Here is a 54,923-nt window from a genome sequence, read left to right as displayed (position 1 = left end):
AATATGCAACAACAAAGAATTGAAGTAGTTGGCAAATTAGGCTCAACTTATGGTATTCGTGGTTGGTTACGTATTTATTCATCAACAGAACATGCTGAAAGCATTTTTGATTACCAACCTTGGTTTTTAAAGATTAAAGGGCAATGGCAACCAACTGAATTAGAAAGCTGGCGTTATCACAATAACGATTTGATCGTGAAGTTAAAAAATGTAGATGATCGCGAGGCAGCTCAAGTGTTAGCTAATATTGAAATCGGCGTTGATTTGGCAGTTTTTCCAACGCTCGAAGAAGGCGACTACTATTGGCATGATTTAATCGGCTGTAATGTAGTTAACCTAGAAGGCTATACAATGGGTACTGTAACTGAGATGATGGAAACAGGTTCTAATGATGTACTAGTTGTGCGTGCAAATGCCAAAGATGCTTTTGGGAAACAAGAACGGTTAATCCCGTTTTTGTATGAACAAGTAGTTAAAAGAGTAGATCTCTCCACAAAAACTATCGAAGTGGATTGGGACGCTGGTTTCTAACCTCAGGTATGCTGTTTAGCTTGAGTTGTCGCATTTTGAGATATAAGGATAACTTATGTTAGTTGGGATTATTAGTCTATTCCCCGAAATGTTTCAAGCAATCACAGAATTTGGGGTAACAGGTAGAGCCGTTAAACAAAATCTCTTACAAGTGCAATGTTGGAATCCAAGAGATTTCACTCATGATAAGCACAAAACTGTGGATGATCGTCCTTATGGCGGTGGTCCAGGGATGCTGATGATGGTACAACCGTTACGCGATGCAATTAAAGCGGCGAAAGCGGAAGTAGGAGAAGAGGCGAAAGTGATTTATCTTTCGCCACAAGGACGCAAACTTGATCAGGCTGGAGTAAAAATCCTAGCAGAAAATCAAAAAATGATTTTATTGTGTGGACGTTATGAAGGTATTGATGAACGACTGATTGAAACAGAAGTCGATGAAGAATGGTCAGTTGGTGATTATGTGCTTACAGGTGGTGAATTACCTGCGATGACATTAATTGATGCTGTTGCAAGATTTATCCCTGGTGTACTTGGCAAACAAGCCTCAGCAGAGGAAGATTCTTTTGCTGAAGGTTTATTAGATTGCCCACATTATACGCGTCCTGAAGTGTTAGATGGCTTGGCTGTTCCACCTGTGCTGATGTCGGGAAACCATGAGCAAATTCGTCAATGGCGATTAAAAAAATCCCTTGAGCGAACATGGTTACGACGCCCTGAGCTATTAGAAAGCCTAGCTCTGACTGACGAACAACGTAAGCTGTTAAAACAGATTCAATCTGAACAATAGTAATTGACAAGCTTTTTAATCAATTTTTCTGTCAGTAAATTGGTTAATATAGAATGCCACATATCAGTTCAATCTAGGATTTAAAAAGGTTAATTATTATGAGTAACATCATTAAACAACTTGAACAAGAACAATTAAAACAAAATTTACCTAGCTTCCGCCCAGGTGATACTTTAGAAGTTAAAGTATGGGTTGTTGAAGGTAGCAAACGTCGTCTGCAAGCATTCGAGGGCGTGGTTATTGCAATTCGTAACCGTGGCTTGCATTCTGCATTTACTTTACGCAAAATTTCTAACGGTGTTGGTGTTGAGCGTGTATTCCAAACTCACTCTCCAATCGTTGAAAGTATTTCTGTGAAACGTAAAGGTGCAGTACGTAAAGCGAAGCTTTACTACTTACGTGAGCGTTCAGGTAAATCTGCACGTATTAAAGAACGTTTGGGCGATTAATTGGCTCACGAAAAGGCTTGGAATTCCAAGCCTTTTTTCTTTTCCCACTTAATAAAAGTGCGGTCTATTTTTATAAAATTTTATTGGTTAGTTATATAACCTTAACATGTAGAGATGAGGTGTTGGGGTCATTATTAGGCTGATTTAGAAAACCAATTCGGTTTTCTTTACCTAACTTTTGTTCAGCGGCTCTTTCTGATTTTATTTTGTGATCCCTATCAATAAAATACGATTTTTTAATTCCTAAATTAATGTGAACCACGCATACTGAGTGTAAGATTTTTTGATAGTGAAGCATCATTGTTATTAAAAATATCTTGTTTTGGTGAGTGATTAAAAATATAAGAAGCTGGGGATCAAATTATGGTGGCATTGAAAGCAATTATTGCGCTTATTGGTATTATCGTAGCAGTCTATTTATTAATAAAAAAATATGAAACTCGCACTGTGTTAATTGGTGTGGGGTTGTTAATGTCTATTGCAACTCTTAACCCTATGGGGGCACTCGATGCTTTTGCGAAAAGCATGACGTCGGGAGGGTTGATCATGGCAATCTGTTCTAGTATGGGCTTTGCTTATGTGATGAAATATACTCAATGTGATACACATTTAGTCCATTTATTAACAAAACCATTAAGTGGGTTGAAGTTTTTCTTAATTCCTATCGCAACAATTATTACATTCTTTATTAACATTGCGATTCCTTCTGCAGCAGGTTGTGCAGCAGCAGTTGGAGCAACTTTAATTCCAGTATTAAAAAGTTCAGGCGTGCGCCCAGCAACAGCTGGGGCGGCAATTTTGGCGGGTACTTTTGGATCAATGATGAGTCCAGGGTCTTCTCATTCAGCGATGTTAAGTGAAATGTCAGGCTTAACTGTAACACAAGTTAACTTATCTCATGCACCTTATACAATGATTGCTGGTGCAATTGGGGCAGTTATGTTAACGATTTTAGCTATCGTGTTTAAAGATTATGGTGAAGCACATCGCCAAGCCTATTTAGCAGAAAATAAAGAGAGTGAGCAAAATGCAGAAGGCATGAAAGTGAATATTCTTTATGCATTAGCGCCATTAGTTCCTTTAGTTATTTTAGTCATTGGTGGTACGTCTTTACAAAAAATGCCTGGCTTAGAATGGACTAAAATGGGGGTGCCGCAAGCGATGTTAATTGGTTCATTATATGCGGTAGTGATGACACGTATTTCACCAGCCAAAATCACAAATGAGTTCTTTAATGGAATGGGAAATTCTTATGCTAATGTGTTAGGTATCATTATTGCTGCAAGTGTCTTTGTCGCAGGTCTAAAATCAACAGGTGCCATTGATACTGCTATTGAATTTCTCAAACATTCAAATGAATTTGTCCGTTGGGGAGCAACCGTTGGACCATTCTTAATGGGCATTGTGACCGGATCGGGAGATGCTGCCGCGATTGCGTTCAATACCGCGGTGACACCTCATGCAGTCGAATTAGGTTATACCCATGTTAATTTAGGTATGGCTGCCGCGATTGCAGGGGCGATTGGACGTACAGCATCACCAATTGCTGGAGTGACGATTGTTTGTGCTGGTTTAGCAATGGTCAGCCCAGTTGAAATGGTTAAACGTACTGCACCAGGCATGATTCTTGCCATCTTATTTTTAGCATTGTTTATGTTGTAATCATAAAGAGGAGTGATTCAATGAGTATAACACTGGAACAACTCATCCAATGGCGTCGTGAATTTCACCGTTTTCCTGAGATTGGTTGGTCTGAGTTTTGGACAACCAGTCGTATTGCTGATTATCTTGAGGAAATGGGGTTTGATATTTTACTTGGTGATAAGATTATTAATCCTGAATTTGTACGTGGTCGCCAGCAAGTTGTTGTCGAAACCGGGTTAGCAAAGGCGATCGCTTATGGCGCAAAAGCAAAATGGCTTGAACAAATGAATGGGTATACTGGTTGTGTAGCGGTATTAGATACTGGTAAACCGGGTAAAACTGTTGCATTACGTTTTGATATTGATTGTGTTAATGTGACTGAAACCACTCATCCTGATCATATTCCAAACCAATATCATTTCGCTTCGCTTAATGATGGTTTTATGCATGCTTGTGGGCATGATGCGCATATTACAATTGGCTTAGGAACTGCTAAATGGTTAGCTGAAAATAAAAATAAGCTCAGTGGTAAAATTAAAATTGTTTTCCAACCAGCTGAAGAAGGGGTGCGAGGTGCAGCCGCGATTGCTGCAAGTGGTGTAATTGATGATGCGGATTATTTTGCTAGCTCGCACATTAGCTTCTGTGCGGATACTGGGACAATCATTTCGAACCCTAAAAATTTCTTATCTACGACAAAAATTGATATTCGTTATCAAGGTAAACCAGCCCATGCAGGTGCTGCGCCACATCTAGGGCATAATGCTCTACTTGCTGCAGCTCATACTGTCACTCAGCTACATGGTATTGCCCGTCATGGTGAAGGGATGACACGAATTAATGTTGGTGTGCTCAATGCTGGTGAAGGGCGTAATGTTATTCCTGCAACCGCACAACTCCAATTAGAAGTTCGAGGTGAAAATAAAGCTATTAATGAATATATGGTTGCACAAGTAATGCAAATTGCTAAAGGTATAGCGATTAGCTTTAATGTCAATTATGAAACCGAGATAATGGGGGAAGCTGTCGATATGGTGAATGATGAAGAACTCATTCAGCTTGTCGAGAAAATCGCGTTACAACAGCCTGATATTAAACGGACTGATGCAGATTATGCGTTTAATGCAAGTGAAGATGCGACGATTCTAGGACGTCGTGTACAAGAGCAGGGTGGCAAAGCGATTTATTTTATTCTCGGTGCAGATCGTACAGCAGGTCATCATCAGGCAGAGTTTGATTTTGATGAAACGCAGTTATTAACAGGTGTGAATATATATACTGCGTTGCTTCAACATTTACTGGCTTAATCTTTGCTAGATTTATTACCTGCTGTAGCATGTGAAATATGTTAAAAAATAGCTGTTTACATAACAGCTATTTTTCTTTTTAGTCTTCAATGTGTTCAGTTAAGAAACCACCACTTTGATGAGCCCACAGTTTGGCATAAAGTCCATTGCGTTCCAGTAATTCACTATGGGTACCTTGTTCTACAATTTGACCTTTATCCAGCACAATCAAACGATCCATTGCCGCGATAGTGGATAAGCGGTGAGCAATCGCAATAACCGTTTTATTTTCCATCATTTTATCGAGACTTTCTTGAATAGCCGCCTCAACTTCAGAATCTAATGCACTGGTCGCTTCATCTAATAATAAAATTGGTGCATCTTTTAACATCACACGTGCAATGGCAATACGTTGACGTTGTCCACCAGATAATTTTACACCGCGTTCACCAACATGTGCATCATAACCAGTGCGCCCTTTGGCGTCACTTAACTGTGGAATAAAATCGGCAGCTTCTGCGCGCTGTGCCGCATAAATCATTTCCTCTTCATTGGCATTTGGTCGCCCATAAATAATGTTTTCGCGCACAGAGCGGTGGAGTAATGAGGTATCTTGTGTGACTAAACCAATTTGGCTGCGTAGGCTTTCTTGTAATACATCACAAATGTTTTGCCCATCAATAGTAATTTCCCCTTCTTGTGCTTCATAAAAACGTAAGAGCAAATTAACGATAGTTGATTTGCCTGCGCCAGAGCGTCCAATTAAGCCAACTTTCTCACCTGGTTTAATGGTTAAGTTAAAATTTTTGAGTAAAGGTTTATCTGGTGAATAAGCAAAATTCACATTGTTAAATTGAATTTCGCCTTGATTGATATGAATTGGTCTTGCATCAATTTTATCGATAATGGTATGTGGTTTAGTCAGCGTTTCCATTCCATCATTGACTGTGCCAATATTTTCAAATAAGCGTGCGGATTCCCACATGATCCAATGTGATAAGCCATTGACGCGCAATGCCATTGCAATAGCAGTTGCAATAGCGCCAACACCTACACTGCCTTGCTGCCATAAAATGATACCTAAAATTGCAGTTCCTAATGTAAGGCTAATATTGGCAGCATAAGTGAGAATATCTAACGAAGTACCTAAACGCATTTGTGCATGTACTGTTAGCATAAATTCTTCCATTGAACGCTTGGCATAACTGGCTTCTCGTGCACCATGTGAGAATAATTTGACGGTAGCGATATTAGAATAGGCATCTGTAATACGCCCTGTCATTAAGGAACGCGCATCTGCTTGGCGTTCAGCCGTTTTGGCCAATTTCGGAATAAGAATGCGTAAAATAGTTGCAAATATGACAATCCATAAAATGAAAGGCAATAATAACCAATTATCAAGTGTGGCTAAAACAACCCCTGAAGTAATGAAATAAACACAGACATATACAACCATATCCGCCAAAGTCAGTACAGTATCACGGACGGCTAATGCGGTTTGCATTACTTTTGCTGAAACTCGTCCTGCAAATTCGTCTTGATAGAAAGTTAAACTTTGTCCAAGCATCAAGCGGTGGAAATTCCAACGTAAGCGCATTGGAAATACCCCTTGTAAGGTTTGTAGTCGCACAGCAGAAGTCACAAATGCCCATAAGATACTAAATAGTAATAGCGCTGCCATAGCGATGAGTAAATGACCTTTATTTTGCCACAGCGTAGTTGGTGTATATTCACTTAGCCAATCGACTAAAATACCCATAAAACGAAAGACAATACCCTCGACAATTCCGATACCAATATTGAGGAAAGCAAGTAAGAAGATCCAACTTTTCATGCCTTCTAGACTTGACCAAATAAAGCGTACTAATCCCTTTTCAGGCGTTTTAGGTGCTTCGGGAGGATAAGGATTTAAACGATTTTCAAACCATGAATAAATTTTATCAAACATTGTTATCCCTTTAATTTTTTGTGATGAACAGGGTTCAAAACTTGGCAAAAATAGACCGCACTTTAAAACAACTTAAGCGCTTTCATTTGGGCAACGACATCAGCAACTTGGATTTGTGCCATTAAATTTTTACCTTTAAGTTTTGTTGCCCATGGCAGTTCAGTAGAGGACTTACCAAATTCTTGTTGTGCATTTTGTTCATAGACAGATACCACATTGGCTAAGCTATAGTAAGGTCCTGTTCTTTGTGGGTTATGATAAGCATATAAACCGATAACATCAGTGCCTTGCGTTGTGGCTAAGTGTGCTGGTCCAGAATCAGGTGCGATGACTAAATCGACCAATCCAATTAATGCAGTAAGCTGTTTAAGATTGGTTTTTCCTGATAAATCAATTGGCTGAAAGTCGCATAATGTAATAATTTTTTGCGTCATTTCCATCTCTCGTTTAGCTGGAGAAGAACAAAAAATAACTTGAATATTATGTTGATGAGCAATATTAGCAATTTCAGCATAACGCTCAATTAGCCAATCTTTTTCTGCTTTACTGGAGCAAGGGGAAATCAGTAGATTTTTTCGCATTGGATCAAGATATTGCTTAACTATTTGGCGATCTTGCTCACTGATCTGTAATTGCCATTGTGGTTGTTCAATTGGGACACCTAGATAATCGACAAATGCCATAAAGCCATCAAGCACATGTGGGCTATTCGGCTCAGTAATTTTTCGATTGGTAAAGAGCCATTGTCCTTCTCTGGCTCTTTTTTTGCCAAAGCCAATTTTATAAGTAGCTTTAATGCCTAAGGAAATGATTGAGGCTCGTAAAGCAGTTTGCATATTAAGCAGCGCATCAAACTGTTGTGCTTTAAGTTGTCGCCATAATGCGAAGATGCCTTGCCAACCAGTTTTTTTATCATAAGTAATCAGTTCCACATTCGGAATACCTGCTAATAATTGTGCTTCGGTTTTACCTACGATCCAGCTGATTTTGGTACTTGGCCAATAACGTTGAATTTGCTGCACTGCGGCAAGTGCATGGCACACATCACCAATAGCAGATAAACGTAAAATACAGAGCGATCGCGGAGGAGAACTAAAAAGTGCCATAAAACAGTCCATGCAAATAAATCTTGTGTGAATTTTAACTATTTTAAAGTAGAATGTGACTATTCGCTATCTCTGATTTGAACCTACGGCAATATGCTTGAATTTAAACATAAAAATACTTTTTTTCTCTTTAATTTTAAACAGCCTAAGCCTGATCAAGAATCTTTCTTCCAATCACATTTCTGGAAAAAACAAGACCGTATAGTTGGTTCAGCAAAAGGACGTGGTACAACTTGGTTTTTAAAAACAGATGATGTTTTGGGTGTCAATACCGCATTGCGTCATTATTATCGTGGTGGTCTTTGGGGTAAATTCAATCGTGATCGTTATCGTTTTGCGACACTTTCTACAGCGCGTAGTTTTGCTGAATTTAATTTATTAAAACAATTATATGAAGCAGGACTTGCCGTACCGAAACCTATAGGTGCACGTGTTGAAAAGATCGCATTTGGTTTCTATCGTGCTGATTTGTTGACAGAAAAAATTGAAAATGCGGAAGATTTGACCACCTATTTGCAACATTCAACATTGTCTAGCGAGAATTGGCAGAAAATTGGTCGATTGATTCGGCAGCTGCATAATTTACAAGTCTGCCATAGTGATTTAAATGCACATAATATTTTGGTACAACCTCTTGCGGGCAACTGTAAATTTTGGTTATTGGACTTTGATAAAAGTGGTCATCAACTCGGTGACAGTTGGAAAGCTGAGAATTTGCAACGTTTACAGCGCTCTTTTATCAAAGAAGTGGGACGCATGGGCATTCAATTTACTGAACAAGATTGGCAAAATTTGCTACTTGGTTATCACGAATAAGGACATCTTAGATGTCCTTATTGTGTTTAAAAGTGCGGTCACTTTTTCAGATTTTCTAATGCATGAAACACGACTTCTGGTACTAATTGACTGACATCGCCATGGTGTAAATGAATTTCACGGATCATGGTGGATGATACATAGGACCAACGCTCTGATGGTGGGAAAAATAAACTTTCGACGCCATCTGTTAATAAACGATTTAAATGCGCCAGTTGGAGTTCATAATCAAAGTCGCTTGCGCTGCGTACCCCACGAATAATTGCAGTAATTTGACGTTCTTTCACGACATCAGCGAGTAAATCTAAAAAACCAACTACTTCCACATTGGATAGATGGGAAACCGCTTGTTTGACTAATTGCACACGTGTTTCTAAATCAAATAGTGGCTTTTTATTTGGATTGGATGCTACTGCTACAAGGACATTTGGAAATAAACGTGCAGTACGTTGAATGATATCAAGATGACCGTTTGTAATAGGATCAAATGTACCAGGGTAAATCACTGTTATCATAATTACTTACTTAAATAAGGTGCTAATAAATCTAATAAACGTTGTAATGCGCCACGGTTTTCAACCAAGACTTCATAGCCTGCATTGCCATAACGTGCGCGTAATTCAGCAGAATCTAAAAATTTTTCTACTGCATTGGTGATTGCTTTAGTATTTTCATTAACCTCAAGTGCGCCTTGTACTTGCAGCAATTTAGTAAAGACTTCAGGGAAGTTAAATGTATATTTACCACTCAAGACAGGTAATTTAAAAGTTAAGGGCTCTAATGGATTGTGCCCGCCATGTTTGACTAAGCTACCACCTACGAGCGCAATATCTGCAATACCATAGAGTAACATCAACTCGCCCATTGTATCACCAAGCACCACTTGAGTTGTGGCTGGTGGCGCGATATTTGCACTACGGCGTATATAACGGAATTTATGCTTTTCTATCAATTCTGCTACTGTATTAAAACGCTCTGGATGGCGAGGGACCAGAATGAGTAATAAGTTTGGGTATTTATTCAGTAACAAACGATGGCTTTCTAAAATTAATTCTTCCTCACCTTCATGAGTGCTTGCAGCAATCCACACTGGACGATCTTTTCCCCATTCTGTTTTGAGTGTATTGATCTTTTCTAATAAATTGCCATTAGTGGTCAAGTCATATTTAATATTGCCTGTGTATTTTAAGCGTTCTGGATCGTAACCTAATGCTAAATAACGTTTACCACTGACATCATCTTGTGCGGCAATGAGACTAATATTGTCAAAAACAGGATGTAATGATTGCTTGAACCAACCATAGCGTTTTGCCGAGCGAGCAGATAAACGTGCATTTGCAATAATAAAAGGAATATCACGTTTTTTCAGTTGAGTAATTAAGTTTGGCCAAATTTCTGTTTCAATCACAATACAAATTTGGGGTTGAATAAAGCTAATGAAGCGATTAACTGCATCAGGTAAATCATAAGGCAAATAAACATGGGATACGCTTGTTGCAAACGCCGCTTTAACGCGATCTGAACCTGTTGGTGTGACTGTTGTGACAGTAATTGGCAAATCAGGATATTGTAATTGAATACGTTTAATTAATGGTGTGGCAGCGATGACTTCACCTACCGATGCAGCATGAACAATAATGCCATTGGGTTTAGGTGACGTGAGTCCACAATAAAAACCATAGCGTTCATTGAGTCGTTTACGGTAATTGGGCGCTTTTAAGCTACGCCCAAACATAAACAACACAACAATGGGTTGGATTAAATACAATAAGATTGTGTAAAAAAAACGCAACATAGAATAAATATTCGGTTATGTTAAAATGGACAAACTCGCTTTAGTATAAACTGTTGCATTGAAGACATAAAGGATAAAAAGTATGCCAACACTTAGCGTTGCTATGATTGTAAAAAATGAATCAGAACATTTGGCTCAATGTTTAGATACAGTAAAAGATTGGGTCGATGAAATCGTGATTCTAGATTCTGGCAGTACAGATAACACACAAGAAATTGCACTAAGCTATGGGGCAAAATTCTATCAAAACACCGATTGGCAAGGCTTTGGTAGACAGCGTCAATTAGCGCAACAATATGTCACTAGTGATTATGTGCTGTGGTTGGATGCAGATGAACGTGTCACGCCAGAACTACGTTTATCTATTCAACGAGCGGTACAGCAAAATAAAGATAATGTGGTATATAAAATTCCGCGTTTAAGTGAAGTTTTTGGGCACAAGATTCGTCATTCGGGTTGGTATCCTGATTTTGTATTACGTTTATATAAAACGCAATTTACGCAATATAATGATGATGTCGTGCATGAAAAAGCGATGTTGCCAACTCATGCGGTAGTAGAGAAACTCACGGGTGATTTAGATCACTATACTTATAAAGATATGCATCATTATTTAGTTAAATCCGCAAGTTATGCTAAAGCTTGGGCAGAAAAACGGGAAAAGTTGGGTAAAAAGGGCAGTTTATTTTCTGCTTTTACTCATGCAATTGGTTGCTTCATCAAGATGTATATTATTAAAGCAGGTTTTCTCGACGGTAAACAAGGTTTGCTGCTTGCCATCCTTTCTACTCACTCCACTTTTGTTAAATATGCCGATTTGTGGGTAAGGACAGAAACAAAACGATAAATTTGCATTGAAAAAAGTACAGAATAATCTCTGTACTTTTTTATGCGACATTTCTCACAAAAATACATTTAGATTTTCTACAGATAACAATTGTTTATTTTTATCAATGTAAATAATAGTATATAGCGATTTCTTAATCAAAAAGGAGTGGCTATACTAGCTAAAATTGTTAAAAAATCGACCGCACTTTGAATGGACACAAAAGTGCCTTACGCAATTTATTGGTTATGTACCACAGGTTCACCATTTATTTCGTTTTACTGTGCAACAGGTTGTACTAATGGGAAGGACTGCTCAGTTCGCTTGGTACAGCACACCAAAAAAAGTCGACATTACAATTGCAGAACAGTGTTTAGCAACATTAGGCGTCGCTCAATTAAAGTAAACGGGGTTGTCTATTCTGATGACAACATATCAGCCAGAGCATAGTATGCAAATTGCGGATCAAGTTATCTTGTTTCATCAAGGCAAAATTATTGCAAATGGCAAACCGAAACAAACATTAACAATAGAAAATTTAGCAATAATTTATCAGTTAGATAAGCAGCTATTACGTAAAAATTTAAGGACAAGTTATGACTAAACTTCAAACCCTTTGGGATGTCAATTTTGCTGAATTGTATCGAAATCACTATCAACTTGCAGCAAGAGAGCCAAAAACAGCTCAAGATTGGGATCGCAAAGCAGAGAAAATGCAACAGTCTGAATACGATCTACATAACGAATATGTTAATGCCTTTGTTAGTCGAATGGAGCTCACCGAAGAAGATACTTTACTTGATGTTGGTTGCGGTGGTGGCGCAATTTCTTTAACGGTTGCTGCGCAGATTAAGCAAGTATATGCTCTGGATTATAGTGAAGGTATGTTATCCGTATTGCAACAACGCGCAAAAGCCTTAGGCTTTTGCAATGTACAAGCATTGTGTAAATCTTGGGAAGACAATTGGGATGATGTACCTGAATGTGATATTTGCGTATCGTCACGTTCTTCTATGGTGGCAGATTTAGATCAGGCGATAGATAAACTGAATGCTAAAGCAAAAAAAGCGGTGTATATGACGATGATTGTGGAAAAAGATTTTATCACTCGAGATATTTTGCAATATATTGGACGAGATTCTGTTGGTTTTCCTAATTACATGTATGCGTTAAATTTACTGCATCAGAAAGGTTACTACGCATCCGTTGATTTTATTACGGCAGAATGCGGGTTGGTTCAGCCAGAAAAAATGGATGAGCAAAGTTTTATTCAATCTGTCCAGTGGTCTATTGGTGAGTTGAGTGAGCAAGAAATAGCAAAACTCAAAGATTATTATACCAAACATCCAAATCTCACTTCTGCGCGTAGTGATTTTAAAATTTGGGCGTTTGTCAGTTGGAAAAAAGCAAAAAAGTGACCGCACTTTTGAGAGAATAAAAAAGCAGATCGAAGATCTGCTTTTTGGTTGAAAGAAATCAAATTAGCTTTTTGCTTTTGCTGCTGCTTTTACGATCACAGCAAATGCGGGTGCTTTTAGTGACGCGCCGCCCACTAATGCACCGTCGATATCGGGTTGTGTGAATAATTCTGCTGCATTCGCATCATTGACTGAACCACCGTATTGAATAATCACTTGCTCTGCTACTGTTTGATCTTTCTTCGCGATATGAGCACGGATAAAAGCGTGAACAGCTTGTGCTTGTGCAGGAGTCGCTGATTTACCAGTACCAATTGCCCAAATTGGCTCGTAAGCAATCACTGCACCGTTAAATGCTTCTGCACCTAACGTATTTAGTACGGCATCAATTTGACGTGCGCACACTTCTTCTGTTTTGCCTGCTTCATTTTCTGCTTCACTTTCACCGATACATAATACAGGTGTTAAACCGGCTTGTTTTAATGCTGCGAATTTTTTTGCGATCAACTCATCGCTTTCTTTATGATAGGTACGACGCTCAGAGTGACCAATGATGATGTATTGTGCGCCAAAATCTTTTAACATTTCAGTTGAGATATCGCCCGTAAACGCACCTTGTACATTAACATCAACGTTTTGTGCGCCAAGCGCGATAGTTTTGCTGCCACAGCTGCAACTGCATTTTAATGCAGCTTCAGCTTCAGCTAAATACATGACTGGTGGTGCAATTGCGACATCACAACCTTCAACATCGGCTAATTCTGCTTTTAAGCCCTTGATTAATTCTTTTGTGAATGCTTTACTACCGTTTAATTTCCAGTTACCCATAACTAAAGGACGACGAGCCATAATTTTTCTCCGTATTAAATTAATAAAAAATGACCACATTACTATATCAAATTTTTTATTTAGTTCTGTTGATTTTAGGCAAATTTGAAAAATTTTTTTGGTAAAAGGTGATTATTTTGTTTTAAAAAGCTACAATCCACTGTATGAATTTAACAAAAAATGCCCGATTTTGACGAAAATGAAAATTTTTAAAGCTGAACAATGGAATTTAGATATTCTATTACCGCTCTTTGAGCAATATCGTCTTTCTCATGGAATGTCGGAAAATCCTGACCGCACTTTAGTCTTTTTGACTAATCGTATTCGTTTTAGTGAAAGCATTTTCTTTATTGCAGTTAATGAAAACCAGCAAGCACTTGGTTTCATTCAGCTCTATCCTCGTCTTTCTTCTCTTCAATTACAACGTTATTGGCAATTAACGGATATTTTTGTATTACCTGACTCAAATTACGCAGAAATTTATGCGGCGTTGATTGCAAAAGCAAAAGAGTTTGTACGTTATACACAATCCAAACGTTTAGTTGTCGAGCAAGGACAGCAGCAACAAACTATCTTAGAAGCAGAGGGATTCAAAATTAATCCAAAGAAAAGTATTTTTGAGTTGAGTTTATAATGCTTTCAACCTGTTTATTTAGCAAGATGAGAAAAGTATGCCTTCAGCTAAAGAATACCTTAATTTTGTTTTAGAACAACTATCTGATTTAGACGATATTCAATATCGGGCAATAATGGGTGAGTTTGTAATTTATTATCGTCAGAAAATTATTGGCGGGATTTATGACGATCGTTTTCTTATTAAACCGGTGAAATCCGCTATTTCAATGGTATTGAATCCTATTTATGAGTCGCCTTATGAAGGTGGCAAAGCAATGATTTTAGTTGAGGAAGTCGATGATAAAGTATTTTTAACTCAGTTAATTACCAAGATGTATGAAGAATTACCAGAACCAAAGAAAAAGAAGATAAAAAAATAAAAGTGTCGTTTGATTTATTTCATCCACAGAAGAAAAATGCAGCACTATATTAAACACCTTGATTCACAATTTCGATCTATCTTAAATGGTTATAAACCTATTGAACAACAAGCTAAGTTGGATGTTCAGCAGTTCAATCCTTCCTATCTTATTCCACTCGCCTATAGTGCTTATCAATCTGAATGTTATCAAACCCGAATGTATGCAGTTTTTCTATTTGGTTATCTGTCTTTAGAAGACGAGATTTTAGCTTTCTTGAAAAATGAAGTGGCTAAAGATGATAACTGGCGGGTACAAGAAGTATTAGCAAAAGCCTTTGATGAGTATTGTAAACGACGAGGTTATAAATATGCATTAGAAGTGATTGATAGTGGCTGCATTGTGAGATTGCAAATGTACGACGCGCAGTGACAGAAGGATTAAGGATTTGGACTGGACGTGATTATTTTAGGGATAATCCAACCGCAGCAATTAACCGATTAGCCGCTTTAAAAGAAGATACGAGTGAGTATGTCTGTAAGTCAGTGGGCAATGCATTACATGATATTAGTAAGAAATATCCTGATTTAATTAAGCAAGAGTTAGCCAGTTGGCAGTTAGAAAACAAAGAAATTAGACAAGTATATCAGTTGGCAAGTCGCTTTATTTAAGTAAAAGAGAAGCAGTGAATGTTTGCAAAGTTTCATTTTAATAAGGCAGATACGACTTCAGGGATCGCTTGCGGATTCGGGATTAAAATCTGTTTGTGTCGATTGAGTTCGCCTTTTTCTAATACAATACTACTTTTGGGTACTTTGAATGTTTTACTTAAAAACTTCAGTAGGTGTGCATTAGCTTGCCCGTCAATTGGTGGGGCTGTGATAGTGACTTTAAGTTCGTTGCCATGCAGTCCTATAATGTGATCTTTGCTGGCTTTGGGTTGTAAAAAGATCCGCAAGCGTAAGCTTTCACCATGTTTTTCTACTGCGAATGTTGTCACTATCACAAAACTCCTATAAAACTGACCGCACTTTTAATAGCTGGCTAATAACCAGTAAGCACCAAAGAGATCCAATAGTACTTTGTCCAAGAAAAACAATACAAAGGCTAATAGCATTGGTGAAAAATCAATCATTCCAGTATTGGGCAAAATACGTTGAATTGGGCTTAAAAGCGGCGCTGTCAATTGATGGAGCACAAATTGCATTGGATTGGGACCACGATTAAACCAACTCATAATTGCCCCGAGTAGTAGGATATAGAAAATAGCTTTACCACAAGTACGTACTAAAGTGAGCAAACCGACAAGTGCATAATCCAATATATCCGCGTTGCTAATAAAAAAATTACCGACTAAATGTGCTAATGGGAATTTGATACTAAATAGTAGAAAAGCAAAAATGAGCGCAGCCAAGTCAACATGCTTGACTGTAGGAATAAATGTGCGTAAAGGGGATAAAACAGGTTGAGTAATTTTAACTAAACCCTGTGAGAGCGGATTGTAGAAATCCACTCGGCTAAATTGAAACCAAGCGCGTAAAATTAAAATAAATCCGTACACATCAATCAGTGTAAAAATCAAAAGCTGTAATGAATTCATATGATGACCTTAAATTTATAACCAACCTTTACGTTTAAAATACCAATATGGGGCAAATGCAGCAAGTGCCATTAAACCTAACGCCATTGGATAGCCAAATTTTAAACCAAGTTCAGGCATCACTTCGAAGTTCATACCATAATTAGAAGCAACTAATGTTGGTGGCAGGAAAATCACCGACACAACCGAGAATATTTTGATAATACGGTTTTGTTCAATACTGATGAAACCCATTGCTGCTTGCATTAAGAAATTGACCCGCTGAAATAGGGATTCATTATGCGGTTGGAGGGATTCAATATCGCGTAAAATTTCACGTGCTTGTTCAAGCTGGTTTGCTGGTAAGCGTGTTTTACGAACTAAGAAACTTAATGCTCGTTGCGTATCCATCAAACATAAGCGTACTTTCGAACTTGCATCTTCTTGTTCAGTTAATGTCGCAAGTGCTTGATCAAACGCTTCGCCTTGTGTGCCATCTAAAATGACTCGGCTTAATTTTTCTAAATCAGAATATACAGTTTCGATAACATCTGCCAATTGCTCAATTTTGGTTTCAAATAAATCTAATAAAACTTCATAAGCATTGCATTCAATTAATCGTTGATTACGTGACCGCATACGATATAAACGGAAGGCAGGGAGTTCACGATCACGTAAAGTAAAAAGGCGGCCATCACGTACGGTAAAAGCCACGCTGGCTAAGTCAGCATAATCTTCTTCATCTTCACAATAAAAGAAAGAGTGAAGGTGCAAGCCATCTTCATCTTCAAAGAAACGTGCGGAAGCTTCGATATCTTCTAATTCAAGAAAGGTTGCAAGGCTTTGTCCTAGGCTTTCTTGTAAAATTTCGCGCTCTTCGCTAGTCGGTTCGAGAAGATCGAGCCAGATTGCATTATTGAGTTGAGTAGTTTCAGCTTCGTCAATGCGCACAAGGCGAGCGTCTTCAAGAGTGAAAGCATTAATCATTTTGTCATACTCCTTAATTGGATTATGAACAACGCAATGAACAAAAGAAATCAAACAAAAATCAGCTGTGATAGCAAAAGGATAATTCATTTTTCGTTTGATTATTAGTTATTGGTATTTCAATAACCATAAAAAGATGCCGAATAAAATGGTGTTAGAAATGATCTATCAGCGAACTTCGCTGATATAAAAGGCAACAGCGAAAGTTACAGTAAAAATATAATTCGGTATCGACTGTGACTGTCCAAAGTGTGTGTCCTCATATTACTAAATCGGGGCGAATGTTACGCTTGAAAGGCTGATTCGTCAAGGAATTATGTTCAGGTTTAAAGAATTATTCTCTGATTAAAATGAAAAAGGCGAACAATTATGTTCGCCTTTTCAGTAATTTATGCTTCTTTTGCTGGATATTCCCACCAAATATCGAATAATTGACTGATTTCGATCTGTTGTAGACCGTTTTTCTCTAACCATTCTTTTACTAAAGTGCGGTGGCTTTCATCACATTTTCCAAGTGCTTCTAGGCAAACTAAACCTTCCCAATGTAAGTAACCACTTCCTTCATAAGCTAAACCATTTGGCTGGATAACTTCACGAATAAAACGATCAACTACTTCATCAATTTGTTCAATGGCTGTACCTTCTGCGAATTGCCAATTCACTAAGAAGCCTAACTCTTGGAATTCGGCAAGGTGCATTTTTTTACGTTGTCTTCTGTTACGTTTGATCGCCATTTTCGATTCTCCTCTCTGTTGGCTGATAAATTTTTAAAAGTGTGGTATGTTTTTTATTTTTTAGTGAAATATAAATCCCACACACCATGACCTAAACGATGTCCGCGTTGTTCAAATTTCGTTAGTGGGCGAAATTCGGGACGAGGAATGTAATCATTTGTTATTGAAGTATTCTTTAACTCTTTGACTTGTTGTAGTACTGTCAACATATGCTCAGCATAGTTTTCCCAATCCGTCGCCATGTGAATAAATCCACCTTGAGCAAGTTTTTGGCTAATTTTTTCCACAAAATGCGTTTGTACAATTCGACGTTTATGATGTTTTGCTTTATGCCAAGGATCGGGGAAGAATAACTGTAGCCCAGCTAGACTATGATCTGCAATACAGTCACGTAAAATTTCAGTTGCGTCATGACAGATGACACGTAAGTTTTTGACGTCCTTTTCTACTGCATTCGCAATACAAGCTCCCACACCCGGCGTATGTACTTCAATACCTAGATAATTGAAATGAGGATTTTGGCGTGCCATTTCGACTAAAGAATGTCCCATGCCAAACCCAATCTCTAAAATCACTGGATTATCATTAGCATAAATTGATTTAAAATCAAAAAGTTGATTTTGGTGCTCTAAACCATAAAAGTGCCAATGTTGATTCATCGCATGTTTTTGAAACTCACTGAGACGACCAGTGCGTAAAACAAAACTGCGAATTTTACGTTTGTAGCGCCCATCTTCAGTAAACTCAGCAACTTCAACTGTTTTGCGTTTTTGATCAGCAAAAGTTGTTGATTGGACTAATTCTTGTTTATTAAATGACATATTTTTTGTTTATAATGACCAAATTTGCTGCGAATTATACGGCTTTTGCTGAAAAATACAAAGGTTGTGCAATTGCATGGTCAGCTTTGTTTTTATTTATGTTGGAGAAAGCTTATGAATATGTCGTCAAAATATCCAAAACCAATGATTTATTTACACTGGCTCACTTTACTTTGTGTTTTAGTCGCTTATTTTACTGGTGACTATCCACCTGCTGATGGATTGATTGGTGAGATTCATGTATTTAGCGGTCTATTATTAATATTATTATTTATTGCTCGTATTCCATTGCGCATTATTTATCGCGATGTGCTACCGCAGCATAATTTATCATTTTTACAGCATATTGCTGCACATTCGGTGCAAATGCTGTTATATCTTTGTATGTTGCTGACGCCGATTTTAGGTTATTTAACACTAACTGCCGATGTTGATGATTTCATGTTATTCGGTATGGCTTTACCTTATTTTAGTGTCGATATTGTTTTAGGCAAGGCACATCAACTATTCGCCAATAGTTTCATTGCATTAGCGGGACTACATGCAATTGCCGCATTATTTCATCACTTTATATTAAAAGATGGTGTGTTAAAAAGTATGTCACTACATTAATTTTGTGATAGGAAGAAAAGTGCACTCGATTTAGTCAGCATTTTTTAGCTAGTGCCGCTTGTGCTCATGGAATAAATCATCTAAAGTGGATTTTTTTATTTCGTATCACAATGGCTGAATAAAACGTCTATAATTTGCAACGCACTTTATTTGTAATTGATTATGCTTGCTCTATCCTCCCCTAATGCACCTTTTGCTCATGCGGTACTGAATTGGTACGCAAAATTTGGGCGTAAACATTTGCCTTGGCAACAAAATAAAAGCTTGTACGGCGTTTGGCTGTCTGAAGTGATGTTGCAACAAACACAAGTGACAACTGTGATTCCGTATTTTGAACGCTTTATAAAAACTTTTCCAAATGTGACTGCACTTGCTAATGCGCCTTTAGATGAAGTATTACATTTATGGACTGGGCTTGGTTACTATGCACGCGCTAGAAATTTACATAAAGCGGCACAGACTATTCGAGATCAGTATAATGGTGAATTTCCTACTGATTTTGAGCAAGTTTGGGCATTAACAGGTATAGGTAGAAGTACGGCTGGTGCGGTGTTATCTTCCTGTTTAAATGCGCCTTATCCTATTTTAGATGGGAATGTTAAACGTGTACTTTCCCGTTATTTTGCTATTTCAGGCTGGGCAGGCGAGAAAAAAATTGAGGAGCAGCTGTGGCAGCTCAGTGCGCAAGTTACCCCAACAGAACAGGTTGCAGATTTTAATCAGGCGATGATGGATATTGGAGCAATGGTTTGCACACGCAGCAAACCTAAATGTGATTTGTGCCCATTAAAAAGAACTTGTCAAGCAAATTTACAGCAAAATTGGCAAGATTACCCTGGTAAAAAGCCTAAGAAAACCTTACCTGAACGTAGCAGCTATTTTTTGATTTTAAACGCCAAAGGTAAAGTAGCATTAGAACAGCGAGAAAATTCTGGTATTTGGGGGGGCTTGTATTGCTTCCCACAATTTGAAAGCAAGCGAGACGTATTGGCTTTCTTACATAAGCAAGGAATTTCATACTATCAAGAATGGACAAGCTTCCGTCATACTTTTAGCCATTTTCATTTAGATATTTACCCTATTTATGCTGATATTGATATGCAAGACAGTATTCAAGATTGTTCTGATTGGAAAAAAGTCGCAGAAAATAAAAGAGAATATGAATCAAATGTATTAAGTAGGGTCAAATATTGGTATGATCCGCAAAATCCAGAACAAATTGGACTGGCAACGCCAGTAAAGAATTTATTAGTGCAATTTATAAGGAATTATTATGGCTAGAACCGTATTCTGTGAATATCTCAAACAAGAAGCTGATGGTTTAGATTTTCAACTGTATCCTGGTGAATTAGGTAAGCGTATTTTCGATTCTATCAGCAAACAAGCATGGGGTGAGTGGATGAAAAAACAGACTATGCTAGTGAATGAGAAAAAATTAAATATGATGAATGCGGAGCATAGAAAATTACTTGAACAAGAAATGGTAAGTTTCTTATTTGAAGGTAAAGATGTACATATTGAAGGTTATGTACCACCAGCGGAATAATCAACTATGAAAAAGTATATTATTTGTGCGTTAATTCCTTTTTTGTTTGCCTGTGGTGGTAGTTCGTCTTATAAAAGTTCAGAGTTTGATGAAGCCTTTGCAAAGGATACACGTGGTTTAGATATTTTGACTGGACAATTTTCCCATAATATTGATCGTATTTGGGGGGTGAATGAATTGCTTGTGGCAAGTCGCAAAGACTATGTGAAATATACAGATCGTTTTTATACACGTAGTCATGTGAGTTTTGATGAAGGTTTGATTACGGTTGAAACACAAAGTGATGTTCACCATTTACATAATGCGATTGTACATATTTTATTAATGGGTTCCGATGCGAATGGCATTGATCTTTTTGCATCAGGTGATGTACCGATTAGTTCTCGTCCTTTTTTAGTCGGACAGGTGATTGATCATTTAGGTGGTTCAATTACAAATACAACTATTGCAGGTAATTTTGCTTCATATTTAGTACAAAATAAGCTGCAAACACGCCGTTTAAGTAATGGTCATACTGTACAATATGTCGTAATTCCGATGATTGCTAACCACGTTGCAGTACGTGCACAAAAATATTTACCTTTAGTGCGTAAGATGGCACGTCGTTATAATATGGATGAGAGCTTAATTTTAGGTATTATGCAAACTGAATCAAGCTTCAACCCATATGCGATTAGTTATGCAAATGCAATTGGTTTGATGCAAGTCGTGCCAACAACAGCAGGACGAGATATTTTCAAAATGAAAGGGAAAGGTGGTCAGCCATCAAAATCCTATTTATTTGATCCAGAAAAAAATATTGATGCAGGGACGTCATATTTATGGCTACTACAAAATAAATATTTAGATGGTATCAACAATCCTACTTCAAAACGTTTTGCGATGATTTCTGCTTATAATAGTGGTGCGGGTGCGGTATTACGTGTGTTTGATCAAGACCGCGATGCGGCTATTGCTAAGATTAATAGCTTGTATCCAGAGCAAGTGTATCGAATTTTGACTACGAAACATCCATCTGCACAAGCAAGAAACTATTTATTAAAAGTAGATCAAGCCCAGAAAAGTTATCGCGTAAGAAAATAGCGCCAAATAAGGATGTAATCAGCTCACTTATCTGTCATGGTAGTGAGCATTTTTGTTATTTATTTTTAATAAAAAACATAAAAAATGAGCTGATTTGTGCTCTTTTTACACTTTTCGTTTGTTTAATATGCAACCGATTAAAAAAAAGTGATTTTTTTTAATTTAAGTGTTGACTTAAACCTGAAAAAAACGTTTAATACGCACCACTGATGAGTTGCCTCGATAGCTCAGTCGGTAGAGCAGGGGATTGAAAATCCCCGTGTCGGTGGTTCGATTCCGCCTCGAGGCACCACTATTCCTCCTTAGTTCAGTCGGTAGAACGGCGGACTGTTAATCCGTATGTCGCTGGTTCAAGTCCAGCAGGAGGAGCCAAATTTTTCAAGCCCGCTAATTAGGTTAGCGGGCTTTTTTATATATCGCTTATTACAATATATCTATTTTGAGGTTTTATTACCTCTCTTCTTCACAAACAATCTTCACTTTATTCCTAATATTTCATTTCTAGTGGATAGAACGCTTTTTATCAATATTCTGTTAAGATTAGCCATTGTTTATGTGTAATTAAATAGTATAAAAAATGTTTAAGATCAAATAAGAATAGTTATTGATTGTATTTTAAGCAAAATAAAAGCGTAAATTGATTCTAGATGTCTGAACTTGTGCCATATTTCTGTACAATTTTGACTACTTATTTTTGTAGTGGAAGTTAAGGGTGATATAGATCACATTTCTATATTTAATTATTTAAACAAGGAGTCTATATGGAAACAGTACAGCTTTGTTTGTATCTAATAGCGGCATATCTTATTTTTGCTAAGCCAGAGAAAGAAAAGATAGCATACCGAATTACCTGTTTAGTCGTGATGAGTGCATTTTTTGTGTTTTTTATGGCAACCAAAGGCATGCTTTTACCAGGTGTGAATTATTAGGCAGGGAGAGAACAACATGAATGAAAAAGCATTTAATAATATATTGAGCTTATCTGCGCTTGCCATTGTTGCTGTACTTGGTGTGGCTTCTTTTTATTTAGGATTCATCGATAAAGAATCGCCTTGTATTCTCTGTTGGGCACATCGTATGTTGATGATCGGTACTGTTATGTTTGCTTTTATGATTGTCAGATATGGACCAAAACCTAAATATGTCGGTTGGATTATCTTTATCGGTGTTTTTGGGATGTTTGCTGGTTTTAGGCATTCTTCGGGCAGTTTTGCTTGGGATATTCATCAAGGATGGTGGGCTGAAATTTTAGGCGCACATACTTATACTTGGCCAATCGTGATTCAAGGCGTTGTGTTAGTTTTTACGGCATTATTATTTTGGTTTACTCAAAATGTGTATAGTTTTGTTAGCCAATCCTATAAACCTTTAAGTCAGTTAACAAAAACAATAATGCTCATCTTCATGATTGTACTTGGTGGGAATATTGTACAAGCCTTTATGAGTACAGGTTTACCACCAAATATGGGCGTGGGTAATCCTGCACGATTATCATTTAATCCAGATTATTGGTATTGGACAACTGATAGTTGGAAACGCTTGAGTCGTCCGACAGCATTTCGTAATGCATGGGATGTAGAGCAACCAGATTTACCAAGCCAGCCTGCGACTAAATTACAATTTACACTTGATTCAACACAAGCCCCATTAATAGCAACAAATAAACTTGTTGTGCATAAGCAGGATATGATCGAAGTGCCACTTAATGCGCCAGCAACAGATATTGCATTTAACGGTAAAGATAAGTACTTCATTACAACAGAGAAATGGGGTTTGTATTTAGTGGATAGTACATTAAGTGAAGTAAAACGTTTTGCTGTGTTAGATCACTTAAATGGTGCTAATGGTCGAGTGCCTGTAGGGAGCGCATTTTTCAGTGAAACTGAATTTGGCGTTTTGGGTTGGAATAAAATTTTTGTCTTTTTTAAAGAAGATGATACTCGTACTGCGAAACAAAATTTTCCTAGTTTTATTGAGGGGTTAGATCAATATACTGTGACTGCACGAGGGGCTTATAATACAGTTCGAGCTCGTATGTTACATGTGTTATCTATGGCTTATTTACCAGAAAATAACAGTGTGTATTCTGCAACAGTGCCGAATACGAAGCATAAAAAATTAATCATTTCTCGTTTTGATAAAAAAGACAATTTGCTCTCTGAAGAATTCGTGCCTAGTGTAAAAGAAGGCATTATGATGCGCAAAGATACTAATTTAGCGGATTATTACATTACAGGATTAGTTGCACATGAAGGTGCGTTATATGCCGTAAGTAAACAATTTTCTCAAGTATTAAAAATTGATCCAATGAGTAAGCAGATTACGCAAGTTTATGAGTTTAGTGGTATTGCAAATCCACAAGGTATTACATTTAATAATGGGATTATGCAAATTCTGAGTTATGAGCAAGGAAAAAATATCCTATACTCATTAGCTGAGTAAGAGTGTTTTAGTTTAATAAGTAAGCAAAAGCGAAGTGAAAGGATTTCTCTTCGCTTTTTTGTTGCTGGCTTATATTTTGTGAATTTTTCTTTCACTCTAAAAAAGCAACAGTTATGTTTTATTTTCTGCAAAATTGTTTTAGGGTCAATATAAGATCTTATGCTTTACTGCTGAAATTGAATTGAAACAATACGCTGGTCAAAGTAATTTTTTCCCCAAGTTGTTAGATAGAGGCATTTGACCCACCAAGGATAACGATTTTTACAGATATCACTTAAGTAATATGTTGTTATCGTATTTATTTTAGCATGCCATTTTTTTATTCTCTGAGTATCATTAATAGTCCAAAGAAATTCAGGTCGTTCCTTATCATTCATATTTTTAAGCGCATCATGTTGTTTTGCTCGACCAGCAGCTATGACAGGCACAATATCAAAGATCACTGTGGCATTCGGTAACTTTTCTGCTACTGTAGCTAGAAAGCTTTTCACTTCAGTTTCTGTGAAGTACATCAACACACCTTCAATAATTAATAAGACAGGTTTATTGTGCGCAGAAACAATTTGCATCCAGTCAGTATTAAATAACGAGTCCTCTAAATAGATATTGTTATTTTCAGGGAGTAATTGCCGCCGTATTGCGATGACTTCAGGTAAATCCAAATCGTACCAAGCGGTAATTTGTGGTTGATTTAAACGCTCAAAACGTGCATCTAAACCTGCGCCAAGTTGAACGACAACGGCATCTGGATGTTGCTGGATAAATTCCAATGTTTTTTGATCAAATAGCTTTGTACGACTACAACATCCAATTTGTGATAAACGTGCAGATGTAAATTTATTGAAATCATAATCAATCAATTGCAACATTCTGACTGCTTCTGCATCTTTTAGTAAGGAATTTGGTCGTTCGTATTCTACCGCTTTTGCCCATAACGGAATTAATAATGTAGAGGAAAGACCAGAAATTTTATGGGGAGAAATTTTACTGTTCATTGTCGTCCTTTATTTATTAATGAGAATTATTCGCAAAAAATAATAACAAATATTGATTAAAAAATGAAATATTATTCAATTTAGTTTTAAGGATTTTATTCGAGGGTTGTGTTTTTAAGGAGGAAAACAAGGAAATCGTTTTGTGTATTGGATGTTTAAGCTATTTGCTGAGAAGCATTCGATCCTAATACCTTATTAGGATCGAATGATGGGCTGTGTTGGCTACAGTAATGTTATGGTGCAGATACCGTATTAATCGCATTTGCTATTTCATGGTCACTGTAAATTGATTTGACGACTTCGTTAAATGTTTCTCCTAAGATTTTTTGGATTTCAGGATTTTTGGCAGAGAATGCACCCGCATAGGTACGATTAGCATTGATATTTTTGCTAAATTGTCCTTTTGCACCTTGCACGTGAATAGTGATCTCAACTTTGCTATCAATGTTATAACGTAAATTGCCTTGTTCTACGTTTGCATAAAAAGCACGTACATCCACTGTAACAGCAGCATTTGAATTTTGGGCAGTACCAATACGGAAACCTTTACTGATTAAATCTTGTTGTTCAGCTTGTTGGAAAAGCTGTGCGACACTTGGGGTTGCTGATAGCTTGATTAATTTACCGTCAGCAACATAGCTAGAAACTTCAGTTTGAGGGCGGCTATCGCGAACTGTTACAAAAACGACCGCACTTTGATTAATCGTCATTGCTGCTGTTGGTGCAGGAGGAGTGAAAGTTAGCGTTGATGGTAGTGTTTGGCAAGCAGTGAGTAACACACTACTGGCAATAAGTGCGCTAAGTGATAAAGTTTTACGTAGTTTCATAATGTCCTCGTGAGATAAAAAGGGGCTGATGGCTTAGACAGTTGAGTATAAAAATTAATTCACATTATTCTTGCAAAGTTAGGTACGAATGTATAGCCTTTATGCCTTAAATTTATTTATGTAGTGAGAAAAAATAGATGTCAAAACAACAAGCATTGATTGCTCGATTATCGCAAGAATTTGTACCGCACTTTTTACATGTTGAAAATGAAAGTCACATGCATAGTTCAGGACGTGGTACAGATTCGCATTTTAAAGTTGTGTTAGTGAGCGATCACTTTGATGGATTAACTAAAGTTGCTCGTCACCGCAAAGTGTATCAATTTTTAGCTGAAGATTTGCAAAATGGTATCCATGCCCTAGCTTTACATTTGTATAACAAAGCGGAATGGCAAGCACAGAATGAAACTTTTCCTAACTCACCAAATTGTCTTGGTGTTGGGCAATAAAAGTACCGATAAAAAGACCGCACTTTTGCGATATGATGTGTAAAAGTGCGGTCCTTTTTTAGAAAGTTTTGTTCAGTGGTTTAGTATTCTTTTGATTTTTCTTTATCTACAACGACAGGATCAACGTAGTAGAATTCAGGAAGTTCTTCTTTTTTCAATTTTTTCAAAATACTATCAATCGCAACAGCGACTTGTTTTTTAGGTAGCTGGTCAATAGTATTTTGCATTTTACCTTGTTTAACATAGTCAATTGCGAGTGGAATACCATCATAACCTGCGACAAGAACTTTTCCAGCTAATCCTGCGTTTTCAATTGCGGTGACTGCACCAATCGCCATATTATCATTAGCAGCAAAAATTCCCTTGATATTTGGATGAGCAGTTAAAATATTTGTTGTAACATTAAGTGCTTGCTCTGTTTCCCAGTTAGCAGATTGGGAAGCAACTACTTTAATATTTTGTGCTTCAGCAAATGCTTTAAGCGCACCTGCTTTGCGTTGCTCACCATTATCTACACCAGGAATGCCTTCTAAAATAGCCACATCACCTGTGTTATTTAATGCTTCTGTCAGATTTTTTGCAGCTAAATAACCACCATGGAAATTATCTACACCGACGTAATTAAATTTTAATCCCGCTTTCTTGGTTGCTTTTTCATCTAAGCGGACATCCAAATCAATGATTGGAATTCCCGCTTTTTCTGCTTTTTGAAAAGCAGGAATAAATGCAATAGAGTCATTTGGAGTAACAATGATTCCATCGACTTTTTTAGCGATCATATTTTCTACTAAGCCTACAAGCTGTTCAGTCGAATCTTCTTTTTCAGCGACTTGCACAATAAGATCAATATTGACTTCTTTCGCTTTTTCTTCGGCACCTTGTCGCATAGTGATAAAGTATTCATTACTTAGGGTTTTCATGAGTAATGCAATTTGCGGTTTTTCAGCAGCTAAGGCGGAACTTGATAATGCGATGAGTAATGCAGTTGCAGTTATCGTTTTTTTGAAAAGTTGTGACGCCATTATCTATCTCCTCTAAGAGTGAATCAGGAAGTTTCAGTATAGACAGATTAAAATTTTCAAACCGTGACTTCTTTCACATTTTTTATACTCTGTTTAAATTATGCTATGAATTGAAAGTCAATAAAGTGTGGATTTATTTTATGAAACATAAAAATTGCATCTTGAAGCTGAGAGATATTGATAAAAGTTTTTTTGGTGTGCCGATTCTAAAGAAGATAGATATGGACATTTATGCAGGTGAAGTGCATTGCCTTGTGGGGGAAAATGGTGCAGGAAAATCCACTTTATGCAAGATTATTGCTGGTATCTATTCTTTTGAGCAGGGCGAAATGTTGTTTGAGGGACAACCTTATCTGCCACAAAGTGTGAAAGAGGCACAGGCACTGGGTATTGGGTTTATTCATCAAGAATTGATGTTAGTGCCCCAATTATCTGTACTAGAAAATATTTTTCTGGGTAATGAAAAAGCGACATTTTGTGGAAAAATGGATTGGGCTGTTATGCGACAGAAAACGCAACAAATTATTAGTGAGTTAGAGCTAGATATTGACCCTGATGCTAAAGTTGCAGATTTATCTATTGCTCAACAACAAATGGTCGAAATTGCGAAAGCCGTTTTTAGTGAATACAAAGTGATTATTTTTGATGAACCTACCTCTTCTATCTCGCGAAAAAATACGCAAACCCTTTTTAAAATTATCCATCAGTTAAAAGAAAAAGATGTGGCAATGATTTATATCTCCCATCGTTTGGAAGAATTTAAGTTTATTGCGGACAGGGTTACTGTGCTACGAGATGGTCAATTAACTGGCACAATGGCTTATCGTGAAACATCACCAGATGAAATTGTGAAATTAATGGTGGGGCGTGAAATTAGTTTTTCGCAATATCAGCGTAATTATATTCCGACGAGGGAAACGTTAAGTGTCGAGAATTTGACCAATAAACATATTAAACCCGCCTCTTTTGTTTTACGTGAAGGGGAAATTCTTGGCTTTGCAGGTTTAGTTGGTGCTGGACGGACAGAGTTATTAAGGGCAATTTTTGGTGCTGATGAGGCACAAGGGACAATTTCTGTTTTTGGACAGGAGGTGAGGATTCGCTCTCCTGAGGAGGCAGTTAAACATAAGATTGGTTTTATTACAGAAGATCGAAAACAACAAGGCTTAGTATTAGGGCTTAGCATTAGAGAAAATATTACATTGCCAATTTTAAAACGTTTTTGGAATGGTCTTTTTTTAAATAAAGCGCTGGAGCGTCAAGTGGCTGAAGAGAATCGGCAAAAACTGCGAATTGCCTCTCAGAGTCAAGAACAAACCAGTAAAACACTTTCTGGTGGGAATCAACAAAAAGTGATCATTGCACGTTGGTTAGAAAGTGGCGTTAAGATTCTGTTTTTTGATGAACCGACACGAGGTATTGATGTGGGGGCAAAATCTGAAATTTATGACTTAATGCGCCAATTTACGAATGAAGGTGGTTCTATTGTGATGGTTTCTTCAGACTTACCTGAGTTAATTACGATGTCTGATAGAGTGATTGTGATGCGACAAGGAGCAATTGTTAAAGAAGTGACCGATAAAGCAGATATTTCAGAAGAAAATTTAATGCGTTTAATGATAGGTGTGGATGAGTAGGTGTGCTATGACAAGTTTAAGAAAAGTCTTTTCAAAATTAGGAATCGGCATCATTTTGCTGCTTATGATTATCGGTATGTCTTTTAGTTCCGATGTTTTTTTATCTGCGAATAACATAATGAATATTTTATTGCAGGTATCTATCATTTGTGTGATTTCTGTGGGGATGACTTATGTGATTTTAACGGGGGGAATTGATTTATCTGTAGGCTCTATTGTGGCGTTAAGTGCGGTGTGTTTAGGCGTATTTACACATTGGGGGATGGACTGGTTAGGTGAAGAACCTTCAAGTTTTGCTGTGTTGTGTGTGGTTATAGGTGCTGTTTTAGCTGCTATTTTTGTTGGGATACTCTGTGGTTATGTAAATGGACTGGTGATTGTTTATGGTAAAGTTACGCCTTTTATAACAACATTGGGCATGATGGGGATTGCTAGAGGATTAGCTTTAACTATTTCAGATGGGAAAACAATTTATAATTTTCCAGAAGCATTACGTTTTTTAGGAAATGGACGTATTGCATTGACAGAAACATTTGCGATCCCTATCCCTGTAATTATTGCGTTAATTGTTGTACTAGTCAGTTTTTATGTACTGACTCAAACTGTATTTGGGCGGCAAATTTATGCATTAGGTGGTAATCGTGAAGCCGTTCGATTGTCAGGGATTAATATTGAGAAACTTGAAATTAAAGCCTATGTAATTAATGGTGCTTTAGCCGCGATTGGTGCGGTTATTTTAGTGGGGCGTTTGAATGCGGCACAGCCTATTGCTGGTAATGGCTATGAGTTAGATGCAATTGCTGCAACGGTTATTGGTGGAACGAGTTTAATAGGCGGTGTAGGCTCGGTGATTAGTACCTCTATCGGTGCACTAATTATGGGGGTATTACAAAATGGGTTGACATTGTTAAATGTGACTTCATATTTGCAGCGTTTAATTATCGGTCTAGTCATTATTTTAGCGGTTTTCTTAGATCAACTTCGTCGTGGTGAAATATCTACTCAACGTTTAAAACGTTTATTTTTTAGAGAATAGTTTTGTGTAATTCAAACTTTTGCGCATGAGCCTAGTTAATTGTTTTAATTTAACTAGGCTTTATTTTGTGTACTATTTTTAAACTGAATTAAATGCTGTTACGGTGATCGTTATTTCGTTCATGCATAATACTACACAATAAAATTATGTTTACTAAGCTAACACTTTATGAGTAATTGTGACTTACCCTATAAGAGCAAAATTTGACATCGTTCAAAAAAATCACTTTTTTTAGCTAAAAATAACGAAAAACAGAGTGTGGAAGTGGCACCAAAGTTATTATTTGGTTAAAATAAAGCGTTTAATTTTAGCAAAATTTTAACGTTTGTATTTTGAACAGTTGATGGCATTTTTCTTGATTCAAAATAGAGGCGAAAACAGAATTTGAGTTTTAATTTATGTGAAATTAAGTCTGTTGTTATCGCGCACTAAGCACTATGACAATAAGCTGAAATCATTACTCAAGACGAGGTTACAGTTGTGTTGACTGTAACTATATTTTTAATCTGACTAAAAGTAGTGCAAACAATATGATTACGATTAAAAAAGGCTTGGATCTTCCTATCGCTGGGAAGCCAGAGCAGGTAATCTGTGATGGCAATGCTATCACCGAAGTTGCTTTGCTTGGTGAAGAGTATGTGGGAATGCGTCCTTCAATGAAGGTACGCGAAGGTGATATTGTAAAGAAAGGTCAGGTACTTTTTGAAGATAAAAAGAATCCTGGCGTAGTATTTACTGCACCTGCAAGTGGTACTGTAACTGCGATTAATCGCGGTGCTAAGCGTGTTTTACAATCTGTGGTAATTAAAGTGGAAGGTGACGAGCAAATCACTTTTACCAAGTATTCCGCAGAGGAATTAAAACAGCTTACTTCAGAGCAAGTTCGTCAAAATTTACAAACTTCAGGATTATGGACCGCACTTCGTACGCGTCCTTTCAGTAAAGTACCTGCCATTGATGCAACCCCTGTATCCATTTTTGTTAATGCGATGGATACCAATCCATTAGCAGCTGATCCTCAAGTGATTTTAAAAGAACATGAGCAAGCATTTTTACAAGGTTTAACAGTATTAAGCCGTTTGCATGAAGGTAAAGTATACCTTTGTAAAGCACCTGATACTCATATTCCTAGTACAGCAAATATTGAAAATTTAGAAGTGAAAGATTTTGCTGGTCCACATCCTGCTGGATTAAGTGGTACACATATTCATTTTATTGATCCTGTCAGCGTAACAAAGTCAGTTTGGTATATTAATTATCAAGATGTCATTGCGATTGCCCATTTATTTACAACGGGTGAACTTGATGTCAACCGTGTTATTTCATTAGCGGGTCCTCAGGTAAAAAATCCTCGCTTAGTGCGTACTGTTATGGGCGCAAATCTTTCGCAGTTAACCGCTAACGAGCTGAAAGATGGCGAAAATCGCGTCATTTCTGGCTCTGTATTAAGTGGGGTAAAAGCAGTAGGTCCTGTGGATTATTTAGGTCGCTATGCATTACAAGTATCGGTTTTAGAAGAGGGTCGTGAGAAAGAATTCTTAGGCTGGATTATGCCGGGTGCAAATAAATATTCACTTTCTCGTACTGTATTAGGGCATTTCTCGAAGAAATTATTCAACTTTACTACCGCAGTAAATGGCGGTGAGCGTGCGATGGTACCAATCGGTGCGTATGAGCGTGTAATGCCATTGGATATTATTCCAACTTTATTATTACGTGATTTGAGCGCTGGTGATACAGATTCGGCACAAACATTAGGTTGTTTAGAGCTAGATGAAGAAGATTTAGCACTTTGTACCTTTGTTTGTCCTGGTAAAAATGAATATGGTCCGCTCTTACGTCAAGCGTTAGATAAGATCGAGAAGGAAGGTTAAAAATGGGTTTAAAACATTTTATTGAAAAAATTGAACCTGCGTTTTTACCGGGTGGAAAATATGAAAAATGGTATGCATTGTTTGAAGCAACCGCAACCTTTTTATATACGCCAGGTACAGTAACGCACAAAGCTTCTCATGTGCGTGATGCGTTAGATTCAAAACGTATGATGGTATTAGTGTGGCTTTCGCTTTTCCCTGCGATGTTCTACGGTATGTATAACGTTGGAGCGCAGGCAATCCTTGCTACAGATGCTTTAGGCACATTACAACAGGCGATTGCAAACCATTGGCAATATGCTTTAAGTAATGCTTTAGGTGCAGATTTAACGGCATCTGCTGGTTGGGTAAGTAAAATGCTGTTAGGCGCTACTTACTTCCTACCTATTTATTTAACTGTCTTTTTAGTGGGTGGTTTCTGGGAAGTTTTATTTGCCATGGTGCGTAAACATGAGATTAACGAAGGTTTCTTTGTTACCTCAATTCTCTTAGCGTTAATTGTGCCTCCAACTTTACCATTATGGCAGGCAGCATTAGCAACGACATTCGGTGTTGTTGTCGCGAAAGAAATTTTTGGTGGTGTTGGTAAAAACTTCATGAACCCAGCTTTAGCTGCGCGTGCATTCTTATTTTTTGCTTATCCTGCACAGATCTCTGGTGATACAGTTTGGGTTGCAGCTGATGGTTTCTCTGGTGCAACAGCACTTTCACAATGGGCGGTTGAAGGTCAAGTGGGCTTAAAACATGTTGTGACGGGTCAACCTATTACTTGGATGGATGCATTTTTAGGTAATATTCCAGGTTCTATTGGTGAAGTATCAACTTTAGCATTATTAATTGGTGCAGCAGTGATCGTTTTTGCCCGTATTGCTTCTTGGCGCATTATTGCTGGTGTGATGGTTGGTATGATCGCAATTTCAACGTTATTTAACTTAATTGGTTCAGATACAAATCCATTATTTGCAATGCCTTGGCATTGGCATTTAGTATTAGGTGGCTTCGCACTTGGTATGTTCTTTATGGCAACAGATCCTGTTTCAGCGGCGTTCACTAATAAAGGAAAATGGTGGTATGGTATTTTAATCGGTGCGATGGCGGTATTAATCCGTGTGGTTAACCCTGCTTATCCAGAAGGTATGATGTTAGCGATTTTATTTGCTAACTTATTTGCACCAGTATTTGATTACCTTGTCGTTCAAGCCAATATTAAGCGTCGGAGAGCTCGCAATGTTTAAGAATAAAGATAGCGTTGGCGGAACACTTCTCGTCATTGTGTTATTGAGTTTAGTTTGTTCTATTATCGTAGCAGGTTCTGCGGTATTACTTAAACCAACTCAAATTGAACAAAAAGAATTAGATAAGCAAAAGAATATTTTAAGTGTTGCTGGTTTATTAAAAGAAGGCACTAAAAATAGTGAAATCAAAACTATCTATGCAAAAAATATTGAAGCTCGCTTAGTTGACCTAAATACAGGTGATTTTGCGCCTGCTCAAGTTGGTTTTGATGCTGCAAAAGCAGTTAAAGATCCAGCGCAAAGCGTTAAATTAGCAGCGGAAGAAGATGTTGCGAATATTCGTGTACGTGCAAATTTTGCTGAAGTGTATCTTGTAAAAAATGATGCAGGTCAAGTGACGCAAGTCGTTTTACCATTCTATGGTACAGGTTTATGGTCAGTGATGTATGGCTTTATGTCAGTACAGCCTGATGGTAATACAGTCAATGGTATTACTTATTACGATCAAGGTGAAACCCCAGGATTGGGTGGTGAAATCGAAAACCCGAAATGGCAAGCACAGTTTGTTGGCAAAAAGCTTTATACCTCAGATAATCAAATAGGTTTATTTGTAGGTAAAGGTGCGTCAAGCAATGCTGAACATGGTATTGATGCAATTTCAGGTTCAACTTTAACCAGTAACGGTGTGAATAACTCATTCAAATTCTGGTTAGGTCAAAAAGGTTTCGGTCCTTTCTTAGCAAAACTTAAAGCAGGAGCGTTAAACAATGGCTGATACTAAAAAGTTAAAAGGCTTGTTGTTATCTCCAATTATGGACAACAACCCGATCGCATTACAGATTTTAGGTATTTGTTCTGCACTGGCGGTCACTACCAAGTTAGAAACTGCAGTCGTGATGACATTGGCTGTAACCTTTGTAACAGCATTTTCTAACTTATTTATTTCATTGATCCGTAACTATATTCCAAATAGCGTGCGTATTATTGTGCAAATGGCCATTATTGCTTCATTAGTAATTTTGGTTGACCAAATTTTACGTGCATATGCCTATGGTCTATCTAAACAACTTTCGGTTTTCGTTGGTTTGATCATTACTAACTGTATCGTGATGGGGCGCGCAGAAGCTTTTGCGATGAAATCACGTCCGTTAGAAAGTTTAGTTGATGGTATTGGTAATGGTCTAGGTTATGGTGCAATTTTAATTTCAGTTGCCTTTATTCGTGAATTGATTGGTTCAGGTAAATTATTTGGTATGACTGTTTTCCAAACTATTCAAGATGGTGGTTGGTATCAAACCAATGGTTTATTCCTGCTTGCACCGAGCGCATTCTTTATTATCGGTTTTATTATTTGGGGTATCCGTACCTTAAAACCAGAGCAGGTGGAGAAATAGTCTATGGAACATTATATTAGTCTTTTCGTTAAATCTGTCTTTATCGAAAATATGGCGCTTTCTTTCTTCTTAGGGATGTGTACATTCCTTGCTGTATCGAAAAAAGTGTCAACTTCGTTTGGTTTGGGTATTGCGGTTATCGTGGTATTAGGGATTGCTGTCCCAGTGAACCAATTGGTTTATACCCATATTTTAAAAGACAGTGCATTAGTACAAGGTATTGATTTAAGTTTCTTAAACTTCATTACTTTCATCGGTGTCATTGCGGCATTAGTTCAAATTCTTGAAATGGTGCTTGATAAGTATTTCCCAGCACTTTATAACGCATTAGGGATTTTCTTACCATTAATTACAGTAAACTGTGCAATTTTTGGTGGTGTATCATTTATGGTACAGCGTGATTATAACTTCGCAGAATCTGTTGTTTATGGTTTAGGTGCGGGTACTGGCTGGATGTTAGCAATTGTTGCACTTGCAGGAATCACTGAAAAAATGAAATATTCTGATGTACCAGCGGGTTTACGTGGTTTAGGGATTACCTTTATTACTGTTGGCTTAATGGCACTTGGTTTTATGTCATTCTCAGGTATTCAGTTGTAAGAAAGGGGATACAGAATGGAAATTACTCTTGGTATTGCAATGTTCACCGTTATTGTTTTGGCTTTAGCAGTTATTATTTTATTTGCTAAATCAAAATTAGTGAATTCAGGTGACATTACAATTGAAATTAACGACGATCCAAGCAAAGCAATTCATTTGCCTGCTGGTGGTAAATTATTAGGCGCGTTAGCAAGTAAAGGTATTTTTGTATCTTCAGCTTGTGGCGGCGGTGGCTCTTGTGGTCAATGCTTAGTTAAAGTTACTGAAGGTGGTGGAGATATTCTACCAACAGAACTTTCACATATTTCAAAACGCGAAGCAAAAGAAGGTTATCGCCTTTCTTGCCAAGTGAATGTGAAAAGCAGCATGAAAATTGAATTGCCAGAAGAAGTGTTTGGTGTAAAAAAATGGGAATGTACAGTTATCTCTAATGATAATAAAGCGACTTTTATTAAAGAACTCAAATTAGCGATCCCTGAAGGTGAAGAAGTCCCATTCCGCGCTGGTGGTTATATTCAAATTGAAGCTGATCCACATGTGGTGAATTATAAAGATTTTGATATTCCAAAAGAATACCATGAGGATTGGGATAAATATGACTTATGGCGCTATGTATCCAAAGTTGATGAACCAATTATTCGTGCTTATTCAATGGCATCATATCCAGAAGAAAAAGGCATTATTATGCTTAACGTGCGTATTGCGACGCCTCCGCCATCTGCGCCAGATGCACCTCCGGGTCAAATGTCCTCTTATATTTGGTCATTAAAAGCAGGTGATAAAGTCACTATTTCTGGTCCATTTGGTGAATTCTTTGCGAAAGACACTGATGCGGAAATGGTCTTCATCGGTGGTGGTGCAGGAATGGCGCCAATGCGTTCACATATTTTTGATCAGTTAAAACGTTTGAAATCAAAACGTAAAATGTCATTCTGGTATGGTGCGCGTTCTAAACGTGAAATGTTCTATGTGGAAGATTTTGATACGTTACAAGCAGAAAACGACAATTTTGTATGGCATGTAGCACTTTCTGATCCATTACCTGATGATAATTGGGATGGTTACACAGGCTTTATTCACAATGTCCTTTATGAAAATTACTTAAAAGATCATGAGGCACCAGAAGATTGTGAATATTACATGTGTGGACCACCAATCATGAATTCATCTGTAATTAAGATGTTAAAAGATCTTGGTGTTGAAGATGAAAATATCTTGTTAGATGATTTTGGTGGCTAATTTCCATTTATCTTAACTCACTCAAAGTGCGGTCGATTTTTACGAAATTTTGTAAAGTTGACCGCACTTCTATTTAAGAAAATTTGCAATTTTGGTTTTTATTCAGCGGAAAATCCAAACTTACAACTTTTTAACGCAAAGGAATTAACGTGAAATTACAAAAAATGATGACCAATGCCTTAGTCGCATTCAGCGTTCTGTTATTAGTTGCTTGTGATAAGCCAGCAGAAATGGTGACTTTAACGGGCAAAACAATGGGAACGACTTACAGTGTGAAATACATTGATAATGGAAAACTTCATGTCAAACCAGAAGCTATGCATAAGGGTATAGAGATAATACTAAAAGATGTGAATAATAAAATGTCGACTTATATTGCAAGCTCTGAATTAAGTATGTTCAATCAGAATACTCAAACAGATACTCCGATTGAGATTTCGACAGATTTAGCTACGGTATTAGCGGAGTCAATTCGTTTGAATAAGGTGACAGAAGGCGCTTTGGATGTCACTATTGGCCCACTCGTCAATTTATGGGGGTTTGGTCCAGAGAAACGAACGACACCAGAAGCAATGGAAGAACAACTTGAGACACGACGTGCTTGGGTGGGAATTGAGAAGTTAACATTAACTCAGCAAGATGATAAATTCTTTTTACAAAAGGCAGTGCCACAGTTATATGTTGATCTTTCTTCTATTGCAAAAGGTTTTGGTGTAGATAAAGTAGCCGCTTATGTTGCAGAACAAGGGGGCGATAATTATTTAGTCGAAATCGGTGGTGAAATTCGTGCTAAAGGCAAAAATATAGAAGGTAAAGATTGGCAAATCGCGATTGAAAAACCAAGTTTTGATGGCTCTCGCGCAGTTTCCCAAATTATTGGTTTAAAAGATTTAGCTATGGCAACTTCAGGTAATTATCGTAACTATTTTGAAGAAAATGGACGTCGTTTTTCTCATGAAATTGATCCAAAAACAGGTTATCCAATAGCACATCGATTGGCTTCTATTACAGTGCTTGCTGATTCCACGATGACTGCGGATGGCTTATCTACAGGGTTATATGTTTTAGGTGAAGAAAAAGCATTAGAAGTGGCTGAAAAATATAATTTACTTGTATATTTAATTAGCAAAACAGAAAACGGCTTTGAGGCTAAGATGTCCTCAGCATTTGAAAAATTATTAAATAGTCAACATTAAGGATAATGCAATGCAACTTTTTTTACTTACATTTGGTCTTTTTTTATTAATTATTGCGGGCATGGCAATTGGTTACATTGTAAAACGTAAGACTATTGCAGGCAGTTGTGGTGGCATTTCATCACTAGGTCTGAAAAAAGTGTGTGATTGTGAGGAACCATGTGATAATTTGAAAGCCAAATTAGATGCTGGCGATGAACAAGCTCAAAAAGAATACGATGAAAAATTTGCCAAAAATGACTCGCACTTTTATGAAGTGAAATAATTTATCGAATGATAAATCACTTTGATTGATACCAAATTAGTGTAACTCGACATTTCAAATTCAGTACAAAAGTGCAAGTCATCCTAAAATGAGTGCACTTTTGTTTATGTGTCATATAAAATCCAGAAATAATCATTGTGATGATAGATGAATTATCAGTGGGTAATTAAAGCTAAGCTAGTAAAACTATTGTACAAAGATATACGTTAAAGCAGGGGAACATGATGCAACAAGATACTCGTTGGAAGCAACGTTTTGAAAATTATCGAAAAGCCGTTGTATATTTAACCGATGAGGTTGAGAAATATGCAAACACAGAGTTAGATATTATCAAAAAAGGTGTTATTCATAGCTTTGAAATTACACATGAACTGGCATGGAAGGTGATGCAAGACTATCTAAAATATCAAGGGCTAACAGAATTAGGTGGACCGCGAAATATTACTCGAATTGCTTTTCAGTATGAATTAATTGAGGACGGTGATAATTGGATGGAGATGTTAAATAGTCGTAATGCATCGGTACATACGTATGATGAAACTATTTTAACTAAGACTTTTCAAATGGTAACTAAAACATATTTACCTTTGTTTATTGCTTTAGAGCAGAGAATGCATTTTTTATGGAAAAATTCGGCTTAAGTCAACGAAATATCAAAATTATTATTGACATTTTGGCAAAATATCCTGAGATAGAGAGTGCAATTATTTATGGATCGCGTGCTAAAGGAAATTATCGTATTGGTTCAGATATTGATTTGACTTTTAAGGGAAAAAATTTGACTGATAAGACTCTCAGCAGAATTTGGCATGATTTGGATGATTCAGATTCTCCTTATTTATTCGATTTATCTATTTATCATCACCTTACTCATCAACCTTTTATTGATCATATTGATCGTGTCGGGAAAATCTTTTATCAACGAGAAGATAAATAATGAAATCAAAAACTTATGAAGAAAATTTTGCAAAACTGACCGCACTTGAACTTGCTGAAAACGGTAAAAAGAAAGTCATCTGTGGTATGTCAGGAGGAGTAGACTCTTCTGTGTCGGCTTTTATTCTTCAACAACAAGGCTATCAAGTCGAAGGCTTGTTTATGAAGAACTGGGAAGAAGATGATGATACAGATTATTGTACTGCGGCGGCAGATTTAGCTGATGCCCAAGCTGTATGCGATAAACTTGGTATTAAATTACATAAAATTAATTTTGCCGCAGAATATTGGGATAATGTATTTGAGCATTTTTTACAAGAATATAAAGCAGGACGTACACCAAACCCTGATATTTTGTGCAACAAAGAAATTAAATTTAAAGCTTTCTTAGAATATGCTGCGGAAGATTTAGGCGCAGATTATATTGCCACAGGGCATTATGTACGTCGCGGTGAGAAAGAGGGAGAATGCCAATTATTACGTGGCTTAGATAACAATAAAGATCAAAGTTATTTCTTATATACCTTAAGCAAAGATCAAGTGGCGCAAAGCTTATTTCCTGTCGGGGAAATCGCAAAACCAATTGTGCGTGCAATAGCAGAAGATTTAGGTTTAGTGACAGCAAAGAAAAAGGATTCAACTGGTATTTGTTTTATTGGCGAACGTAAGTTTAAAGATTTTTTAGCACGTTATTTACCAGCACAACCTGGTGATATTAAAACTGTCGATGGTGTAGTTGTTGGTCGTCATGATGGTTTGATGTACCATACTTTAGGGCAACGCAAAGGGTTAGGTATCGGTGGTGTAAAAGGGCTGAGTGAAGAACCGTTTTATGTGGTAGAAAAAGATTTAGTAAATAATGTGTTAGTGGTTGCTCAGGGGCATGATAATTCGGCGTTATTATCAACAGGGTTAATTGCTAGCCAGCTACATTGGGTTGATCGTCAACCAATTCGTCAAAATTTACGTTGTAGCGTGAAAACCCGTTATCGCCAAGAGGATATTCCCTGTGAGATTCAACCTATTGATGATGACAATATCCGAGTGATCTTTGATGAGCCACAAATTGCGGTTACTCCGGGACAATCTGCGGTATTTTATCAAGGTGAAGTTTGTCTTGGTGGTGGGATAATTGAAGCTCAAATTAAGTAGTTCTTTCTTATTATGATAATAAGAGTGCGGTTGAAATTTTAATGATTTTAACCGCACTTTTTTATTATTAATAATAGATAATTTTATGAGACTTATTGTGTTAGGTATTATTGTTGAATAACAGCCTTTACTAGGATTTGCTTTTTACAAGCAAGAGAAAGAAAAATGAGATAAAGTATATTATTTATCGAAAACCAATACATTCTTTGAGCGATATTCGTAGTATAGTAATCTTAATATGTTGTATTTAGTAATAAGTTATGTAATCTTCATTACAATATTCGTATTGAGGAGAAAATATGAAAAATTTCTTATCTTTAGGAAAAAATTTTTGGTTATATCGTTTCTCTTTTTTATTGAGTAGCTTAACGAGCATAGCAACGAATATTTCAATCAATTGGTGGATATTAGATACTTATCAAAAAGCAATATATGTGAGCTACACTTTAATTCCCGCAACTATTATTTACATCAGTACCAGTTTTTTGCTTTCACCATTAGGTGATAAATTTAGTCGAAAAAAGTTAATTCAAATTGGAATGTTGATTCAAATTAGCGCATTTATCACATTAATCATTATTTATAATTTTTTGTTATTAGATATTTTTTATCTTATGGTTTTTCAAGCCCTTTTCTCTTTAGGCAATGGAATAGCCCGCATTGGTAGTACTAGTTTTATTGTCGATATTGTTGAAGAAAATCGTATTACAGAGGCTAATAACATTATAATGCGTTTAAACTCTGCTATTAGCATATTAGGCTTGATTTTTGGTGGTGCAATAGTGGCATATTTTGATTTTATTATTGCATTCTTGATTTATCTTATTTTAAGTATGTGTTCTATTTTTTTAATAAGTTTAATTAATGTTTATAATAATGTTAATTTAAATAAAAATATTAAATTTTTTGATGATTTATTGTTGGGTGTTAAATATACAATTACTAGTGATGTGATTAGAGGGTTATTTTTCTACAGTATGATTATGGGAATTGTTTTTGGACCACTTCAATTAATTATTATTTATATCATAAAAGAAATAATGAAAATGAGTTCTTTTGACTATAGCTTTGCTATGTCGGGTATGAGTATTGGTATTATTTTAGGAAGTTATTTGTATGAAAAAATCAAAGCGAAATTCAGTTATATGCATTTATTTATGGTCTTTTCATCTTGTTTATTTATTCTGGGGTTAGTCTGCATTTATTTTTCTTATTATAGCAATGTTTTTATCTTTGCTATGATAATGATTGGTATCGCAAGAAATTGGATTAATGTCACAGTTGATTCTCATTTGCTAAAAACGCTGGATCCGGCAATTAGAACCAAAGTTCTGTTAAATATGTCATTTTTTGGTAATATCAGTGTTCCTTTATCGACTTTATTCACTGGTGGATTAATTGATACATTAGGTATCCCATTTATTTTACTCACGAACATTGTATTAGTTGGCATTGCTATTGGAGTTTTTCTTTTTAATCAAGCTGTGATTGGTTTTCTTAATTCACCTGTTGATCGAGCAAAACAAATGTTGCATTTTTAACTATAAGCTGCTTTTGTCATAAGTACTGTCTGAATAACTTTTTGAGTTAATTAGGCAGTTCTTTTTAGTTATTTCACTGTGTTTATGATACTTCTTTTAACCTTTTCTCATCCTTAATCCGCTCATTACTTTGCAATGGGCAATGCTATGCTCGTCACACGTTGAGAGAGTTTGTAAAAATTGTTCAATCTTTTTGAGTTGTTGAATTTTTTCTTGTACTTGATTTAAATGGTGACGGATGATTTCATCTGCATTTTGACAATCCGCTTTAGGGTTAGTTTGCAGTTGGTGTAGTTGCTTGATTTCTTCAATACTAAAACCGAGTGTTCGACAAGTTTTAATAAATTCTAAACATTGTACTGTTTTGTCATCGTATAGCCGATAGCCATTTACGCCACGTTGTGGCTTAGGTAACAAACCAATCTTTTCATAATAGCGAATGGTTTCACGATGAATATCGGTTTTTTCGCTTAATTCATTTATTTTAAAAAAAGTTGTCATCGATAGCTTGACCTTGTAGTGACTACAAACTTTATTATTGTAATTAAAACCACAAATAATGAAAAGGAAAGTGATATGCCATCTCAACGGACCCATCATAAGCACGATCATTCCTCTGATCATTTTCACCATCACCAACATATTCATACTGAGAATCGCAGAATTCTTGTACTGAGTTTTTTCTTGATTACAAGTTTTATGATTATTGAATTTTTGGGTGGTTATTCTTTTAATAGCTTGGCATTGATGGCCGATGCAGGGCATATGGCTAATGATAGTTTTGCCTTATTGATTGCTTTAATTGCGTTATATTTAAATCCACAAAATCAACGTCGAGTAGCGATATTAAATGGGTTTTCTTTATTGTTAGTCGCTATTTACATTATTTGGGAGGCAATTGAACGTTGGCAATATCCACAACAGATTGCTTCATTACCAATGTTAATTGTTGCGGTATTAGGCTTGTTAGTAAATGTGGTTGTTGCTCACTTGATGTTAAAAGACGATCAAGCAAATCTCAATCTTCGCGCGGCTTATTTGCATGTGTTAGCGGATCTATTGGGTTCAATTGTCGCGATTAGCGCTGGCTTAAGTGCATATCTATTTAATTGGATATGGGTTGATATTATCGCCAGTTTCATTTTGAGTTTATTTGTTTTAAAAAGTGGCTATGCAATTATAAAAGAAGCGTTATTGGGGGTGGAGTAGAGAAAAGTGCGGTCGAAATTTTCAAATTTTTGACCGCACTTTTGATGTTTTATTTATTTAACCATGCCATATATTCCGCGACACCTTGCGCAACAGTTTTAAATGGCTTGTCATAGCCAGTTGCACGTAACTTGTCTAAGTTAGCTTGTGTATATTCTTGATAGCGGCTCTTTAAATGCGCTGGGAATGGGATAGTTTCAATATCTGCTTCAGTCTTACCATGGAATTTTACTACGGCTTTTGCTACTTCTTGGAAAGATTCAGCATTACCTGTGCCTAAATTATAGATACCTGAAATATTGTTTTGCCAGCACCAAATATTTACTGCCGCTACATCACCTACATATACGAAGTCACGGCGGAAGTGTTCACTTCCTGCGAATAATTTTGGATTTTCACCTTTTAAAATTTGGTTGTTTAAATGGAAGGCGACACTTGCCATTGAACCTTTGTGATTTTCGCGTGGACCGTACACATTGAAATAGCGGAAGCCACAGACAGGTGAGTTTGCTTCTGGTAAAATCGCCCGTACATATTGGTCAAATAAGAATTTTGAATACCCATACACGTTTAATGGTGCTTCAAATTGGCGTTCTTCGCGAAATTCGGTTTTATCGCCATAAGTGGCTGCGGATGAAGCATAGAAGAACGGAATTTCACGATCTAAGCAATAATGTAATAATTCTTTTGAATATTCATAATTATTGTGCATGATGTATTTGCCGTCCCATTCAGTAGTCGCAGAACAAGCACCTTCATGGAAAATGACATCAATATCACCTAAATCATCACCCGCCACAATAGAAGCAATAAAATCTTCTTTGTCACAATAATCAGCAATATCTAAATCTACTAAGTTTGCGAATTTGGTACCATCTTTTAAGTTATCTACCACTAAAATATCTGTACGCCCAAGTTCGTTTAAGGCTTTTACAATGTTACTACCAATAAATCCAGCACCGCCAGTTACGATAATCATGATCTTGTCCTCTGTTGGTTAATACTTAATGTATTGTAATGGATTTTATGACGGATGTGTTTAAGTATTTTGTATGCTATGTGAGTTTTTGATGTTTGCTCAAAATCCTTATTATCATTTTTATGTCTGTTTTGACCGTTTTTATAATAGAAGGAATTGATATGCAAAGAAGAAATGATTTAATTTTATACAAGCTCAATCGTGCCAGAAAAATCATACTGTTTTTTTAATAATAAAATGTTATATTTTTCACAAACAATGAGTTTTTTGTTAACCTCGTCACATTTTGCTTTTGATTTTGATGTATAATATGACCATATAGTTTATTTCGCATACAAATTGTCAACGAGGAAGATATATGGACGCAAAAGAAATTGCACAATTTATTGATCATACGGCGTTAACCGCAGAGAAAACCGAACAAGATATTCTTCAATTATGTGATGAAGCAATTGAGAATAAATTTTGGTCTGTCTGTATTAATTCAGCTTATATTCCTTTAGCAAAGGAAAAACTTGCTGGTACAGATGTAAAAATTTGTACGGTGGTGGGTTTTCCTTTAGGGGCTAACTTGAGTTCAGTCAAAGCATTTGAAGCAAGTCAAGCAATTCAAGCTGGTGCAGATGAAATTGATATGGTCATTAACATCGGATTAATTAAATCTAATAAATGGGATGCTGTCCGTGCAGATGTTGCAGAAGTATTAGTAGCTTGCGCAAATAAACCCTTAAAAGTGATTTTAGAAACATGCTTATTAACAAAAGAGGAAATTGTTAAAGCATGTGAAATTTGTAAACAATTAAATGTAGCGTTTGTGAAAACGTCGACAGGTTTCAGCAGTGGTGGGGCAACTGTGGAAGATGTTGTCTTGATGAAACAGACCGTAGGCGATATTGGAGTGAAAGCGTCTGGCGGTGTGCGTGATACGGCAACAGCAGTAGCGATGATTACTGCTGGTGCAACACGTATTGGTGCGAGTGCAGGGATTGCAATTATTAATGGTTTACAGGATGTAAACAGCACCTATTAATAAGTGATTGAGCTTGCTATGGACAAGATGAATTCTCGCATTCAAAAATTGGAATTTTTATTGAAGCAAATGGATAAGATTCACTTGCGAGAGGCAGCTGAAATATTAAAAGTGTCTGAAATGACTATTCGGCGAGATCTTAGCTCCTGTGCAAGCTCAATTATTTTATTAGGTGGTTATATTGTTAAAGACCCCAAAAAGCAGGGTAACAAGCAGTATCAAATTTTTGAACATCAAGGAAAAAATACGGCGGAAAAAATGCAGCTAGCGAAAATTGCAGCTAGCTTAGTTGAAGAAGGTGATGTTGTTTTCTTTGATTGTGGTTCAACAATTCCATTTATTGCGACAGAGATTGATCATCATCTAAACTTTACTGCTGTTTGTTGTTCTATTAATACTTTTCTCATATTACAAGAAAAGCCAAATTGTGAAGTGATTTTATGTGGTGGTCGTTATTCACGTCATAATGCTTTCTTAACACCAATCCAATCTCAAACAGAACTCGAAATGATTCGTACAAATAAAGCATTCATTTCTGCGGCAGGTGTTGATTTAAAACAAGGTGTGACCTGTTTCAATTTTGATGAGGCAAGAGTCAAACAAGTGGCGATGGCAAGGACACAGCAGTCTATTTTAGTAGTAGATCATGCTAAATTTCATCAAATACAACAAGCTTACATCGCGAATTTAGATGCGTTTGACATCTTAATTTGTGATCAGCCTGCGCCAACGGAGTTTGCAGATCAAATCATTACTTGTACAACCAAATAAAGTTAAATTAAAAAAACTTGGTTAAAAGTAACCGCACTTTCATACCCCAATAGGTAGTTAAACCTGTTGTCACAAACGACATTTCCCCTTTATCCAAAATAATAATCGTGGGCGTCACTGCAATTTGCCATTGTCGACTTAGTTCCCCTTGTGGATCATTGACTGTCGTAAAACTATAGTGGTATTTGGCTAAATAGGTTTGTACAGTTTCGTTATCGCCAGAACTTAATGCAACAGAGACAACAGGATATCCCTCCTCTGCCAGCGCATGTATTATTGGTGAGGTATATTGGCAATATCCACACCAGCTTCCCCAAAAATACAAAATAGTAGGCTGTGTTTGGTTGAGTTGAGCGAGGAGAAATGGCTGATTTTTTAGATCCATGAGTACAGTTGTTGTGGCATTAACAGGTATATTTGGTCGACGTATGAAATCAAGCAGAGCACTCATGATGATTAAAGTCAATGCAAGTGAAAATAAAGAGGTTAAGAGTTTACGAATTTTGCTCATCATTGTGACGGGAGATTATTCGATATCTTTGAGATTCATTTGCTCTGCGCCTTTGGCAAGCATACGCAATTGCAAAATTACCCGTTGTTTAAGTTGTTCACGCTCTGTTTTACCCATATCCAATGCATTTGCACCAGCGGTGAAAACGATAGTGACCATACCTTCAGCTTGAACTTGCGCAACATATTGTGAGTAACTGTTACGATGAGCAATATATTCAGTCAATTCGTCAACAAAATGCTTAATTTCGCGTGCAGTTGCGGTTCTAAAAGCCTGCGATGTGCCTGAGCTTTCGCGTAATAATAGGCGGAACATATTAGGGCTATTCGTAATAAATTCAAAGAACGTATCAACGGAAATGACAATCACGCTACCGCCTTTCTCTAAGCGTTTGCGTGCTTGGCGCATTAATTGACGTAACACCAGCCCTGCTTCATCCACCATAGTTAAGCCAAGTTCATCCATATCTTTGAAGTGGCGATAAAATGAGGTTGGAGCAATACCTGCTTCTCGGGCAACTTCACGTAAGCTCAAGTTAGAGAAACTTTGTTCTGCAGTAAGCTGATTAAAGGCTGCACTAATTAATGCACGTCTGGTTTTTTCTTTTTGTAAGGCTCTCACTCCTGCCATCTTTTTTCCTTACTTTTTAAGATAGAATTTCATTGACAGCATGGCTGACTGTTTGAGCAATTCTTTCGTAACGAGTACGCAGTGGTGAACCGGGGCGATACACTAAATTAATACTGCGCGAAGGTTCTGGCGTATAACAGGCAATATATTTAACGCCAGTACGTTTCCCTTCGTTCATGACAGCGAGTTGAGGCATGAAAGTGATACCCGCATTTGCAGCAACCATGTTACGTAAAGTTTCTAGGCTAGTTGCCTGAAAATGTGCATTTTCTTTTGCTCCCGCGCTAAAACAGTAGCCAATAGTTTGGTCGCGTAAACAATGTCCATCATCTAACATCAACATTTCACAACCGTTAAGTTTACTCATTTCAATGGCTTTTTCATTTGCCCATGGGTGAGAATCACTAACAGCAAGTAGCATTTTTTCATTAAAAATAGGGACTTCAATAAAAGCTTCCGCTTCGCGTACTGATGCAATAATGGCACAATCTAGGTGACCTGTTTCCAATTGTTCTAAAAGTTGATTAGTTTGTGCTTCATAGAGGAAAAGTTCTAAATCAGGAAAGGCTTCTTTGAGTACAGGCATAATATAAGGTAATAAATAAGGACCTACAGTTGGGATGACTCCAATATGTATTGGTCCTGTCATTTCTTTACCTTGGTTACTTGCCATTTCTTTGAGTAATTTTACTTCTCGTAACACTGCTCTTGCTTGATCAACGAGTAATAAGCCTGATTGAGTAAAGAGGACTTTACGGCTTGTTCGTTCTAATAATATTATCCCTAGCTCATCTTCAAGCTTGCGAATTTGACCACTTAATGTAGGCTGACTTACATGACACGAATCAGCCGCACGGCGAAAATGTTTATGTTCTGCAAGCGCCACGAAATATTCTAGATCGCGGATATTCATTTTTACCTCATCATTGAAACAAACAATTAAAAAGATCGGACCAATTGCCCGAAACTATACCATAAATTTGACTATAATTCATAAAGGAGTAAGATTCGTTTTACATTTATTGCTCAACATATAGGAGATCTTTTATGGCAACAATGGAAGGAAAGAAAGTTCCTCAAGTGACATTTCATACTCGTCAAGGTGATCAGTGGGTTGATGTAACCAGCGCAGATTTATTTGATAATAAAACGGTAGTACTTTTCTCATTACCAGGCGCGTTTACGCCAACTTGTTCATCAACACATTTGCCACGTTATAATGAACTTGCTTGCGAGTTCAAAGCATTGGGTGTTGATAGCATTATTTGTATGTCTGTCAATGATACTTTTGTGATGAATGCTTGGAAAGCCGATCAAGAATCTGAAAATGTAATTGTGATTCCAGATGGTAATGGTGAATTTACTGAAGGTATGGGGATGTTAGTCAGTAAAGAAGATTTAGGCTTTGGTAAGCGTTCTTGGCGCTATTCTATGTTAGTACGTAATGGTGTGGTTGAAAAAATGTTTATTGAACCACAAGAGCCAGGTGATCCATTCAAAGTTTCTGATGCAGATACAATGATGAAATATCTTAAACCTGAGTGGCAAGCTAAGCCATCAGTGTCTGTTATCACTAAACCAGGTTGCCCATTCTGTGCAAAAGCAAAAGCCTTATTAAAAGAGAAAGGTTATACTTTTGAAGAAATTGTGTTAGGTCGTGACGCGAGTACAATTTCAGTTCGTGCCATTACTGGCAAAACAAGTGTGCCGCAGGTATTTATCGGTGGTCAATATATTGGCGGTAGTGACGAGCTAGAAAAATATTTTGCTTAATTAAGCAATAAACAAATGAAAAAAGTGCGGTTATGCCGCACTTTTTTGTTTAATGAAAGATTAATAATGTGGAGGTGGTGTTTCTTCGGCTTGGCTCGCGATGTTAGAGGGTTGCATATCTTTTAATTTATTTACTAAATAACGCAATTGCACTTGCATTTTATCTAACGCAAATTGTTGCTCAATAAGCGACTGGTTTAACTCATCTAGTAAATTTTCTTGGAACGTGGTTTTCATTTCTAATTCCGCAATGCGTTGTTCCAATTTTTCTTGAATTTGCATAAATAAACTCCAAATAAAGGTTGTGAATTTGGTCATTCCGTTTTAACCTATCTCAATTCGTTTTTTTATTATAAAGGATTAGACATTATGTTTAAAATTCAAAAATTTTCTGCGATTACTTTAATGATAAGTGCGGTAATTTCTAGTACAGTTTTAGCTAATACGGATGAGAAAAAATTTAATGATGACGCTTCTTATGCTGTCGGCATATTATTGGGTTCCAATGCCAAAGACATTATTGATACACAAAAAGGTATCATTAAATATGATAATGCACGTTTGTTAGCGGGTGTAGAAGATGTATTAGCCGGTAAAACGGATCTTGCGTCCAACGAGCAAGTGATTAATACCTTGCGCTCAGTACAAGAGAAAATGCAACAAGAGCAAGAAAAACAATTAGCAGCCATTGCGAAACAAGCAAAAGAAGAAGGTGACAAATATCGTGCTGAATTTGCTAAAAAAGCAGGAGTGAAAAAAACAAAATCAGGACTGTTATATCGTATTGAAAAAATAGGAGAAGGTGAGCAAATTAATGCAACAGATTTTGTTGTCGTAAATTATACAGGTAAGCTACCAAATGGTCAGGTTTTTGATAGCACCGATGGTAATCCTATTTCACTTAAGTTAAATCAGCTTGTACCGGGCTGGACTGAAGGGTTACAACTTATTAAAAAAGGTGGCAAAATTGAATTAGTATTACCATCAGAACTCGGATATGCTAAGCAGGGTGCCGGTATCATTCCTCCTGATTCAACGTTATATTTTGAAGTTGAAGTTGTGGATGTAAAACCTGAAGCGAAAAAATAATTGAAAAAACGACCGCACTATTGTCTTAAGTACGAGAGTGCGGTCATTTATTTTTTAATAATTGAGAATAAGGCAATGTTAACTGATAAACGACCTTTTACAGATGAAGATAAAGCCATTTTGAATTCTTATAAAGCGGTAGTGGATGGCGTCAGTGCACTTATCGGTCGTCATTGTGAAATTGTGCTCCATTCTTTAGAAGATCTAGAACATTCAACGATTTGCATTGCTAATGGGCATAACACTAATCGCCAGATCGGTTCACCAATTACGGATTTAGCATTGAAATCATTACATAATATGCAAACTGATAGTGTATCTAAACCTTACTTTACCCGAGCAAAAAGTAAAGGTTTGATGAAGTCAGTAACTATTGCAATTCGCAATAAAAGCCAGCGGATTATTGGATTATTATGTATTAATATTAATTTGGATGTTCCCGTTTCTGAATTTATGCAGGCATTTATGCCGACTCAAGAACAGCAAGAAACCTCAAGTGTTAATTTTGCAAGTTCAGTCGAAGAACTTGTCGCACAAACTGTTGAAAAAACAATTGAAGAAGTGACAGCAGATCGTATGGTGTCAAATAACAATAAAAATCGCCAGATCGTTATTTCATTGTATGAGAAAGGTATTTTTGACATTAAAGATGCAATTAATTTAGTGGCAGAGCGTCTAGATATTTCGCGTCATACAGTCTATTTGTATATTCGCCAAGTGAAACAAGATTCGGACGAACAAAAATAATGCGTTATGTACTTTGTATAAAACAGCCGATTTATGGTGCACAGGGTGGATATTTGGCTTATCAAGTCGCACAGGCTTTAGTTGAGCAAGGGCATCAAATTAGCCAGATTTTCTTTTTTCAACAAGGCGTGACTATTGGTAATGAATTTGTTTATCCTGCTAACGATGAATTTCACTTACAAGCAGCATGGCAAGATTTTTCGAGACAATATCATGTACCACTTCATTTATGTATTGCAGCAGCACAACGCCGTGGTGTGGTAGATACGCAAACTGCGCCAAAAGCCTCGCAAACTAATTTAGCTACACATTTTGTGTTAGCTGGGTTAGGTGAGTTTAATCAAGCTTTATTAGAAGCTGATAGAGTTTTGACATTATGATTAAAATCGCTTTTGTTTTTCGTTCTGCACCTCACGGATCTTCAGCAAGTCGTGAAGGGCTAGATGCTTTATTAGCTGCAACAGCTTTCTGTAATGAAGAAGATATTGCGGTTTTTTTTATTGATGATGGTGTATTTAATTTATTAGCACAGCAACAGCCAGAATTGATTTTACAGAAAGATTTTATCAGCGGATTAAAGCTATTAGACCTCTATGCAATTGAGCAACGTTATGTCTGCTATGATTCATTAACTCAATTGGGATTAACTGAACAGCAACAAGTCATTTCTTGTGAAAAAATAAGCCGCACTTTGTTAGTTGAAAAACTTCGTCAAGCAGAAAAAATATTAACTTTTTAAGAGGTAATATGCTCTATACTTTTTCGCAAGCAAGCTATGATGTCAATGAACTTGAGCGCTATATACAACATATCACTGAACAAGATGCTATCTTGTTATGGCAAGATGGTGTTTTGCTACTACTTAAATTCCCTTTGCTATTGCAACAAACAAGCGCACCATGTTTTGTTTTAGAAAATGACATTAAGGCTCGTCATTTAGCGCCATTACTCACTTTAAATAACAAGATAAAAGTCATTGATTTATCGCAATTTATTCAATTAACAGAACAATATTTTCCACAGTTTGCACTTTAGTTAAGAGTGAGTTGAAGCTAGGATTTACGGTAAACCACAAATTCTTATGATTTCCAAAGAGTTTCTGCTTATTTCTTGACATCGCCCCTATTGAAGATTAAAATTCAGCGTCTATTCCTGTATGGAATAGATTTTGAAGATAAACATTCTTTTATGAATAATTTTTAATACTGGAGCTTTTTTAATGGCAACTATCAACCAGCTAGTACGCAAACCGCGTGTGAAAAAGGTTGTAAAAAGTAACGTTCCTGCATTAGAGGCTTGCCCGCAGAAACGTGGTGTGTGCACACGTGTATACACAACTACACCTAAAAAACCGAACTCAGCATTACGTAAAGTATGCCGTATTCGCTTAACTAACGGTTACGAAGTAACTTCTTATATCGGCGGTGAAGGCCATAACCTTCAAGAGCACAGTGTTGTGCTTATCCGTGGCGGTCGTGTTAAAGACTTACCAGGTGTGCGTTATCACACTGTACGCGGTGCATTAGACTGTGCTGGCGTTAAAGATCGTAAACAAGGTCGTTCTAAATACGGCGTTAAGCGTCCTAAATCTTAATGGTTCTCCGTTAAGTAAGGCCAAACGTCTAAATTAGTAAAACTATTTAAACCATAAACTCCAGTCAATAAGCGATAGATATCGCATTAAAGATGAGTTTTGGATATCCTGAATTTTTAATACGGAGAAATTACAATGCCACGTCGTCGTGTTGTAGGTCAACGCAAGATCCTTCCAGATCCAAAGTTCGGATCAGAATTGCTTGCAAAATTTATCAATGTTTTAATGGTAGATGGTAAAAAATCTATCGCAGAAAAAATCGTTTATAGTGCATTAGATACGTTAGCACAACGTACTGGTAAAGAAGCATTAGAAGCTTTTGAAGCAGCACTTGAAAACGTACGCCCAACTGTTGAGGTTAAATCTCGCCGTGTGGGTGGTTCTACTTATCAAGTACCAGTTGAAGTACGCCCAGTACGTCGTAACGCATTAGGTATGCGTTGGATTGTTGAAGCTGCACGTAAACGTGGTGATAAATCAATGGCTTTACGTTTAGCTAACGAGTTATCTGATGCGTCAGATAACAAAGGTGCAGCAGTGAAAAAACGTGAAGATGTTCACCGTATGGCTGAAGCTAACAAAGCGTTTGCTCATTACCGTTGGTAATTAGTTTAAGCAATTACGTTTTTTAGGCTTCATCTCATTTAATTATGTGGTGAAGCCTTATACATATTTAAAATTTAATATTGAATTCCAGCAAGGAAATAATAATGGCACGTACAACCCCTATTGAAAGATACCGTAACATTGGTATCAGTGCTCACATTGACGCAGGTAAAACCACAACTTCCGAGCGTATCCTTTTCTATACAGGTGTGAGTCACAAACTTGGTGAGGTGCACGATGGTGCAGCTACTATGGACTGGATGGAGCAAGAGCAAGAACGTGGTATCACAATCACTTCTGCTGCAACAACAGCATTCTGGTCTGGTATGTCTAAACAATACCCACAACACCGTATTAACGTTATTGATACTCCAGGACACGTTGACTTTACGATTGAAGTAGAGCGTTCAATGCGTGTTCTAGATGGGGCTGTAATGGTTTATTGTGCGGTAGGTGGTGTTCAACCACAATCTGAAACTGTATGGCGTCAAGCAAATAAATACCAAGTTCCTCGTGTTGCTTTCGTAAATAAAATGGACCGTACAGGTGCTAACTTCCTACGTGTCGTTGAGCAAATCAAAACACGTTTAGGTGGTAATTCAGTGCCTTTACAACTTCCGATCGGTTCAGAAGATAATTTCAAAGGTGTTGTTGACCTTATTAAAATGAAAGCAATTAACTGGAATGATGCGGATCAAGGTATGACATTTACCTATGAAGATATTCCTGCCGATATGTTAGATGCTTGTGAAGAATGGCGCCAAAATTTAGTTGAGGCAGCAGCAGAAGCTTCAGAAGAGTTAATGGAAAAATACCTTGGTGGTGAAGAGTTAACTGAAGAAGAAATTAAAGTTGGTTTACGTCAACGTGTATTATCTGGCGAAATTATTCCAGTTTGTTGTGGTTCAGCATTTAAAAATAAAGGTGTTCAAGCAATGCTTGACGCGGTAATCGATTATTTACCTGCACCAACTGATATTCCTGCAATTAAAGGTATCAACCCAGATGAATCTGAAGGTGAACGTCATGCAAGTGATGATGAACCATTCTCAGCTTTAGCATTCAAAATTGCAACTGACCCATTCGTGGGTAACTTAACTTTCTTCCGTGTTTATTCAGGTGTAATCAACTCTGGTGATACAGTATTAAACTCTGTAAAAGATAAACGTGAACGTTTTGGTCGTATCGTACAGATGCATGCGAATAAACGTGAAGAAATTAAAGAGGTTCGCGCGGGTGATATTGCAGCTGCAATTGGTTTGAAAGATGTTGGTACTGGCGATACATTATGTGCACAAGATGCGCCAATTATTCTTGAGCGTATGGAATTCCCTGAACCAGTCATTTCTGTTGCAGTTGAGCCAAAAACTAAAGCAGACCAAGAAAAAATGGGTATTGCATTAGGTCGTCTTGCACAAGAAGATCCTTCATTCCGTGTTCATACTGATGAAGAATCTGGTGAAACTATTATTTCTGGTATGGGTGAGCTACACTTAGATATTATCGTTGACCGTATGCGTCGTGAATTCAAAGTTGAAGCGAATATTGGTAAACCACAAGTATCTTACCGTGAAACAATCCGTACTCGCGTTAACGATGTTGAAGGTAAACACGCAAAACAATCTGGTGGTCGTGGTCAATATGGTCATGTTGTTATCGACTTATATCCATTAGAACCAGAGGGTCCAGGTTACGAGTTCGTGAATGAAATCAAAGGTGGTGTCATTCCTGGTGAATACATTCCTGCAGTTGATAAAGGGATTCAAGAACAACTTAAATCTGGTCCATTAGCGGGTTATCCAGTAGTTGATTTAGGTGTACGTTTACACTTCGGTTCATACCATGATGTTGACTCATCTGAGCTTGCGTTTAAATTAGCTGCTTCTTTAGCATTTAAAGCTGCATTTAATAAAGCAAACCCAGTTCTACTTGAGCCGATCATGAAAGTTGAAGTTGAAACGCCACCAGACTACGTAGGTGATGTAATTGGTGATTTAAGCCGTCGTCGTGCGATGGTTAACGGCCAAGAAGCAAATGAATTTGTTGTGAAGATCAATGCAGAAGTACCACTTTCAGAGATGTTTGGTTATGCAACTGACCTTCGTTCACAAACTCAAGGTCGTGCTTCATACTCAATGGAACCATTGAAGTATGCAGAAGCGCCGAAAAATGTTGCTGATGCAATTATTGAAGCTCGCAAAAAATAATTTTGTTTAACAAACCACAAGCCATAATGGCTTGTGGTATCTACTGAGGAAACTTAATCGTGTCTAAAGAAAAATTTGAACGTACAAAACCGCACGTAAACGTGGGTACAATCGGCCACGTTGACCATGGTAAAACAACTTTAACAGCAGCAATCACTACAGTA

Annotated in this window: 67 protein-coding genes and 2 tRNA genes; 50 read left to right on the top strand and 19 right to left on the bottom strand. The window is 37.0% G+C overall.

Annotated features, from left to right (window positions below; all coding sequences use genetic code 11):
* Positions 1–3 precede the first annotated feature (3 nt).
* From rimM to ACFSAV_RS09635, 5 genes are all read left to right on the top strand, one after another.
* Complete coding sequence (gene rimM / locus ACFSAV_RS09655; protein WP_101775519.1) at positions 4–531, top strand: ribosome maturation factor RimM; 528 nt, start codon at positions 4–6, stop codon at positions 529–531.
* 55 nt (positions 532–586) lie between these two features.
* Positions 587–1,321, top strand: coding sequence for a tRNA (guanosine(37)-N1)-methyltransferase TrmD (gene trmD, locus ACFSAV_RS09650; protein WP_379099017.1), 735 nt, complete (start codon positions 587–589; stop codon positions 1,319–1,321).
* A gap of 98 nt (positions 1,322–1,419) precedes the next feature.
* Positions 1,420–1,770, top strand: coding sequence for a 50S ribosomal protein L19 (gene rplS, locus ACFSAV_RS09645; protein ID WP_101775517.1), 351 nt, complete (start codon positions 1,420–1,422; stop codon positions 1,768–1,770).
* A 363-nt stretch (positions 1,771–2,133) separates the two neighbouring features.
* Positions 2,134–3,432 carry a C4-dicarboxylate transporter DcuC gene (gene dcuC / locus ACFSAV_RS09640; RefSeq protein WP_379099013.1) on the top strand — a complete coding sequence of 433 codons (1,299 nt, stop codon included), beginning with the start codon at positions 2,134–2,136 and terminating at the stop codon, positions 3,430–3,432.
* A 20-nt stretch (positions 3,433–3,452) separates the two neighbouring features.
* Positions 3,453–4,721: a M20 family metallo-hydrolase gene (locus tag ACFSAV_RS09635; RefSeq protein WP_379099010.1), complete on the top strand. Its 1,269-nt coding sequence runs from the start codon at positions 3,453–3,455 to the stop codon at positions 4,719–4,721.
* Between the two features lie 79 nt (positions 4,722–4,800).
* Here ACFSAV_RS09635 and ACFSAV_RS09630 read toward each other — a convergent pair whose 3' ends face one another.
* Both ACFSAV_RS09630 and ACFSAV_RS09625 read right to left on the bottom strand, forming a co-directional pair.
* Entirely contained in the window at positions 4,801–6,648 is a 1,848-nt protein-coding gene (locus ACFSAV_RS09630) for an ABC transporter ATP-binding protein (protein ID WP_379099007.1), read from the bottom strand.
* 62 nt (positions 6,649–6,710) lie between these two features.
* Entirely contained in the window at positions 6,711–7,754 is a 1,044-nt protein-coding gene (locus ACFSAV_RS09625) for a glycosyltransferase family 9 protein (protein WP_379099004.1), read from the bottom strand.
* 93 nt (positions 7,755–7,847) lie between these two features.
* Between ACFSAV_RS09625 and ACFSAV_RS09620 the strand changes: the two genes are divergently transcribed.
* Complete coding sequence (locus ACFSAV_RS09620) at positions 7,848–8,570, top strand: 3-deoxy-D-manno-octulosonic acid kinase (protein ID WP_101775511.1); 723 nt, start codon at positions 7,848–7,850, stop codon at positions 8,568–8,570.
* Between the two features lie 38 nt (positions 8,571–8,608).
* Here the strand turns inward: ACFSAV_RS09620 and coaD are convergent, their stop codons facing one another.
* Together coaD and waaA are read right to left on the bottom strand one after the other, a co-directional pair.
* Positions 8,609–9,085: a pantetheine-phosphate adenylyltransferase gene (gene coaD, locus ACFSAV_RS09615; RefSeq protein WP_379099001.1), complete on the bottom strand. Its 477-nt coding sequence runs from the start codon at positions 9,083–9,085 to the stop codon at positions 8,609–8,611.
* 2 nt (positions 9,086–9,087) lie between these two features.
* Positions 9,088–10,365: a lipid IV(A) 3-deoxy-D-manno-octulosonic acid transferase gene (gene waaA, locus ACFSAV_RS09610; protein WP_379098998.1), complete on the bottom strand. Its 1,278-nt coding sequence runs from the start codon at positions 10,363–10,365 to the stop codon at positions 9,088–9,090.
* An 82-nt stretch (positions 10,366–10,447) separates the two neighbouring features.
* Here waaA and ACFSAV_RS09605 point away from each other — a divergent pair, with 82 nt between their 5' ends.
* From ACFSAV_RS09605 to ACFSAV_RS09590, 4 genes are all read left to right on the top strand, one after another.
* Positions 10,448–11,212 carry a glycosyltransferase family 2 protein gene (locus tag ACFSAV_RS09605; RefSeq protein ID WP_379098995.1) on the top strand — a complete coding sequence of 255 codons (765 nt, stop codon included), beginning with the start codon at positions 10,448–10,450 and terminating at the stop codon, positions 11,210–11,212.
* A gap of 166 nt (positions 11,213–11,378) precedes the next feature.
* Entirely contained in the window at positions 11,379–11,597 is a 219-nt protein-coding gene (locus tag ACFSAV_RS09600; RefSeq protein ID WP_379098993.1) for a hypothetical protein, read from the top strand.
* Positions 11,598–11,615: 18 nt separating this feature from the next.
* Positions 11,616–11,795, top strand: a complete 180-nt coding sequence (locus ACFSAV_RS09595; protein ID WP_379098990.1) for a hypothetical protein — start codon at positions 11,616–11,618, stop codon at positions 11,793–11,795.
* Complete coding sequence (locus ACFSAV_RS09590; protein WP_379098987.1) at positions 11,788–12,609, top strand: class I SAM-dependent methyltransferase; 822 nt, start codon at positions 11,788–11,790, stop codon at positions 12,607–12,609. The genes ACFSAV_RS09595 and ACFSAV_RS09590 overlap by 8 nt, the downstream gene beginning before the upstream one ends.
* A 63-nt stretch (positions 12,610–12,672) precedes the next feature.
* Here ACFSAV_RS09590 and tpiA read toward each other — a convergent pair whose 3' ends face one another.
* The gene (gene tpiA, locus ACFSAV_RS09585) at positions 12,673–13,458 is read right to left on the bottom strand and encodes a triose-phosphate isomerase (RefSeq protein ID WP_379098984.1); all 786 of its coding nucleotides are present in this window, start codon (positions 13,456–13,458) and stop codon (positions 12,673–12,675) included.
* Between the two features lie 178 nt (positions 13,459–13,636).
* Here tpiA and ACFSAV_RS09580 point away from each other — a divergent pair, with 178 nt between their 5' ends.
* Genes ACFSAV_RS09580 through ACFSAV_RS09565 form a run of 4 tightly spaced genes read left to right on the top strand, consistent with a single transcriptional unit; the run spans position 13,637 to position 15,082 of the window.
* On the top strand, positions 13,637–14,071 hold the full coding sequence (locus ACFSAV_RS09580) for a GNAT family N-acetyltransferase (RefSeq protein ID WP_379098981.1): 435 nt from the start codon (positions 13,637–13,639) through the stop codon (positions 14,069–14,071).
* A gap of 37 nt (positions 14,072–14,108) precedes the next feature.
* Positions 14,109–14,432, top strand: a complete 324-nt coding sequence (locus ACFSAV_RS09575; protein WP_379098978.1) for a TfoX/Sxy family protein — start codon at positions 14,109–14,111, stop codon at positions 14,430–14,432.
* A gap of 36 nt (positions 14,433–14,468) precedes the next feature.
* Complete coding sequence (locus ACFSAV_RS09570) at positions 14,469–14,843, top strand: hypothetical protein (protein ID WP_379098975.1); 375 nt, start codon at positions 14,469–14,471, stop codon at positions 14,841–14,843.
* Complete coding sequence (locus tag ACFSAV_RS09565; RefSeq protein ID WP_379098973.1) at positions 14,840–15,082, top strand: hypothetical protein; 243 nt, start codon at positions 14,840–14,842, stop codon at positions 15,080–15,082. Before ACFSAV_RS09570 ends, ACFSAV_RS09565 begins: the two co-directional genes overlap by 4 nt.
* Positions 15,083–15,114: 32 nt before the next feature.
* Here ACFSAV_RS09565 and yggU read toward each other — a convergent pair whose 3' ends face one another.
* The 5 genes from yggU to trmB all read right to left on the bottom strand — a co-directional run bounded on the left by yggU (position 15,115) and on the right by trmB (position 18,532).
* Complete coding sequence (gene yggU / locus ACFSAV_RS09560) at positions 15,115–15,411, bottom strand: DUF167 family protein YggU (protein ID WP_379098970.1); 297 nt, start codon at positions 15,409–15,411, stop codon at positions 15,115–15,117.
* A 33-nt stretch (positions 15,412–15,444) separates the two neighbouring features.
* Positions 15,445–16,011 carry a YggT family protein gene (locus ACFSAV_RS09555; RefSeq protein ID WP_379098967.1) on the bottom strand — a complete coding sequence of 189 codons (567 nt, stop codon included), beginning with the start codon at positions 16,009–16,011 and terminating at the stop codon, positions 15,445–15,447.
* Positions 16,012–16,026: 15 nt separating this feature from the next.
* Positions 16,027–16,977 (bottom strand): magnesium/cobalt transporter CorA, encoded by a 951-nt coding sequence (gene corA / locus ACFSAV_RS09550; protein ID WP_379098964.1) that lies wholly within the window; start codon positions 16,975–16,977, stop codon positions 16,027–16,029.
* 389 nt (positions 16,978–17,366) lie between these two features.
* Positions 17,367–17,711, bottom strand: coding sequence for a YggL family protein (locus ACFSAV_RS09545; protein ID WP_049214836.1), 345 nt, complete (start codon positions 17,709–17,711; stop codon positions 17,367–17,369).
* A gap of 53 nt (positions 17,712–17,764) precedes the next feature.
* Complete coding sequence (trmB, locus tag ACFSAV_RS09540; RefSeq protein WP_379098960.1) at positions 17,765–18,532, bottom strand: tRNA (guanosine(46)-N7)-methyltransferase TrmB; 768 nt, start codon at positions 18,530–18,532, stop codon at positions 17,765–17,767.
* A 114-nt stretch (positions 18,533–18,646) separates the two neighbouring features.
* On the opposite strand from trmB, the gene ACFSAV_RS09535 reads away from it, so the two are divergent.
* From ACFSAV_RS09535 to ACFSAV_RS09500, 8 genes are all read left to right on the top strand, one after another.
* Entirely contained in the window at positions 18,647–19,144 is a 498-nt protein-coding gene (locus ACFSAV_RS09535) for a cytochrome b (protein ID WP_379098957.1), read from the top strand.
* A 162-nt stretch (positions 19,145–19,306) separates the two neighbouring features.
* Positions 19,307–20,425, top strand: a complete 1,119-nt coding sequence (mutY, locus tag ACFSAV_RS09530) for an A/G-specific adenine glycosylase (protein WP_379098954.1) — start codon at positions 19,307–19,309, stop codon at positions 20,423–20,425.
* The gene (locus ACFSAV_RS09525) at positions 20,418–20,690 is read left to right on the top strand and encodes an oxidative damage protection protein (RefSeq protein WP_379098951.1); all 273 of its coding nucleotides are present in this window, start codon (positions 20,418–20,420) and stop codon (positions 20,688–20,690) included. The genes mutY and ACFSAV_RS09525 overlap by 8 nt, the downstream gene beginning before the upstream one ends.
* A 6-nt stretch (positions 20,691–20,696) precedes the next feature.
* Entirely contained in the window at positions 20,697–21,773 is a 1,077-nt protein-coding gene (mltC, locus tag ACFSAV_RS09520) for a membrane-bound lytic murein transglycosylase MltC (protein WP_379098948.1), read from the top strand.
* Between the two features lie 216 nt (positions 21,774–21,989).
* Positions 21,990–22,065: transfer RNA gene (locus ACFSAV_RS09515), tRNA-Phe, on the top strand.
* Between the two features lie 4 nt (positions 22,066–22,069).
* Positions 22,070–22,145 (top strand) — tRNA-Asn (locus tag ACFSAV_RS09510).
* 389 nt (positions 22,146–22,534) lie between these two features.
* A complete protein-coding gene (locus ACFSAV_RS09505) occupies positions 22,535–22,702 on the top strand; it encodes a hypothetical protein (RefSeq protein ID WP_167383040.1) in 168 nt (55 codons plus the stop codon).
* Between the two features lie 16 nt (positions 22,703–22,718).
* Positions 22,719–24,215 (top strand): disulfide bond formation protein B, encoded by a 1,497-nt coding sequence (locus ACFSAV_RS09500; protein ID WP_379098945.1) that lies wholly within the window; start codon positions 22,719–22,721, stop codon positions 24,213–24,215.
* 164 nt (positions 24,216–24,379) lie between these two features.
* Here ACFSAV_RS09500 and ACFSAV_RS09495 read toward each other — a convergent pair whose 3' ends face one another.
* Positions 24,380–25,210 carry a class I SAM-dependent methyltransferase gene (locus tag ACFSAV_RS09495; RefSeq protein ID WP_379098942.1) on the bottom strand — a complete coding sequence of 277 codons (831 nt, stop codon included), beginning with the start codon at positions 25,208–25,210 and terminating at the stop codon, positions 24,380–24,382.
* Between the two features lie 233 nt (positions 25,211–25,443).
* A complete protein-coding gene (locus ACFSAV_RS09490) occupies positions 25,444–26,037 on the bottom strand; it encodes a YajG family lipoprotein (protein ID WP_379098939.1) in 594 nt (197 codons plus the stop codon).
* 137 nt (positions 26,038–26,174) lie between these two features.
* Between ACFSAV_RS09490 and ACFSAV_RS09485 the strand changes: the two genes are divergently transcribed.
* Positions 26,175–26,486: a BolA family protein gene (locus ACFSAV_RS09485; RefSeq protein WP_379098936.1), complete on the top strand. Its 312-nt coding sequence runs from the start codon at positions 26,175–26,177 to the stop codon at positions 26,484–26,486.
* Between the two features lie 80 nt (positions 26,487–26,566).
* Here the strand turns inward: ACFSAV_RS09485 and ACFSAV_RS09480 are convergent, their stop codons facing one another.
* A complete protein-coding gene (locus tag ACFSAV_RS09480; protein WP_379098933.1) occupies positions 26,567–27,508 on the bottom strand; it encodes a sugar ABC transporter substrate-binding protein in 942 nt (313 codons plus the stop codon).
* A 140-nt stretch (positions 27,509–27,648) separates the two neighbouring features.
* On the opposite strand from ACFSAV_RS09480, the gene ACFSAV_RS09475 reads away from it, so the two are divergent.
* The 14 genes from ACFSAV_RS09475 to ACFSAV_RS09410 all read left to right on the top strand — a co-directional run bounded on the left by ACFSAV_RS09475 (position 27,649) and on the right by ACFSAV_RS09410 (position 41,613).
* The gene (locus ACFSAV_RS09475; protein ID WP_379098930.1) at positions 27,649–29,145 is read left to right on the top strand and encodes a sugar ABC transporter ATP-binding protein; all 1,497 of its coding nucleotides are present in this window, start codon (positions 27,649–27,651) and stop codon (positions 29,143–29,145) included.
* A gap of 7 nt (positions 29,146–29,152) precedes the next feature.
* A complete protein-coding gene (locus ACFSAV_RS09470) occupies positions 29,153–30,181 on the top strand; it encodes an ABC transporter permease (protein ID WP_379098927.1) in 1,029 nt (342 codons plus the stop codon).
* 530 nt (positions 30,182–30,711) lie between these two features.
* A complete protein-coding gene (locus ACFSAV_RS09465; protein ID WP_379098924.1) occupies positions 30,712–32,055 on the top strand; it encodes a Na(+)-translocating NADH-quinone reductase subunit A in 1,344 nt (447 codons plus the stop codon).
* A gap of 2 nt (positions 32,056–32,057) precedes the next feature.
* Positions 32,058–33,290 carry an NADH:ubiquinone reductase (Na(+)-transporting) subunit B gene (locus tag ACFSAV_RS09460; protein WP_101775489.1) on the top strand — a complete coding sequence of 411 codons (1,233 nt, stop codon included), beginning with the start codon at positions 32,058–32,060 and terminating at the stop codon, positions 33,288–33,290.
* The gene (locus tag ACFSAV_RS09455) at positions 33,283–34,065 is read left to right on the top strand and encodes a Na(+)-translocating NADH-quinone reductase subunit C (protein WP_379098920.1); all 783 of its coding nucleotides are present in this window, start codon (positions 33,283–33,285) and stop codon (positions 34,063–34,065) included. Before ACFSAV_RS09460 ends, ACFSAV_RS09455 begins: the two co-directional genes overlap by 8 nt.
* The gene (locus ACFSAV_RS09450; protein ID WP_101775487.1) at positions 34,058–34,684 is read left to right on the top strand and encodes an NADH:ubiquinone reductase (Na(+)-transporting) subunit D; all 627 of its coding nucleotides are present in this window, start codon (positions 34,058–34,060) and stop codon (positions 34,682–34,684) included. The genes ACFSAV_RS09455 and ACFSAV_RS09450 overlap by 8 nt, the downstream gene beginning before the upstream one ends.
* 3 nt (positions 34,685–34,687) lie before the next feature.
* Entirely contained in the window at positions 34,688–35,284 is a 597-nt protein-coding gene (gene nqrE / locus ACFSAV_RS09445) for an NADH:ubiquinone reductase (Na(+)-transporting) subunit E (protein ID WP_049214744.1), read from the top strand.
* Between the two features lie 15 nt (positions 35,285–35,299).
* On the top strand, positions 35,300–36,523 hold the full coding sequence (gene nqrF, locus ACFSAV_RS09440; protein WP_101775486.1) for an NADH:ubiquinone reductase (Na(+)-transporting) subunit F: 1,224 nt from the start codon (positions 35,300–35,302) through the stop codon (positions 36,521–36,523).
* Between the two features lie 164 nt (positions 36,524–36,687).
* Positions 36,688–37,719, top strand: a complete 1,032-nt coding sequence (locus ACFSAV_RS09435) for an FAD:protein FMN transferase (RefSeq protein WP_379099705.1) — start codon at positions 36,688–36,690, stop codon at positions 37,717–37,719.
* Between the two features lie 10 nt (positions 37,720–37,729).
* Positions 37,730–37,984 (top strand): (Na+)-NQR maturation NqrM, encoded by a 255-nt coding sequence (nqrM, locus tag ACFSAV_RS09430; RefSeq protein ID WP_101775485.1) that lies wholly within the window; start codon positions 37,730–37,732, stop codon positions 37,982–37,984.
* A 221-nt stretch (positions 37,985–38,205) separates the two neighbouring features.
* Complete coding sequence (locus tag ACFSAV_RS09425) at positions 38,206–38,625, top strand: nucleotidyltransferase substrate binding protein (RefSeq protein WP_379098915.1); 420 nt, start codon at positions 38,206–38,208, stop codon at positions 38,623–38,625.
* The gene (locus ACFSAV_RS09420; protein WP_101775483.1) at positions 38,607–38,921 is read left to right on the top strand and encodes a nucleotidyltransferase domain-containing protein; all 315 of its coding nucleotides are present in this window, start codon (positions 38,607–38,609) and stop codon (positions 38,919–38,921) included. The genes ACFSAV_RS09425 and ACFSAV_RS09420 overlap by 19 nt, the downstream gene beginning before the upstream one ends.
* The gene (gene mnmA, locus ACFSAV_RS09415) at positions 38,921–40,072 is read left to right on the top strand and encodes a tRNA 2-thiouridine(34) synthase MnmA (RefSeq protein WP_379098912.1); all 1,152 of its coding nucleotides are present in this window, start codon (positions 38,921–38,923) and stop codon (positions 40,070–40,072) included. Before ACFSAV_RS09420 ends, mnmA begins: the two co-directional genes overlap by 1 nt.
* Positions 40,073–40,371: 299 nt before the next feature.
* The gene (locus tag ACFSAV_RS09410; protein WP_379098909.1) at positions 40,372–41,613 is read left to right on the top strand and encodes an MFS transporter; all 1,242 of its coding nucleotides are present in this window, start codon (positions 40,372–40,374) and stop codon (positions 41,611–41,613) included.
* Positions 41,614–41,709: 96 nt separating this feature from the next.
* Here ACFSAV_RS09410 and ACFSAV_RS09405 read toward each other — a convergent pair whose 3' ends face one another.
* Positions 41,710–42,114 carry a MerR family transcriptional regulator gene (locus tag ACFSAV_RS09405; protein ID WP_379098906.1) on the bottom strand — a complete coding sequence of 135 codons (405 nt, stop codon included), beginning with the start codon at positions 42,112–42,114 and terminating at the stop codon, positions 41,710–41,712.
* Between the two features lie 75 nt (positions 42,115–42,189).
* Between ACFSAV_RS09405 and ACFSAV_RS09400 the strand changes: the two genes are divergently transcribed.
* Positions 42,190–42,822: a cation diffusion facilitator family transporter gene (locus ACFSAV_RS09400; protein ID WP_379098903.1), complete on the top strand. Its 633-nt coding sequence runs from the start codon at positions 42,190–42,192 to the stop codon at positions 42,820–42,822.
* Between the two features lie 49 nt (positions 42,823–42,871).
* On the opposite strand, the gene rfaD is transcribed toward ACFSAV_RS09400, so the two are convergent.
* A complete protein-coding gene (gene rfaD / locus ACFSAV_RS09395; RefSeq protein ID WP_379098901.1) occupies positions 42,872–43,801 on the bottom strand; it encodes an ADP-glyceromanno-heptose 6-epimerase in 930 nt (309 codons plus the stop codon).
* 358 nt (positions 43,802–44,159) lie between these two features.
* Between rfaD and deoC the strand changes: the two genes are divergently transcribed.
* Entirely contained in the window at positions 44,160–44,831 is a 672-nt protein-coding gene (gene deoC, locus ACFSAV_RS09390; protein WP_379098898.1) for a deoxyribose-phosphate aldolase, read from the top strand.
* Positions 44,832–44,849: 18 nt separating this feature from the next.
* Complete coding sequence (deoR, locus tag ACFSAV_RS09385) at positions 44,850–45,602, top strand: DNA-binding transcriptional repressor DeoR (protein ID WP_101775476.1); 753 nt, start codon at positions 44,850–44,852, stop codon at positions 45,600–45,602.
* 7 nt (positions 45,603–45,609) lie between these two features.
* Here the strand turns inward: deoR and ACFSAV_RS09380 are convergent, their stop codons facing one another.
* Genes ACFSAV_RS09380 through oxyR form a run of 3 tightly spaced genes read right to left on the bottom strand, consistent with a single transcriptional unit; the run spans position 45,610 to position 47,656 of the window.
* On the bottom strand, positions 45,610–46,113 hold the full coding sequence (locus ACFSAV_RS09380; RefSeq protein WP_379098896.1) for a protein disulfide oxidoreductase: 504 nt from the start codon (positions 46,111–46,113) through the stop codon (positions 45,610–45,612).
* A gap of 15 nt (positions 46,114–46,128) precedes the next feature.
* Positions 46,129–46,743, bottom strand: a complete 615-nt coding sequence (gene fabR / locus ACFSAV_RS09375) for an HTH-type transcriptional repressor FabR (protein WP_101775474.1) — start codon at positions 46,741–46,743, stop codon at positions 46,129–46,131.
* A 16-nt stretch (positions 46,744–46,759) separates the two neighbouring features.
* The gene (gene oxyR / locus ACFSAV_RS09370) at positions 46,760–47,656 is read right to left on the bottom strand and encodes a DNA-binding transcriptional regulator OxyR (RefSeq protein ID WP_101775473.1); all 897 of its coding nucleotides are present in this window, start codon (positions 47,654–47,656) and stop codon (positions 46,760–46,762) included.
* 134 nt (positions 47,657–47,790) lie between these two features.
* On the opposite strand from oxyR, the gene ACFSAV_RS09365 reads away from it, so the two are divergent.
* Positions 47,791–48,516, top strand: coding sequence for a glutathione peroxidase (locus tag ACFSAV_RS09365; RefSeq protein ID WP_101775472.1), 726 nt, complete (start codon positions 47,791–47,793; stop codon positions 48,514–48,516).
* Between the two features lie 60 nt (positions 48,517–48,576).
* Here the strand turns inward: ACFSAV_RS09365 and ACFSAV_RS09360 are convergent, their stop codons facing one another.
* Positions 48,577–48,798, bottom strand: coding sequence for a SlyX family protein (locus ACFSAV_RS09360; RefSeq protein ID WP_101775471.1), 222 nt, complete (start codon positions 48,796–48,798; stop codon positions 48,577–48,579).
* 87 nt (positions 48,799–48,885) lie between these two features.
* On the opposite strand from ACFSAV_RS09360, the gene ACFSAV_RS09355 reads away from it, so the two are divergent.
* The 9 genes from ACFSAV_RS09355 to ACFSAV_RS09315 form a co-directional block, all read left to right on the top strand.
* Positions 48,886–49,605, top strand: a complete 720-nt coding sequence (locus ACFSAV_RS09355; RefSeq protein WP_379098891.1) for an FKBP-type peptidyl-prolyl cis-trans isomerase — start codon at positions 48,886–48,888, stop codon at positions 49,603–49,605.
* Between the two features lie 75 nt (positions 49,606–49,680).
* Positions 49,681–50,352 (top strand): helix-turn-helix transcriptional regulator, encoded by a 672-nt coding sequence (locus tag ACFSAV_RS09350; RefSeq protein WP_379098888.1) that lies wholly within the window; start codon positions 49,681–49,683, stop codon positions 50,350–50,352.
* Positions 50,352–50,732: a sulfurtransferase complex subunit TusD gene (gene tusD / locus ACFSAV_RS09345; protein ID WP_379098885.1), complete on the top strand. Its 381-nt coding sequence runs from the start codon at positions 50,352–50,354 to the stop codon at positions 50,730–50,732. The genes ACFSAV_RS09350 and tusD overlap by 1 nt, the downstream gene beginning before the upstream one ends.
* Entirely contained in the window at positions 50,732–51,091 is a 360-nt protein-coding gene (gene tusC / locus ACFSAV_RS09340) for a sulfurtransferase complex subunit TusC (protein WP_174674046.1), read from the top strand. The genes tusD and tusC overlap by 1 nt, the downstream gene beginning before the upstream one ends.
* An 8-nt stretch (positions 51,092–51,099) precedes the next feature.
* A complete protein-coding gene (gene tusB, locus ACFSAV_RS09335) occupies positions 51,100–51,387 on the top strand; it encodes a sulfurtransferase complex subunit TusB (RefSeq protein ID WP_101775466.1) in 288 nt (95 codons plus the stop codon).
* Between the two features lie 184 nt (positions 51,388–51,571).
* Entirely contained in the window at positions 51,572–51,946 is a 375-nt protein-coding gene (gene rpsL / locus ACFSAV_RS09330) for a 30S ribosomal protein S12 (protein WP_005717858.1), read from the top strand.
* A 135-nt stretch (positions 51,947–52,081) separates the two neighbouring features.
* Positions 52,082–52,552, top strand: coding sequence for a 30S ribosomal protein S7 (gene rpsG / locus ACFSAV_RS09325; RefSeq protein ID WP_101775465.1), 471 nt, complete (start codon positions 52,082–52,084; stop codon positions 52,550–52,552).
* Positions 52,553–52,656: 104 nt separating this feature from the next.
* The gene (fusA, locus tag ACFSAV_RS09320) at positions 52,657–54,759 is read left to right on the top strand and encodes an elongation factor G (RefSeq protein ID WP_379098880.1); all 2,103 of its coding nucleotides are present in this window, start codon (positions 52,657–52,659) and stop codon (positions 54,757–54,759) included.
* A gap of 59 nt (positions 54,760–54,818) precedes the next feature.
* A partial coding sequence (locus ACFSAV_RS09315) for a GTP-binding protein (RefSeq protein WP_005651251.1) occupies positions 54,819–54,923 on the top strand: 105 nt, incomplete at its 3' end.

It is taken from the genome of Pasteurella oralis (genome assembly GCF_042681465.1).
In the GTDB taxonomy this organism is placed as follows: domain Bacteria; phylum Pseudomonadota; class Gammaproteobacteria; order Enterobacterales; family Pasteurellaceae; genus Pasteurella; species Pasteurella oralis.
Note: the sequence above shows the minus strand (reverse complement) of the source record. Positions and strands in the feature narration are given on the sequence as shown.

Excerpts from the sequence above, each read along its gene's own strand:
- rimM (WP_101775519.1), top strand. The coding sequence starts at position 4 with ATGCAACAACAAAGAATTGAAGTAGTTGGCAAATTAGGCTCAACTTAT.
- trmD (WP_379099017.1), top strand. The coding sequence starts at position 587 with ATGTTAGTTGGGATTATTAGTCTATTCCCCGAAATGTTTCAAGCAATC.
- rplS (WP_101775517.1), top strand. The coding sequence starts at position 1,420 with ATGAGTAACATCATTAAACAACTTGAACAAGAACAATTAAAACAAAAT.
- dcuC (WP_379099013.1), top strand. The coding sequence starts at position 2,134 with ATGGTGGCATTGAAAGCAATTATTGCGCTTATTGGTATTATCGTAGCA.
- ACFSAV_RS09635 (WP_379099010.1), top strand. The coding sequence starts at position 3,453 with ATGAGTATAACACTGGAACAACTCATCCAATGGCGTCGTGAATTTCAC.
- ACFSAV_RS09630 (WP_379099007.1), bottom strand. The coding sequence starts at position 6,648 with ATGTTTGATAAAATTTATTCATGGTTTGAAAATCGTTTAAATCCTTAT.
- ACFSAV_RS09625 (WP_379099004.1), bottom strand. The coding sequence starts at position 7,754 with ATGGCACTTTTTAGTTCTCCTCCGCGATCGCTCTGTATTTTACGTTTA.
- ACFSAV_RS09620 (WP_101775511.1), top strand. The coding sequence starts at position 7,848 with ATGCTTGAATTTAAACATAAAAATACTTTTTTTCTCTTTAATTTTAAA.
- coaD (WP_379099001.1), bottom strand. The coding sequence starts at position 9,085 with ATGATAACAGTGATTTACCCTGGTACATTTGATCCTATTACAAACGGT.
- waaA (WP_379098998.1), bottom strand. The coding sequence starts at position 10,365 with ATGTTGCGTTTTTTTTACACAATCTTATTGTATTTAATCCAACCCATT.
- ACFSAV_RS09605 (WP_379098995.1), top strand. The coding sequence starts at position 10,448 with ATGCCAACACTTAGCGTTGCTATGATTGTAAAAAATGAATCAGAACAT.
- ACFSAV_RS09595 (WP_379098990.1), top strand. The coding sequence starts at position 11,616 with ATGACAACATATCAGCCAGAGCATAGTATGCAAATTGCGGATCAAGTT.
- ACFSAV_RS09590 (WP_379098987.1), top strand. The coding sequence starts at position 11,788 with ATGACTAAACTTCAAACCCTTTGGGATGTCAATTTTGCTGAATTGTAT.
- tpiA (WP_379098984.1), bottom strand. The coding sequence starts at position 13,458 with ATGGCTCGTCGTCCTTTAGTTATGGGTAACTGGAAATTAAACGGTAGT.
- ACFSAV_RS09580 (WP_379098981.1), top strand. The coding sequence starts at position 13,637 with ATGAAAATTTTTAAAGCTGAACAATGGAATTTAGATATTCTATTACCG.
- ACFSAV_RS09575 (WP_379098978.1), top strand. The coding sequence starts at position 14,109 with ATGCCTTCAGCTAAAGAATACCTTAATTTTGTTTTAGAACAACTATCT.
- ACFSAV_RS09570 (WP_379098975.1), top strand. The coding sequence starts at position 14,469 with ATGCAGCACTATATTAAACACCTTGATTCACAATTTCGATCTATCTTA.
- ACFSAV_RS09555 (WP_379098967.1), bottom strand. The coding sequence starts at position 16,011 with ATGAATTCATTACAGCTTTTGATTTTTACACTGATTGATGTGTACGGA.
- corA (WP_379098964.1), bottom strand. The coding sequence starts at position 16,977 with ATGATTAATGCTTTCACTCTTGAAGACGCTCGCCTTGTGCGCATTGAC.
- ACFSAV_RS09545 (WP_049214836.1), bottom strand. The coding sequence starts at position 17,711 with ATGGCGATCAAACGTAACAGAAGACAACGTAAAAAAATGCACCTTGCC.
- trmB (WP_379098960.1), bottom strand. The coding sequence starts at position 18,532 with ATGTCATTTAATAAACAAGAATTAGTCCAATCAACAACTTTTGCTGAT.
- ACFSAV_RS09535 (WP_379098957.1), top strand. The coding sequence starts at position 18,647 with ATGAATATGTCGTCAAAATATCCAAAACCAATGATTTATTTACACTGG.
- mutY (WP_379098954.1), top strand. The coding sequence starts at position 19,307 with ATGCTTGCTCTATCCTCCCCTAATGCACCTTTTGCTCATGCGGTACTG.
- ACFSAV_RS09525 (WP_379098951.1), top strand. The coding sequence starts at position 20,418 with ATGGCTAGAACCGTATTCTGTGAATATCTCAAACAAGAAGCTGATGGT.
- mltC (WP_379098948.1), top strand. The coding sequence starts at position 20,697 with ATGAAAAAGTATATTATTTGTGCGTTAATTCCTTTTTTGTTTGCCTGT.
- ACFSAV_RS09505 (WP_167383040.1), top strand. The coding sequence starts at position 22,535 with ATGGAAACAGTACAGCTTTGTTTGTATCTAATAGCGGCATATCTTATT.
- ACFSAV_RS09500 (WP_379098945.1), top strand. The coding sequence starts at position 22,719 with ATGAATGAAAAAGCATTTAATAATATATTGAGCTTATCTGCGCTTGCC.
- ACFSAV_RS09495 (WP_379098942.1), bottom strand. The coding sequence starts at position 25,210 with ATGAACAGTAAAATTTCTCCCCATAAAATTTCTGGTCTTTCCTCTACA.
- ACFSAV_RS09490 (WP_379098939.1), bottom strand. The coding sequence starts at position 26,037 with ATGAAACTACGTAAAACTTTATCACTTAGCGCACTTATTGCCAGTAGT.
- ACFSAV_RS09485 (WP_379098936.1), top strand. The coding sequence starts at position 26,175 with ATGTCAAAACAACAAGCATTGATTGCTCGATTATCGCAAGAATTTGTA.
- ACFSAV_RS09480 (WP_379098933.1), bottom strand. The coding sequence starts at position 27,508 with ATGGCGTCACAACTTTTCAAAAAAACGATAACTGCAACTGCATTACTC.
- ACFSAV_RS09475 (WP_379098930.1), top strand. The coding sequence starts at position 27,649 with ATGAAACATAAAAATTGCATCTTGAAGCTGAGAGATATTGATAAAAGT.
- ACFSAV_RS09470 (WP_379098927.1), top strand. The coding sequence starts at position 29,153 with ATGACAAGTTTAAGAAAAGTCTTTTCAAAATTAGGAATCGGCATCATT.
- ACFSAV_RS09465 (WP_379098924.1), top strand. The coding sequence starts at position 30,712 with ATGATTACGATTAAAAAAGGCTTGGATCTTCCTATCGCTGGGAAGCCA.
- ACFSAV_RS09460 (WP_101775489.1), top strand. The coding sequence starts at position 32,058 with ATGGGTTTAAAACATTTTATTGAAAAAATTGAACCTGCGTTTTTACCG.
- ACFSAV_RS09455 (WP_379098920.1), top strand. The coding sequence starts at position 33,283 with ATGTTTAAGAATAAAGATAGCGTTGGCGGAACACTTCTCGTCATTGTG.
- ACFSAV_RS09450 (WP_101775487.1), top strand. The coding sequence starts at position 34,058 with ATGGCTGATACTAAAAAGTTAAAAGGCTTGTTGTTATCTCCAATTATG.
- nqrE (WP_049214744.1), top strand. The coding sequence starts at position 34,688 with ATGGAACATTATATTAGTCTTTTCGTTAAATCTGTCTTTATCGAAAAT.
- nqrF (WP_101775486.1), top strand. The coding sequence starts at position 35,300 with ATGGAAATTACTCTTGGTATTGCAATGTTCACCGTTATTGTTTTGGCT.
- ACFSAV_RS09435 (WP_379099705.1), top strand. The coding sequence starts at position 36,688 with ATGATGACCAATGCCTTAGTCGCATTCAGCGTTCTGTTATTAGTTGCT.
- nqrM (WP_101775485.1), top strand. The coding sequence starts at position 37,730 with ATGCAACTTTTTTTACTTACATTTGGTCTTTTTTTATTAATTATTGCG.
- ACFSAV_RS09425 (WP_379098915.1), top strand. The coding sequence starts at position 38,206 with ATGATGCAACAAGATACTCGTTGGAAGCAACGTTTTGAAAATTATCGA.
- ACFSAV_RS09420 (WP_101775483.1), top strand. The coding sequence starts at position 38,607 with ATGGAAAAATTCGGCTTAAGTCAACGAAATATCAAAATTATTATTGAC.
- mnmA (WP_379098912.1), top strand. The coding sequence starts at position 38,921 with ATGAAATCAAAAACTTATGAAGAAAATTTTGCAAAACTGACCGCACTT.
- ACFSAV_RS09410 (WP_379098909.1), top strand. The coding sequence starts at position 40,372 with ATGAAAAATTTCTTATCTTTAGGAAAAAATTTTTGGTTATATCGTTTC.
- ACFSAV_RS09405 (WP_379098906.1), bottom strand. The coding sequence starts at position 42,114 with ATGACAACTTTTTTTAAAATAAATGAATTAAGCGAAAAAACCGATATT.
- ACFSAV_RS09400 (WP_379098903.1), top strand. The coding sequence starts at position 42,190 with ATGCCATCTCAACGGACCCATCATAAGCACGATCATTCCTCTGATCAT.
- rfaD (WP_379098901.1), bottom strand. The coding sequence starts at position 43,801 with ATGATTATCGTAACTGGCGGTGCTGGATTTATTGGTAGTAACATTGTA.
- deoC (WP_379098898.1), top strand. The coding sequence starts at position 44,160 with ATGGACGCAAAAGAAATTGCACAATTTATTGATCATACGGCGTTAACC.
- deoR (WP_101775476.1), top strand. The coding sequence starts at position 44,850 with ATGGACAAGATGAATTCTCGCATTCAAAAATTGGAATTTTTATTGAAG.
- ACFSAV_RS09380 (WP_379098896.1), bottom strand. The coding sequence starts at position 46,113 with ATGAGCAAAATTCGTAAACTCTTAACCTCTTTATTTTCACTTGCATTG.
- fabR (WP_101775474.1), bottom strand. The coding sequence starts at position 46,743 with ATGGCAGGAGTGAGAGCCTTACAAAAAGAAAAAACCAGACGTGCATTA.
- oxyR (WP_101775473.1), bottom strand. The coding sequence starts at position 47,656 with ATGAATATCCGCGATCTAGAATATTTCGTGGCGCTTGCAGAACATAAA.
- ACFSAV_RS09365 (WP_101775472.1), top strand. The coding sequence starts at position 47,791 with ATGGCAACAATGGAAGGAAAGAAAGTTCCTCAAGTGACATTTCATACT.
- ACFSAV_RS09360 (WP_101775471.1), bottom strand. The coding sequence starts at position 48,798 with ATGCAAATTCAAGAAAAATTGGAACAACGCATTGCGGAATTAGAAATG.
- ACFSAV_RS09355 (WP_379098891.1), top strand. The coding sequence starts at position 48,886 with ATGTTTAAAATTCAAAAATTTTCTGCGATTACTTTAATGATAAGTGCG.
- ACFSAV_RS09350 (WP_379098888.1), top strand. The coding sequence starts at position 49,681 with ATGTTAACTGATAAACGACCTTTTACAGATGAAGATAAAGCCATTTTG.
- tusD (WP_379098885.1), top strand. The coding sequence starts at position 50,352 with ATGCGTTATGTACTTTGTATAAAACAGCCGATTTATGGTGCACAGGGT.
- tusB (WP_101775466.1), top strand. The coding sequence starts at position 51,100 with ATGCTCTATACTTTTTCGCAAGCAAGCTATGATGTCAATGAACTTGAG.
- rpsL (WP_005717858.1), top strand. The coding sequence starts at position 51,572 with ATGGCAACTATCAACCAGCTAGTACGCAAACCGCGTGTGAAAAAGGTT.
- rpsG (WP_101775465.1), top strand. The coding sequence starts at position 52,082 with ATGCCACGTCGTCGTGTTGTAGGTCAACGCAAGATCCTTCCAGATCCA.
- fusA (WP_379098880.1), top strand. The coding sequence starts at position 52,657 with ATGGCACGTACAACCCCTATTGAAAGATACCGTAACATTGGTATCAGT.